At 68.6% G+C, this 57,146-nt stretch carries 49 protein-coding genes (2 of these 49 only partly in view); 24 read left to right on the top strand and 25 right to left on the bottom strand.

All coding sequences use genetic code 11. The features are described 5' to 3' along the window. Positions 1 to 804, top strand: partial view of an FAD-dependent oxidoreductase gene (locus ABRP18_RS02685; RefSeq protein WP_193762475.1) — the 3' portion only. Its footprint begins 723 nt before the window's first position; the window shows 804 of its 1,527 coding nt (coding positions 724-1,527); its start codon lies off the left edge, out of view; it ends in the stop codon at positions 802 to 804. On the opposite strand, the gene ABRP18_RS02680 is transcribed toward ABRP18_RS02685, so the two are convergent. The 3 genes from ABRP18_RS02680 to ABRP18_RS02670 all read right to left on the bottom strand — a co-directional run bounded on the left by ABRP18_RS02680 (position 773) and on the right by ABRP18_RS02670 (position 2,955). Then, positions 773 to 1,612, bottom strand: coding sequence for a nitroreductase family protein (locus ABRP18_RS02680; RefSeq protein ID WP_058631650.1), 840 nt, complete (start codon positions 1,610 to 1,612; stop codon positions 773 to 775). The two genes, ABRP18_RS02685 and ABRP18_RS02680, sit on opposite strands and share 32 nt — an antisense overlap. 5 nt (positions 1,613 to 1,617) lie before the next feature. After that, positions 1,618 to 1,992: a hypothetical protein gene (locus tag ABRP18_RS02675; RefSeq protein ID WP_046746508.1), complete on the bottom strand. Its 375-nt coding sequence runs from the start codon at positions 1,990 to 1,992 to the stop codon at positions 1,618 to 1,620. Positions 1,993 to 2,139: 147 nt separating this feature from the next. Continuing rightward, on the bottom strand, positions 2,140 to 2,955 hold the full coding sequence (locus ABRP18_RS02670) for a MerR family transcriptional regulator (RefSeq protein WP_349885486.1): 816 nt from the start codon (positions 2,953 to 2,955) through the stop codon (positions 2,140 to 2,142). 229 nt (positions 2,956 to 3,184) lie between these two features. Between ABRP18_RS02670 and ABRP18_RS02665 the strand changes: the two genes are divergently transcribed. Continuing rightward, positions 3,185 to 4,024 (top strand): DUF4097 family beta strand repeat-containing protein, encoded by an 840-nt coding sequence (locus ABRP18_RS02665; RefSeq protein WP_141370636.1) that lies wholly within the window; start codon positions 3,185 to 3,187, stop codon positions 4,022 to 4,024. Next, positions 4,021 to 4,647, top strand: a complete 627-nt coding sequence (locus ABRP18_RS02660) for a PadR family transcriptional regulator (protein ID WP_046746510.1) — start codon at positions 4,021 to 4,023, stop codon at positions 4,645 to 4,647. The genes ABRP18_RS02665 and ABRP18_RS02660 overlap by 4 nt, the downstream gene beginning before the upstream one ends. Positions 4,648 to 4,778: 131 nt before the next feature. Here ABRP18_RS02660 and ABRP18_RS02655 read toward each other — a convergent pair whose 3' ends face one another. Then, positions 4,779 to 5,324, bottom strand: coding sequence for a universal stress protein (locus ABRP18_RS02655; protein WP_349885485.1), 546 nt, complete (start codon positions 5,322 to 5,324; stop codon positions 4,779 to 4,781). A 150-nt stretch (positions 5,325 to 5,474) separates the two neighbouring features. On the opposite strand from ABRP18_RS02655, the gene ABRP18_RS02650 reads away from it, so the two are divergent. From ABRP18_RS02650 to ABRP18_RS02630, 5 genes are all read left to right on the top strand, one after another. Beyond that, positions 5,475 to 5,660, top strand: coding sequence for a DUF3073 domain-containing protein (locus ABRP18_RS02650; RefSeq protein WP_029259537.1), 186 nt, complete (start codon positions 5,475 to 5,477; stop codon positions 5,658 to 5,660). Between the two features lie 80 nt (positions 5,661 to 5,740). After that, complete coding sequence (locus ABRP18_RS02645) at positions 5,741 to 6,562, top strand: MOSC domain-containing protein (protein ID WP_349885484.1); 822 nt, start codon at positions 5,741 to 5,743, stop codon at positions 6,560 to 6,562. 196 nt (positions 6,563 to 6,758) lie between these two features. Further along, positions 6,759 to 8,072 (top strand): ABC transporter substrate-binding protein, encoded by a 1,314-nt coding sequence (locus tag ABRP18_RS02640; protein ID WP_046746513.1) that lies wholly within the window; start codon positions 6,759 to 6,761, stop codon positions 8,070 to 8,072. Positions 8,073 to 8,162: 90 nt separating this feature from the next. Beyond that, positions 8,163 to 9,140, top strand: a complete 978-nt coding sequence (locus ABRP18_RS02635; protein WP_127011708.1) for a carbohydrate ABC transporter permease — start codon at positions 8,163 to 8,165, stop codon at positions 9,138 to 9,140. Then, a complete protein-coding gene (locus ABRP18_RS02630; protein ID WP_349885483.1) occupies positions 9,137 to 10,057 on the top strand; it encodes a carbohydrate ABC transporter permease in 921 nt (306 codons plus the stop codon). The genes ABRP18_RS02635 and ABRP18_RS02630 overlap by 4 nt, the downstream gene beginning before the upstream one ends. Positions 10,058 to 10,464: 407 nt before the next feature. Here ABRP18_RS02630 and ABRP18_RS02625 read toward each other — a convergent pair whose 3' ends face one another. Continuing rightward, positions 10,465 to 15,651 (bottom strand): endo-alpha-N-acetylgalactosaminidase family protein, encoded by a 5,187-nt coding sequence (locus ABRP18_RS02625; protein WP_349885482.1) that lies wholly within the window; start codon positions 15,649 to 15,651, stop codon positions 10,465 to 10,467. A gap of 265 nt (positions 15,652 to 15,916) precedes the next feature. Further along, a complete protein-coding gene (locus ABRP18_RS02620; protein ID WP_349885481.1) occupies positions 15,917 to 17,737 on the bottom strand; it encodes a beta-galactosidase family protein in 1,821 nt (606 codons plus the stop codon). Positions 17,738 to 17,831: 94 nt separating this feature from the next. On the opposite strand from ABRP18_RS02620, the gene ABRP18_RS02615 reads away from it, so the two are divergent. Then, positions 17,832 to 18,866 carry a LacI family DNA-binding transcriptional regulator gene (locus ABRP18_RS02615; protein WP_058631644.1) on the top strand — a complete coding sequence of 345 codons (1,035 nt, stop codon included), beginning with the start codon at positions 17,832 to 17,834 and terminating at the stop codon, positions 18,864 to 18,866. 9 nt (positions 18,867 to 18,875) lie between these two features. Here the strand turns inward: ABRP18_RS02615 and ABRP18_RS02610 are convergent, their stop codons facing one another. The 3 genes from ABRP18_RS02610 to purM are packed head-to-tail and all read right to left on the bottom strand — an operon-like array spanning position 18,876 to position 22,783. Continuing rightward, complete coding sequence (locus tag ABRP18_RS02610; RefSeq protein ID WP_349885480.1) at positions 18,876 to 20,192, bottom strand: MFS transporter; 1,317 nt, start codon at positions 20,190 to 20,192, stop codon at positions 18,876 to 18,878. Next, entirely contained in the window at positions 20,189 to 21,661 is a 1,473-nt protein-coding gene (purF, locus tag ABRP18_RS02605; protein ID WP_046746860.1) for an amidophosphoribosyltransferase, read from the bottom strand. The genes ABRP18_RS02610 and purF overlap by 4 nt, the downstream gene beginning before the upstream one ends. Positions 21,662 to 21,667: 6 nt before the next feature. Continuing rightward, a complete protein-coding gene (purM, locus tag ABRP18_RS02600; protein WP_046746859.1) occupies positions 21,668 to 22,783 on the bottom strand; it encodes a phosphoribosylformylglycinamidine cyclo-ligase in 1,116 nt (371 codons plus the stop codon). A gap of 248 nt (positions 22,784 to 23,031) precedes the next feature. Between purM and ABRP18_RS02595 the strand changes: the two genes are divergently transcribed. From ABRP18_RS02595 to ABRP18_RS02580, 4 genes are read left to right on the top strand one after another with little or no spacing between them, the layout of a single operon-like run. Beyond that, positions 23,032 to 24,597: an amino acid adenylation domain-containing protein gene (locus ABRP18_RS02595; protein ID WP_349885479.1), complete on the top strand. Its 1,566-nt coding sequence runs from the start codon at positions 23,032 to 23,034 to the stop codon at positions 24,595 to 24,597. Further along, positions 24,594 to 25,886 (top strand): hypothetical protein, encoded by a 1,293-nt coding sequence (locus tag ABRP18_RS02590; RefSeq protein ID WP_349885478.1) that lies wholly within the window; start codon positions 24,594 to 24,596, stop codon positions 25,884 to 25,886. Before ABRP18_RS02595 ends, ABRP18_RS02590 begins: the two co-directional genes overlap by 4 nt. Next, a complete protein-coding gene (locus ABRP18_RS02585) occupies positions 25,883 to 26,707 on the top strand; it encodes an enoyl-CoA hydratase/isomerase family protein (protein ID WP_349885477.1) in 825 nt (274 codons plus the stop codon). The genes ABRP18_RS02590 and ABRP18_RS02585 overlap by 4 nt, the downstream gene beginning before the upstream one ends. Positions 26,708 to 26,751: 44 nt before the next feature. Next, entirely contained in the window at positions 26,752 to 27,357 is a 606-nt protein-coding gene (locus tag ABRP18_RS02580) for a zinc-binding alcohol dehydrogenase (RefSeq protein ID WP_113681004.1), read from the top strand. Positions 27,358 to 27,360: 3 nt separating this feature from the next. Here ABRP18_RS02580 and ABRP18_RS02575 read toward each other — a convergent pair whose 3' ends face one another. Next, positions 27,361 to 27,675 (bottom strand): hypothetical protein, encoded by a 315-nt coding sequence (locus tag ABRP18_RS02575; protein ID WP_058631637.1) that lies wholly within the window; start codon positions 27,673 to 27,675, stop codon positions 27,361 to 27,363. Between the two features lie 105 nt (positions 27,676 to 27,780). Beyond that, entirely contained in the window at positions 27,781 to 31,980 is a 4,200-nt protein-coding gene (locus tag ABRP18_RS02570) for an HtaA domain-containing protein (protein WP_349885476.1), read from the bottom strand. Between the two features lie 163 nt (positions 31,981 to 32,143). On the opposite strand from ABRP18_RS02570, the gene ABRP18_RS02565 reads away from it, so the two are divergent. The 3 genes from ABRP18_RS02565 to ABRP18_RS02555 are packed head-to-tail and all read left to right on the top strand — an operon-like array spanning position 32,144 to position 35,090. Beyond that, complete coding sequence (locus tag ABRP18_RS02565; RefSeq protein WP_349885475.1) at positions 32,144 to 33,250, top strand: ABC transporter substrate-binding protein; 1,107 nt, start codon at positions 32,144 to 32,146, stop codon at positions 33,248 to 33,250. Continuing rightward, positions 33,247 to 34,320, top strand: coding sequence for an iron ABC transporter permease (locus ABRP18_RS02560; RefSeq protein WP_058631634.1), 1,074 nt, complete (start codon positions 33,247 to 33,249; stop codon positions 34,318 to 34,320). The genes ABRP18_RS02565 and ABRP18_RS02560 overlap by 4 nt, the downstream gene beginning before the upstream one ends. Further along, positions 34,317 to 35,090 (top strand): heme ABC transporter ATP-binding protein, encoded by a 774-nt coding sequence (locus tag ABRP18_RS02555; RefSeq protein WP_058631633.1) that lies wholly within the window; start codon positions 34,317 to 34,319, stop codon positions 35,088 to 35,090. Before ABRP18_RS02560 ends, ABRP18_RS02555 begins: the two co-directional genes overlap by 4 nt. Before the next feature lie 11 nt (positions 35,091 to 35,101). Here the strand turns inward: ABRP18_RS02555 and ABRP18_RS02550 are convergent, their stop codons facing one another. Then, positions 35,102 to 35,551 carry a MarR family transcriptional regulator gene (locus tag ABRP18_RS02550; RefSeq protein ID WP_349885474.1) on the bottom strand — a complete coding sequence of 150 codons (450 nt, stop codon included), beginning with the start codon at positions 35,549 to 35,551 and terminating at the stop codon, positions 35,102 to 35,104. 62 nt (positions 35,552 to 35,613) lie between these two features. On the opposite strand from ABRP18_RS02550, the gene ABRP18_RS02545 reads away from it, so the two are divergent. The 3 genes from ABRP18_RS02545 (at position 35,614) to ABRP18_RS02535 (ending at position 37,378) form a co-directional block, all read left to right on the top strand. Continuing rightward, positions 35,614 to 35,982: a VOC family protein gene (locus tag ABRP18_RS02545; RefSeq protein ID WP_046746852.1), complete on the top strand. Its 369-nt coding sequence runs from the start codon at positions 35,614 to 35,616 to the stop codon at positions 35,980 to 35,982. Between the two features lie 59 nt (positions 35,983 to 36,041). Then, entirely contained in the window at positions 36,042 to 36,818 is a 777-nt protein-coding gene (locus ABRP18_RS02540; RefSeq protein WP_349885472.1) for an inositol monophosphatase, read from the top strand. 113 nt (positions 36,819 to 36,931) lie between these two features. Continuing rightward, complete coding sequence (locus ABRP18_RS02535; protein ID WP_113680442.1) at positions 36,932 to 37,378, top strand: hypothetical protein; 447 nt, start codon at positions 36,932 to 36,934, stop codon at positions 37,376 to 37,378. 13 nt (positions 37,379 to 37,391) lie between these two features. Here the strand turns inward: ABRP18_RS02535 and ABRP18_RS02530 are convergent, their stop codons facing one another. From ABRP18_RS02530 to ABRP18_RS02495, 8 genes are all read right to left on the bottom strand, one after another. After that, positions 37,392 to 39,092: a dihydroxyacetone kinase family protein gene (locus tag ABRP18_RS02530; protein ID WP_349885470.1), complete on the bottom strand. Its 1,701-nt coding sequence runs from the start codon at positions 39,090 to 39,092 to the stop codon at positions 37,392 to 37,394. Between the two features lies 1 nt (position 39,093). Further along, entirely contained in the window at positions 39,094 to 40,167 is a 1,074-nt protein-coding gene (locus ABRP18_RS02525; protein ID WP_349885469.1) for an aminopeptidase, read from the bottom strand. Further along, positions 40,167 to 41,654 (bottom strand): FGGY-family carbohydrate kinase, encoded by a 1,488-nt coding sequence (locus tag ABRP18_RS02520; protein ID WP_179516314.1) that lies wholly within the window; start codon positions 41,652 to 41,654, stop codon positions 40,167 to 40,169. Before ABRP18_RS02520 ends, ABRP18_RS02525 begins: the two co-directional genes overlap by 1 nt. Positions 41,655 to 41,676: 22 nt before the next feature. Continuing rightward, on the bottom strand, positions 41,677 to 42,774 hold the full coding sequence (locus ABRP18_RS02515) for an ABC transporter permease (protein ID WP_230977975.1): 1,098 nt from the start codon (positions 42,772 to 42,774) through the stop codon (positions 41,677 to 41,679). A 2-nt stretch (positions 42,775 to 42,776) separates the two neighbouring features. Further along, positions 42,777 to 43,805, bottom strand: a complete 1,029-nt coding sequence (locus ABRP18_RS02510) for an ABC transporter permease (RefSeq protein WP_231728793.1) — start codon at positions 43,803 to 43,805, stop codon at positions 42,777 to 42,779. Continuing rightward, the gene (locus ABRP18_RS02505) at positions 43,802 to 45,340 is read right to left on the bottom strand and encodes a sugar ABC transporter ATP-binding protein (RefSeq protein WP_113680444.1); all 1,539 of its coding nucleotides are present in this window, start codon (positions 45,338 to 45,340) and stop codon (positions 43,802 to 43,804) included. The genes ABRP18_RS02510 and ABRP18_RS02505 overlap by 4 nt, the downstream gene beginning before the upstream one ends. Before the next feature lie 64 nt (positions 45,341 to 45,404). Next, positions 45,405 to 46,439, bottom strand: a complete 1,035-nt coding sequence (locus ABRP18_RS02500; protein WP_113680445.1) for an autoinducer 2 ABC transporter substrate-binding protein — start codon at positions 46,437 to 46,439, stop codon at positions 45,405 to 45,407. Positions 46,440 to 46,611: 172 nt separating this feature from the next. Then, on the bottom strand, positions 46,612 to 47,385 hold the full coding sequence (locus ABRP18_RS02495) for a DeoR/GlpR family DNA-binding transcription regulator (RefSeq protein ID WP_028503122.1): 774 nt from the start codon (positions 47,383 to 47,385) through the stop codon (positions 46,612 to 46,614). A 125-nt stretch (positions 47,386 to 47,510) separates the two neighbouring features. On the opposite strand from ABRP18_RS02495, the gene ABRP18_RS02490 reads away from it, so the two are divergent. Beyond that, positions 47,511 to 48,329 (top strand): BtpA/SgcQ family protein, encoded by an 819-nt coding sequence (locus ABRP18_RS02490; RefSeq protein WP_349885468.1) that lies wholly within the window; start codon positions 47,511 to 47,513, stop codon positions 48,327 to 48,329. 84 nt (positions 48,330 to 48,413) lie between these two features. Here ABRP18_RS02490 and ABRP18_RS02485 read toward each other — a convergent pair whose 3' ends face one another. After that, positions 48,414 to 48,782 (bottom strand): sterol carrier family protein, encoded by a 369-nt coding sequence (locus ABRP18_RS02485; protein ID WP_349885466.1) that lies wholly within the window; start codon positions 48,780 to 48,782, stop codon positions 48,414 to 48,416. 50 nt (positions 48,783 to 48,832) lie between these two features. Here ABRP18_RS02485 and ABRP18_RS02480 point away from each other — a divergent pair, with 50 nt between their 5' ends. The 4 genes from ABRP18_RS02480 (at position 48,833) to ABRP18_RS02465 (ending at position 52,886) form a co-directional block, all read left to right on the top strand. Further along, the gene (locus ABRP18_RS02480; RefSeq protein ID WP_349885465.1) at positions 48,833 to 49,507 is read left to right on the top strand and encodes a CoA pyrophosphatase; all 675 of its coding nucleotides are present in this window, start codon (positions 48,833 to 48,835) and stop codon (positions 49,505 to 49,507) included. A 68-nt stretch (positions 49,508 to 49,575) separates the two neighbouring features. Beyond that, on the top strand, positions 49,576 to 50,853 hold the full coding sequence (purD, locus tag ABRP18_RS02475) for a phosphoribosylamine--glycine ligase (protein WP_193762461.1): 1,278 nt from the start codon (positions 49,576 to 49,578) through the stop codon (positions 50,851 to 50,853). A gap of 255 nt (positions 50,854 to 51,108) precedes the next feature. Continuing rightward, a complete protein-coding gene (locus tag ABRP18_RS02470; RefSeq protein ID WP_061016948.1) occupies positions 51,109 to 51,588 on the top strand; it encodes a helix-turn-helix domain-containing protein in 480 nt (159 codons plus the stop codon). Beyond that, positions 51,585 to 52,886, top strand: a complete 1,302-nt coding sequence (locus ABRP18_RS02465) for an MFS transporter (protein ID WP_058631628.1) — start codon at positions 51,585 to 51,587, stop codon at positions 52,884 to 52,886. Before ABRP18_RS02470 ends, ABRP18_RS02465 begins: the two co-directional genes overlap by 4 nt. Positions 52,887 to 52,964: 78 nt before the next feature. Here ABRP18_RS02465 and ABRP18_RS02460 read toward each other — a convergent pair whose 3' ends face one another. The 4 genes from ABRP18_RS02460 to ABRP18_RS02445 all read right to left on the bottom strand — a co-directional run. Further along, entirely contained in the window at positions 52,965 to 53,693 is a 729-nt protein-coding gene (locus ABRP18_RS02460; protein WP_349885463.1) for an amino acid ABC transporter ATP-binding protein, read from the bottom strand. Continuing rightward, positions 53,690 to 55,168 (bottom strand): amino acid ABC transporter substrate-binding protein/permease, encoded by a 1,479-nt coding sequence (locus tag ABRP18_RS02455; protein ID WP_058631626.1) that lies wholly within the window; start codon positions 55,166 to 55,168, stop codon positions 53,690 to 53,692. Before ABRP18_RS02455 ends, ABRP18_RS02460 begins: the two co-directional genes overlap by 4 nt. Positions 55,169 to 55,222: 54 nt before the next feature. Then, positions 55,223 to 55,777 carry a GNAT family N-acetyltransferase gene (locus tag ABRP18_RS02450; RefSeq protein ID WP_058631625.1) on the bottom strand — a complete coding sequence of 185 codons (555 nt, stop codon included), beginning with the start codon at positions 55,775 to 55,777 and terminating at the stop codon, positions 55,223 to 55,225. Positions 55,778 to 55,843: 66 nt separating this feature from the next. Beyond that, positions 55,844 to 57,146, bottom strand: partial view of an MFS transporter gene (locus ABRP18_RS02445; RefSeq protein WP_127011691.1) — the 3' portion only. 269 nt of this gene lie beyond the right edge of the window; the window shows 1,303 of its 1,572 coding nt (coding positions 270-1,572); its start codon lies beyond the right edge, outside the window — the gene reads right to left on this strand; its stop codon occupies positions 55,844 to 55,846.

Genomic DNA, 57,146 nt, shown 5'->3' with positions numbered 1-57,146 from the left:
CGGTCGTACTGCGTGTCGTTCCGGGTTCCCGGCGATGTGCCGGAGGGCACGTTCCTCTCGGTCGACGGACCCACCCGGTCGATCCGTCCCGTGACGGTGGCGGATGGCCCAGGCAGCGGAGCCCGGCTCGTGGTCGGAGGCAACGGCCATCCGGTCGGCCGGTCCGACAGCGAGGCGGCCGCAGTGGAGGACCTCGTCGCCTGGGCGCAGCTGCATTTCCCCGGTGCCGAGGAGACGCATCGGTGGTCGGCACAGGACTACGAGTCGCACGACCTCATCCCGTTCGTCGGGTCGATGCCCCGTGGCCTCGGCCGCATCCGCTTCGCGACCGGCTACGCCAAGTGGGGTCTGTCCAATGCGCCCGCCGCGGCCCAGCGCCTCACCTCCGAGATTCTCGGCACACCGCGGCGCGATCGCCCCACCTGGGTCACGACGATCGGCACGCGCCTGACGGTTCCCGCCGACCTCGGTCGCGGCGCCGTGGAGGGCGGAAAGGTCGCTGCCGCCCTCGCCTCCGGGTGGGTGGACGCGGAACGGCGCCGCACGCCGGTCCCTCAGCCCGCGGAGGGCGAAGGGGTGGTCGCGAATCGCGCGGGGCGTCCGGTCGCGATCTCCACCGTCGACGGCGTGACCCGGGCGGTGGGCGCCGTGTGCACGCACCTCGGCGGAGTCCTCAGCTGGAACGACGCGGACTGCACCTGGGACTGCCCCCTGCACGCATCGCGCTTCGCCCCGGACGGGACGCGCATCGAGGGTCCGGCGCTCCGCGACCTCACCCCGCTGTCGTCGGCGGACCCGGAGTGACGTCGGCCGAAGGGGGCGGGCCGTCCCACCCCTGCTGCGGTGTGTCCCCGTTCTCGCGGAACACGTACTGCGACACGAGTTTGCGCTGGCTGCTCGACCAGTCGATCGCAGGACGACGCTGCTCCGGCGGCAGGTAGCCCAGCCGGTAGACGGCCATGAGCTCGAGGTCGTCGGGCACGCGCAGCAGCTCGACGATCTCGTCCCAACGCCCCGGCACCTCCATCGGGAACGAGATGAACTGGATGCCCATGCCGAGCTCGACTGTCGTGAGCCACACGTTCTCCATCGCCGCGCCCATGCTGAACACCGAGTAGAACGACGACAGCTGTCCCGGTCGGTACTCGCTGCGATCGAGCATGACGCCCAGCAGCAGTGGTGATCCCGCGACGAGCTTCCGGTTCTCGGCTCCGAGGGTCTTCGGCACTCCGAACGTGTTCATCAGCGTCTGGCCGCGCTTGGTGAACACCTGGCTCGTGAACGGTCGGAGCGCTGCGGGCAGCTTGTCGAACAGCATGCCGCTGCGCTTCTCCTCCATCTCGGCCTGACTGAAGCGGAAGTACGGCTTGTAGCGCTCGAAGAAGGTGCCGTTCGACATCGCCTCGGTCATGCTCTCGCCGGAGATGCGGGCGATCTGCTCGATCGTGTCCCGGCTCTCGATCACGACGAACCGCCAGGGCTGACTGTTCAGCTGCGACGGCGCACGCCCCGCCGCCTCGAGAAGGATGCGCTGATGCTCTTCGGAGACCGGGTCGGGCAGGAACGCGCCGTTCGTGGTCTTACGGCGGCGGATGGCGTCGAGCAGCTCCATGCGTTTCACTTCCGGTCGGCGGTGGACCGCGAGAGCAGCAGCCCCGCGATGATGAAGGGAGCGGCCGTGAGGGCGACCACCGGGTGCCGTCGGCCGTGCGTGCCGAGATACGGGATCGCCGCAAGCGGCGCGGCGACGGGGAGCAACGCGAGTGCGGCGCGACGACTCTGTCCGCGCGGGCGGCCCCACAGTGCTGCGCTCAGCGCCAGACCGGTCGTGAGGCACGTGGCGATGTACAGCAGGTGGTGCAGCCACCGGAAGTTCCGTGTGTCGACGACCCGCGCCGCGACGGCCGTGCCGAGAGCGCAGTTCGCTCCGTACGCCGTTGCCGCGGCGACGAACAGCGGCGCCGCATTCGTGCGCCGGGGTCCGTGAGCCATGCCCCGACCCTACGCCCGGGGCTGCTCTGCGATCGCCCCCTTGCGCCCCGCGCGCCCGTTCGGTACGGGCCCGACGCACTTCCGGTCGCGATATGACAGCCGAAACCGTGGCTGAGGCTGGCATATCGCGACCGGAGGGGGGGCGACTCAGAGGTTGCCGTCCGCGTAGATGCGAAGGGCGTCGCGGACGAACTCCGCGCCGTGCGTGCCGCCGGACGACGTCGCATAGTTCGCGCCGAAGCGCGGATCCGCGACGTACATCTCGCCGAGGCCGATCACGTACGCCTTGACGTCTCCTCCGGCCGCGGCCGCAGGAGTGCCGGGGATGCCCGTGAGCCACTCCACGTGGCGTCGCGCGATCTCCTGGGCTTCGCGGGAAGACGGATCGAGGCCGCTCTCCGCCGCCGCGATCCAGTCGCGTCCGAGGTCGGACACGCGCTTCTGCCACTCGCCGCGTTCGGAGTCGGTCATACCGCGCCACCAGCTGTCGCTGTCGGCGTATGCCTTCTTCTCCCAGCGTTCCTCGACCTCGTCCTTGTACTTCGTATGGTCGAAACCGTCGAACATGTTCTCTGCCATGAGGTTCTCACCTCCTCTCAATGCCGTGATGGTGGATTCGACCGACGCGATCTGTCGCGCCAGCCTGGTCTGTTCGTCGCGCAGCAGCGCGAGATGGGTCTCGAGCGCCGAGGCCTCGACCGCCCCGGCGTCCGCGCTGGATGCCGATCCCAGCACCTCCGCGACCTGCGGCAGCCCGAGTCCGAGCTCCCGCAGCAGCAGGATGCGCTGCAGACGCACGAGGGCGTTCCCGTCGTAGTGCCGATAGCCGTTGGACGCGATGCGCGACGGCGGCAGCAGCCCGACCTCGTCGTAGTGCCGGAGCGTGCGACTCGTCGTACCCGCCAGCCGCGCGATCTCCTGGATAGACCAGTCGTCCTTCTCCATCGCCCCTCCGTTCTCCATCGCCCCTCCGTTCCTCGCTCAACACCCTCGACTCTGCCCGACACCTCGACTCTAGAAGTTGACGCAGCGTCAAGGTCAACCACGCTCCGGTCGCGATATGTCAGCTGAAAACGCGCGGCAGGGTGTCATATCGCGACGGGAGCGGTGAGTGCCCTTGACAAGGACGAGATATATCGTGTTATCGTGGGAATACACGATATATCGTGACCCCAACCCAGGAGAAGCAGACATGACCGAGAAGTGGCTCATCGCCCCCGGCGAGGAACGTGTCATCGACATCGAATCCGTCACCCGCCTCAAAGTGGGCCTCGTCGGCGGACAGGTCGACATCATCGCCCACGACGAACCGGGCATCCGCATCGAGGTGCACGGCGTCACCACCAAAGACCTGCGCATCGAGTCCCACGACGGCGAGGTCGAGATCGACCACCCGCAGCTGGGATGGGACAACTTCCTCGAGGTGTTCCGCAACTTCGGCTCGGGCGGCCCCCGCGCCGAGGTGAGCGTCGCCGTCCCCCGCGCGATCGCCCTGAACCTCGGTGTCGTCAGCGCCGGCGCCCTGGTGTCGGGACTCCGCAACGACGCCCGCCTCAACACGGTGTCCGGCGACATCATCGTCGACACCCTGATCGGCGACCTCACCGTGAACTCCGTCTCGGGCGATGTGCAGGTGCGCGGCCTCACCGGCTCGATCAGCGCGAACAGCGTCTCGGGCGACGTGGCCGTCACGGGCGTCGTGCGCCGGGCAACGGTCGACATCGTCTCCGGCTCCACGCTGGTCGATGCCGCAGGAGACGTGAACACCATCACCGTCAACTCGGTCTCGGGCGGGACCACCGTGCGTCTGGACGAGTCTCTCGCCGCGAACTACGTGATCCGGTCGCTGAGCGGACGCCTGCTGATCGACGGCGTCGAGCGCAGCACCTCGGGCCCCAGCAACTACACCGGCACCACCGGGGAACTCGCGGGGCGCTTCGTCGACCTGCGCGCGAACTCCGTCTCCGGTGGAGTGACCGTGCTCCGCCGCTCCCCCGCTTCGATCACCGACGACCCGGAGTGGGAAGCATGAGCCCCGCGGTCTTCTCCCACGGCGACCTGCGCCTGTATCTGCTGTCGCTCCTCGCCGAGGCACCCCAGCACGGTTACGGCATCATCCAGTCGCTCACCGATCGCACCGGTGGCACCTACACGCCGAGCGCCGGCACCATCTACCCGCGACTCGCGAAGCTCGAGGAGGAGGGCCTGGTCTCCAAGACCGTCGACGGCCGAACCACTATCTACTCCATCACCGAAGCCGGTCGGGCCGAGCTCGCCTCGCGCGAGGGCGACCTCGCCGGCATCGAGGCGGGACTCACCGACTCGGTACGACTGATCGCGAGCGAGGTGCGGCAGAGCGTCAAGGATGCGATGAAGAGCCTCCGCGCAGATCTGGCAGCGGCGGAGAAGGACGAGCGGAGCGCGGCGAAGAACCGTCCACGCACGGCCACCGACGACTCCCGTCTCGTGAGCCGCGAGGAGATGCACCGTGCGGATGCCGTGATCAACGCCTTCCGGGCCAGGGTGCGCACCGACCTTCGCACCCACATCGCCAAAGGCGGCACGCTGTCCCCGTCGATCGTCACCGAGCTCGAGGAAGCCCTGGACACCGCAGCCCGCGGCGTGACGGTCGCACTGAGCGGCTCCGGTTCGTGAACAGCTCCGGGTCCTGAGCCCCCGGGACCCGAGTCCCCGACCACACGGAACCCGCCCGACCACGCAGAAGGTGTCGGCATCCATCGCGGATGCCGACACCTTCTTTCTGCTTCTCTGTGCGGTCGGACGGACTACTTCTCCGGCCAGATCTCCTTCTGCTCGTCCGGCACCGACTCCCCGAGCGGCACCACGAGGACGGAGCGATGCTGACGATGGGCCAGACGAGCGGCGACCGACCCGGTGAAGAACTCCCTGATGGACTCGCCGATGCCGCGCTTGCGAGTGCCCACGACGATCAGCTGGGCGTCGAGCTTGTTCGCGAGCTGCTTGATCGCCAGCGCGGGGTCTCCCACCAGCTGCCGCGCCGTCCACGTGATGTCCGTGCCAGCGAGCATGCCCGCGGCCGCCGCCTCGACCGCCTCGAACTCCGCAGCACCGGCATCGAAGTTGATGTCGATCGGAGCCGAATGCACGTAGCCGTCCGGGTCCTCGTACGTGACGAATCGAGTGACGTCGACATGCGCGACCACCAGCGGCACACCGAGCAACCGCGCATAGCGCACGGCCTCGTCGATGACGTGTCGGTCCTGGTCTACCTGCATGCCGACGATGACGGCTTTCTGCAGCGCCGCGTTCTGTGCGGCCTCGTCGGAGGGAGTGGAGGTGTCGTCGGTCATGAAGATCGTTCCCTTCAGCAGCCTGGCGTCAGCCAGAGGGGCTTACCCGCGTGCTATTCTGAATGCTACTCTTACCGGCTTTGATCCGGTGTCGTGAAAAATGCCGCGGGCCTCGAACCCCGCCGCTTAACTCGTGAGGGGGTCTCGCGCATGGGCCGTGGCCGTCAGAAGGCGAAGCACACAAAGATCGCCCGCGAACTCAAGGCGTACAGTCCGTCGGTGAACTACTCCGCGCTCGAGCGCGAGCTGGGTCATCCGACAGACGAAGACGCATATGTCGACAAGTGGGCAGATGACTACGCCGACGAAGATGAGGACGAACTAGAGAAGGCCTGACCGCCCCTCTGTTCGTGACACCCGCACGACGTGCGGGTGTTTCTTCGTGCTCCGGGGCCGGCAGCTGAGAGGATCTCCTCATGCCTCGCGTCGTCGCCCTCTACCGTCACCCGATCAAGGGCCTCACGCCCGAACGACGTGAGTCCCTGACGGTGCAGTCCGACGGCAGAGTCGGCGGCGATCGCGTGCTCGCGTTCCGGTTCGCAGACGCGACCGAGCCGGAGGACCGCGACGGTTTCGACTATTGGCCCAAAGCCAAGGGGCTCGCCCTCCAGGATTTCCCCGCGCTCGCCGCTCTGCGCACGAGTTACGACGACGGGAGCCGCCGCATCCGTATCGTGCACGCCGGTGCGACACTCGTCGACGCAGGTATCGACGAGGAGGGGCGCCGGGAGATCGCGGATGCCGTCACCGACTTCGTCCTCGCCACCCCCGAGGGTCGCCGCCTCCGACGACCGGGCCGCCTTCCGATCGTGCTCGTCGGCGACGGCGAGACGTCCCGCTTCCAGGACCGCTCGCGCGGCTACGTCTCGGTGCACAGCCGGGGCAGCATCCGCGCACTGGGCGAGGCGCTCGGGATGAGCATCGACGATCGGCGATTCCGTTCGAACATCGTGATCGATGACGCCGACCCGTGGAGCGAACTCGAGTGGACGGACGACGTGCGCATCGGGGACCTGCGCTTCCGCGCCGCCGGCCCCATCGTGCGCTGCCTGGCGACCCACGCGAACCCCGACGACGGCCGGCGGGACGCGAAGGTCCTCACCACCCTCACCGGAGCGTTCGGCCAACAGGAGCCGACCCTCGGACGGCTGCTTCTCCCCGGCTGGCCGGCCGCGGATGACGACGGCGCTCAGCACGGTGGCGTCGTCCACGTCGGCGACGAGCTCCTCGCCCGCTGAACGCCACGCTCGAACGGGCGGGTTGCTCGATGTCAGCGCTCCCTTTCCGCATCGCCTTTTCGGCCGAGAGGTCATCATCTCAGGCTTGTGAGCGCAAACATTTTCTGATTTGATGTGCATGTGATCGACGGCGCCACGACGCCAATCCCCCGCCCAGGGCGATCCGCAGGAACATGACCTCAAAGAGGAGAACAGCATGGCAATCACCCCTCGCTTCACCCGCACCGCCGCGATCGTCGCCGTCGGCGCGGTGTCGGCCTTCGGCCTCGCAGCCTGCTCATCCGGTGATTCCGGAGACGACGGCGCCGGCGGCGAACCCGTCACGATCGAGTACCTGCACCGTCTTCCCGATGGAGAGGGCATGACCCCGACGTCCGAGATCGTCGATCGCTGGAACGCCGAGCACCCCGACATCCAGGTCAAGGCGACGAAGTTCGACGGCAAGTCGAGCGACATGATCCTCAAGCTCGAGACCGACGTCAAGGCCGGCAACGGGCCCTGCCTCGCGCAGACGGGCTACTCCGAGGTCCCCCAGCTGTTCGTCAAGGGACTGCTGCAGGACGTCGCGGACGAGGCCAAGAAGTACGAGGACGACTTCTCGGCCGGAGCCTTCAGTGGCATGAAGGTCGGCGACGCCATCGTCGGCCTCCCCCAGGACACCGGACCCCTCGTGTACTTCTACAACGAGGCCGAGTTCCAGGCGCTCGGGCTCGATGCCCCGAAGACGCTCGACGACCTGACGGCGGACTCCGCCACGGCAGCGGCTGCCGGCAAGTACGTCACGGCGTTCACCCCCGATGAGGCGCAGAACTGGCTCGCCGCGCAGTCGGCTGCGGCAGGCGACACCTGGTTCAGCACCGCCGGCGACGAGTGGAAGGTCGACGCCGAGGGTGCGGGCTCCGAGCGCGTCGCCGCGTTCTGGCAGGGCCTGCTCGACGGCAAGCAGACCCTCGCGACCGAGCGCTGGGGCGAAGGCTTCACGGCCGCCCTCAACGACGGCAGCCTCATCGGCCACGTCGGCGCGGCATGGGAGGCCGGATTCCTCCTCGACTCGCTCGACGGCACCCCGGCAGAAGGACAGTGGCGCGTCGCCCAGCTCCCCGACTTCGGTGCCGGCGCCATGAGCGGCCCCGACGGCGGTTCCGGTGTCTCGGTCATGAAGGGCTGCGAGCACCCCGCCGAGGCGATGGAGTTCAACGACTGGTTCAACACCCAGGTCGACGACCTCGCGTCGCAGGGCCTCGTCGTGGCCGCGAAGGGCGACGTGGAGACCCCCGAGAAGATGCTGCGCCAGTTCGGCGGACAGGACGTGCTCGCCGAGCTCGGCACCGCCACCGAGAACCTCAACCCCGACTTCCCCTACGCGCCGGGCTTCTCGACGCTGTCGAAGATGAACGAGACCGCAGCGGCAGCCGTGGCCGGCACCGCGACGGTCGCCGACATCTTCACCACGGCGCAGGACACGGCAGTGGCCTCTCTGAAGGACCTCGGCCTCCCGGTCGCGGAGTGACCGGGCGAGAAGGCATCATCGGATGATCGACGGCGGAGTGCACGCGCAATCGTGCACTCCGCCGTCGTCTTGACATCGAGAGGCGACACCATGGTCACAGTGACCGAGACGCGGGGCGCGGCACCGGAAGCTCCGCCGCGCAGCCCCACGGATCCGGCCCGCAGACGCCGGTTCGGAACCCGGAGGGAAGGCCTCACGGGCTGGCTGTTCATGACGCCATTCGCGGTGCTGTTCGTACTGGTCTTCCTGGTCCCGATCATCGTGTCGATCCGGTCGTCGTTCTTCGCACAGGTTCCCGCGGGTGACGGACTCTACGGCGGCGGTGAGCTCGTCGACACGTTCGTCGGTCTGGAGAACTTCATCACCGCCGCGACCAACGGGGCGTTCTGGACCGGCATGGGTCGCGTGGTGCTCTATGCCGCGCTGCAGATCCCGGTGATGATCCTCGTCGCCCTCGGACTCGCCCTGCTGCTGGACTCGTTCATCGTGCGCCGTCCCACCCTCTTCCGGCTCTCCTTCTTCCTCCCCTACGCGGTTCCCGGCATCATCGCGGCGATGATGTGGCTGTACCTCTACACCCCGGAGGTCTCACCCTTCCTGCCGTTCCTCCCCGAGGGCACCGACTTCATGGCGCCGGGAACGATCCTGTTCTCGATGGCGAACATGACGACCTGGACCTACACGGGGTACAACATGCTCATCTTCCTGTCAGCACTGCAGGCCGTCCCCCGTGACCTGTACGAGGCCGCGCGCCTCGACGGCGCGTCCGGCTTCCAGATCTCGATGCGCATCAAGGTGCCGCTCGTGCGGGGAGCCGCGCTGCTCGCCGTGCTGCTGTCGATCATCGGCACCATCCAGCTGTTCAACGAGCCGGTCGTGCTGCAGGCCGCGAACTCGTGGATGGGCAAGGACTTCACGCCCATGATGCTCACCTACAACACGATGATGGGCGAGATCTCGCCGTCCGGTAGCGGCCCCGCATCGGCATACTCCCTGCTCATGGCTCTGATCGCGGGTGTGCTCGCGATCGTGTACGCGCTGCTGCAGCGACGAAAGGGCGACGCATGACCACCACGCGCCTCATCACCACGGAGTCGTCCACGCGTCGACGCCCTCGCCGTCCGCGCGATGCGGATGCTCCGCCGCCCTCCATCGCACCGAGCCCGCTCACGCGGGTGTTCGGCATCATCGCACTGGTCGTGGCGACGCTCTACTTCCTGGTGCCGGTGTATTGGCTGATCGTCGCATCGACCAAGAACAACACCGACCTGACCTCGACCTTCGGCTTCTGGTTCGCCGACTGGAACCTCGGCACGAACTACGACAGCCTCATGAACTGGACACAGGGGCTTTTCTGGCGGTGGGTCGGCAACTCGATGCTGTACTCCGTGAGCGCGGGCGTCATCGGCACCCTGTTCGCGGTGATGGCCGGTTACGCGATCGCGAAGTTCGCCTTCCCCGGCAAGCGCATCGCGGTGGGTGTCATCATGGCGGGGCTCCTGCTCCCGGTCGCACTGCTGACCGTTCCGCTGTACATCGAGTTCCAGGCGCTCGGACTCACCAACACCGTCTGGGCGATCATCATCCCGTCTGCGGTGTCGCCCTTCGGCGTCTTCCTCGGAATGGTCTACGCCCAGTCGTCGGTGCCGACCGAACTGCTGGAAGCCGCCCGCATCGACGGTGCCGGCGAGGCGCGCATCTTCTTCACGATCGTGATGCGGCTTCTGAGTCCGGCGATGGTGACGATCTTCCTGTTCATCTTCGTGGCCACGTGGAACAACTTCCTGCTGCCGCTCATGATGATCTCGAGTCAGGATCTGAAGCCCGTGACCCTCGGGCTCTACGGGATGGTGAGCTACTTCGCCCCGGACAAGGGAGCCGTCATGCTCGGCGCGCTGCTCGGAGTCATCCCGCTCGTGCTGTTGTTCTTCGCCCTGCAGAAGTACTGGCGCTCCGGCCTCGCCGCCGGCGCTGTGAAGGGCTGATCCGGTCCCCACCCGTCGGCCCCCGCACGGCACCCCGTCCGCCCTCGGCACTGCGCCGAGGGCGGACTTCTGCGTGTGGGGAGGTGATTGCGCCCGTGATCTTCCTCCCGACGGGGAGAAGTCCTCCCGTAAGGGTGGGCCTGAGGAGGGCCCGAGGAGGGTGGGCATGGCCCGGCCCGCCGCAGGCCCCTTGCATGTGCTGTCCTCGTGGGGAGGAGAGCTCTTCAACCGGCGGCAACTGCGGGAGGAGACCACCGCCCAACGAGGAGAACTCCTCCCGACACGGAGAGCTCCTCTCGACGAGGCGAACTCCTCCCGACACGGAGAGCGGGCCGGCACCGTGACACACGGAAAGAGGCGGTCCGGGAGGGATGCTCCCGGACCGCCTCTGCTCATCACGCGAGGGGTCAGCTGTGGCGGCGCCTCCGCAGCCACAGGGTCAGACCGAGGCCCATGGCGGCGAAAGCCGCGAACGCCGCGCCCGCCCAGATAGCGCCGTCAGCGCCGGTCGTCGCGAGGTTTCCGCCGCTGCTGCTTCCAGCTGCTGCGGTGACCGCGAGATCGCCCCTGGCAAGCTCCACGCCCTGGGCATCAGTCACGACGAGAGCGTGTGCTCCGGCCGGCGTCGCCGCGGGGATCGTGACCGTGGCCACCGCATCGCCCTCGGCCGACACCGTCACCTCGCCGATGCGCACCGGTTCGGAGTGCAGCCAGAGCTGCACCAGAGCGTCGGGCTCGAAACCGCTCAACTGCACGGTCACGCTCGCTCCGGCGACAACCGAACCGATGGAGGCCGTGACGGTCGCCTTCTTCCCCGGCTTCGCCTTCTTGACCTTCAACGGTGCGCTCGCGAGTTCGGCGCCTGCCGCATCCCGCACGATGACCCGGTGCTTCCCGACCTCGGTGTTCGTCGGGATCAGCAGCCGCGTCGTCAACGCACCCTCCGCATCGACCGTGGCCTCCGTCAGTCTGGAGCCGTCGAGCCAGACCGAGACCGTCGACCGCGGCGCGAAGCCCGTGAGCGCCATGCCCACCGTCTCGCCGGCGCGCACCGTGTCGCTGTCGAGCCCGAGCTTCGGGTCGATCACCGGGTTGCACGCACTCAGGTCATCCGCAGGACGGGTCGCCGGGGCGTGGCCGGCCCGCGGTGCAGAGGATCCGTAGACGGCCATCTCGGCGACTGCGGCGAACTGTGTTCCCGAGATCGACGAGAGCGCCGTCACGCGGATGTAGCGAGCCGTGGTCTCCGCGAAGTCCACGTCCTGCCACTCGGCGATGTTCTTCCACTCCCCCGAGGCGACGGGTGTGTACGCCTGTCCGTCCGTCGACACCGCGACCTCGTATCCCTTGATGGGTCCGTTCTGGTTGGCACCGCGACGCAGGTACGAGATGCCGTCGACCTGCTCGGCAGCACCGAGGTCGAACGTCAGCACGTGCGGGTACGAGGTGGCCGCCGAACTCCACCGACTGTGCCAGAAGGTGCCGGCGTTGCCGTCGAGCATGTTCGCGGCAGCGCCGTCTTCGCCCGAGGTCTCCTCCGAGCTCGCCGTCGCGGAGATCTGCGCGTTGGGGATGCGTGCCCGCGAGGACACCGACACCTCCTGGGTCGTGCTGACCGTACGCACATCGCAGTCGGCGAGATACGTCGCCGCTATCCCGATGCCGACCGTCGTACCCGCCGCCTCTGCCGGCGCGGTGACCAGCCAGGTGGTCTCCACACTGTCGCCGGCCGCGACCTCGTCGAACAGGTTCGACGAACCGTCGGCGACCTCGACCACATAGCCCTCCGGAACCTCGAGCTGCACGCCGATGTTCTCCACGGCGATCGACTCGCTGTTGGTGAAGGTGGTCGTGAACGCGGTCTGTGCCCCGGGGCTCAGGACGCCCGCTTCGCCCGAGACGGTCGCGCAGGGCGTGCCGCCGGCCGTGGGGCCGAGGTCGGTGACGGTGAAGTCGTCCAAGACGAAGTCCACGTCCGGTCCGCCCACGCGCTCGAGTCCCACCCAGGTGTAGTCGCCGCAGCCGACGATCACGTCCTGCGAGAACGGCGTCGTCTCCAACGCCTGCGTGATGCCGGTGCGACTGAGCGTGGTCGAGGTGACCTTGCCACCCGCCACCGCATCGGTGCCGGTGAGCCAGCGGTACGCCCCGCTCGCGCCGGCCTGATAGTCGAAGCCGATGCGGTACGAGTGCCCGGCCTGCAGCGGCACGAGCGTCGGATCCGTGCGGTAGACGACCCCGCTGTTCTCGGAGTGCGACATGAGCGAGTGGTCGCCGTTGAGCGTCGTGTCGACGGCCAGACCGGCGAGGGGCCCCGCATCGAACGGCTTGGCGGTGTTGCGCCACTCGCTGCTCGCGTACGGGTCATGCCGGCGCGAGATGCTGGTGCGCGGGTCGTCGATGCCGTTGGCGTCGCCCTTCACGAACGGTCCCCAACCCGCCTCGTTGCCCTCGAAGTCGTTCGAGTACACCGTGCCGGGTGCGAACGGGCCGGTGGTGTCGGCGGTGACACGGGCATTGTCGATGCGCACCTTCGCGTCGCCGGCGACGGCACCGATCGAGACCCTCACCTCACCGGACGCCGGAGCGAGGAACGACGTCGAGCCTCGCTGGTAGTACTGGCCCGCCTTGGAGTCGGCGCGCATGTAGTTGTACGTCGGGGAGAGGTTCCACGTGCGCGTCACCGCCCCGGAGCCGGTGTCGACCGAGACGCTCACGTCACGGGTCGCGGTCGGATCGATCTGCACCTGAGCCGAGAACGCGTACCGCTGGCCGGGGGTGAGCCCGGTCACGGTCTGCGAGATCGACGAGGCAGCGGGGCCGAACACGGCGATGTTGTCGCCGCGGGACTCGTTCTTCGCACCGCCGAGGTCGGTGCGCTCGATCGTCACATCGCCCTGCGGGTTCCACACATCGAGCGAACCGGAGTTGAACCCCGGGTCGTCGAGACCGGCATCGCGGTACTCGACCGCCGCGCGCTGTGCGCCGCCCTGCGGCACCACGACGTAGGCCGCGCCCTTGTCACCGCTGAGCGTCAGCTCACCGCCGTTCGCGGTGGCCGTACCGACCTTGACGCGGCCCTGGTCACCGAGTTCGAAGACATCGAAGGTGGTGTTGCCCCGGAACGCGTCCGTGAGACCGAAGGTCTTCTCGCCGCCGGATGCGGAGTAGAAATACATCTTGTCGGCATCGACGGGCGAGCCGGCGTCCTGGTTCGACGCCAGCGACTGCCACGGAAGCAGGTAGGAGTCGCCGCGCAGCACCGTCGCGCCGTCCATGGTGACGACCCTGGTGCTGCCGTCCATCCGCACGGCCACACCATCGGTCAGAGTCGCCTCCGCACCGGCCTCGTAGGTCAACAGGTCGAAGTGCTGCAGGAACTTGGTCGGCAGGCTCTGCGTCCAGATGTTGTCGATGAAACCGTCCCAGTTGCGGTTGCCGACCCATCCCTCGGCGTCGACCAGACGCTGCTGGCCGAGCAGGGCGTCGTTGTTCCAGACGTCGGCCTGCCCGTTCTGGATGAAGCGCACCATCGTGGAGTTGATGCCCTTGTTGGTCACGCCCCCGTAGCTGAGGTCGTTCGGCCAGTGCGACCAGACCGTGCTGTCGACGAACTTGTCGCCCCACTCCGTCGCGACCTCGAGGTCCATGCCGTTCAGCTCGTCCGCGAGCTCCTCGGCGACCCACCCGTTGGAGTAGTACACGTCGATGTAGACGCCGCTGAGGCCGGGGACCTCGTCGCGCAGCTGCTGGAAGCGGTCGAGCACGCGCCCCGTGCCGAGGTCGGCCTGCTGGTTGATGTAGTACGACTGGTCGAGCCAGTTCCAGCCCGGCTTGTAGGGCGCCGCTCCGTCGATGATCGCGGAGTCGAACGCGTTCGCCTGCGGATACATCTCCGTGGCGTTGACGTGCACGCTCATGTCGGCGTTGAGCTTCGCCCCCTCGTCGACGAGGTTGTTCAGGTCGGTCAGCCCACCCGCGCGCTCGTTGTAGTTCCCGCCGTAGTCGGTGTTCGCGGAGTCATGGCCTTCGCTGCCGTAGCCCTTGTTGAGCACCCACTGTCCGAGGCCGTCGGTCTGGTTCGCGATGCGCTTGGTGTTGTCGAGGGTGAGGTCGAAGTAGTTCGTCGCGCTGGAGGCGAAGTTGAACGGGATCCTGCTGACGACGCGCTCTGCGACCCGGTCGGCGCCGAGACGCGGGGTGTCGACCTCGCGGTAGCGGATCGCCGCGTCCTGCCAGTCGACCGCCGCGTCACCGTTGCGGTCGGCGGCGAGGAGCACCGTGACCTTCGGCAGCGCGTAGGTGGTCACGCGGCTGTCGACGGCGGTGGTCGGGTGGATCAGCCAGGCGCTGGATCCGATCTCAGCGGTGCGTCCCGCCGTCTCGGTCACGCGCGTGGTCAGGCGCGTGTTCCAGGAGGCTGTGCCACCGGATGCCTGCGTCGTCGCGTTGGTGATGACACTGCCGACGAGCGCACCGTTGCCCAGGAAGGCGAAGGCCGCCCCCTTCTGGCCCGTGGCCGTCGAGGCGTTGACCGCGATGTGCTCGTCGGCGTTCTTCGTGCTGTCGGGGCTGATCACGGTGCGGTCGAGCGCTGCACCGGCATCCGCGGCGCTCACGGAGAGGAACGCGTTGTCCGGGAGTCCGAGCGTGGTCACGGTGGCCCCGCCTTCGACAGCGGTGACCTCGAACCCGACGGTCCCGTCCTTCGCGACGCGGATGCTGCTGCGCACGGTCACGTCGATGCCGGTGAGCGTCGACACGTAGTCGACCCCGGTCGCCGAGGATGTCGAGGTGGTCGTCGACGGATAGGTGGTGCCGTTCACCGACCAGGTCTTCGCGGAGCTGCGCTGGCCGGCGATGCTCTCCCCGCCCACCCGGTATCCGGTGATGCGGGGGAACTCGGTCGACACGATGGCTGTCGTACCGCCGGCGGCGATCTCGACGGTCTCGTCGGTGTCGGGCGTCTCCGGTTCGGTGACGATCGGAGGCAGCGGCTCGTCGGAGAGGACCTCGATCTCACCCGCGCCTCCCCCGGTGGTGCCCTGCGCGTCGATCACGAGCAACGCCACGTAGCGGCCGTCCTTGGCGGAGTCCAGGGTGATGCGCTGCTTCTCGTCGTTCGCCGTCGGTGCGTGCAGCGTCGCCGTTGCCGAGGCCGCTCCCCATCCGCCGTCGGCCGGAGAGTTGCGCGCGACATCCGCGTCATCGGTCACATAGACCTCCACCGTCTTGGCGGCGACGCCCTGACCCTTCTTGACCGAGTAGTCGAGGGCCTTCACCGAGAGCGAGCGCTGCAGGTCGACGACGATCCAGTGCGGGAACGGGGCGTTCGCGGAGTACCGCGAGGTCCACTGCGTCGCGAAATCGCCGTCGAACGCCCCCAGCGCGGTGCCGTCGAGCGACGGCGGCGCCGGATAGGGGTCCGACTCGCTCGAGACCGCGTGCAGGCGATAGTCGGTCTTGGGCACCGGAACGAGGTCGGCGGCCTGCGCGGCCGTCGCCGGGGTGAGCACACCGCCGATTGCGAGCGCGGTCGCCAGCACGGAGCTGAGAGCGACGGCGGCGCGGGGCGGTCGGGAAGGTTTCGACACGTCTTGCCTCTCGATCGGAGCGACGTCGGGAGGAGGGACGCCCCGGTGCGCCGCAAGTGGTCATCGACGATCCACATCGATGTTTGCGCTATCACTGTAGGCGCACGTGGTCGCCTATATCAAGGCTTTTCGCCAGGCGAGCGCAAACATGCGTCGAAGTGCTGCGGCAGCGAAACCCATTCTCCGCGCCGAGACCCACCCTCACAGCCGCCTGAGACGATGGGTCTCGGCGCGGAGGATGGGTCTCGGAGCAGCAGCAGAGCGGTCAGGAGCCGATGAACTCCTCGGTCTCGCCGAAGGAGGGCTGCTCGCGGATCTCGACCGTCGCGCCGAGTCCGTCGGTGTCGAGCACCACGATCTCGTTGCGGCCCGTCCGCCACAGCGGCGCCGGTGCGTACAGCGTCTCCTGCGGTCCGATCTTCCAGTACCGGCCGAGGAGGAATCCGTTCAACCAGACCATGCCCTTCGAGCCGTCGGGAAAGGCGAGCCAGGCGTCGAGCGGTTCGGCGATATCGAACGAGGCCACGGCGACCCCGTCGGCGGCGGGGTCGGCGGAAGGGGAGGTCGCCGCAGGAGCGTCGTGCGGGATCAGTCGATGCGTCCACCCGTTGACCAGTCGGCGACCGATCATCACGCCACGCATGATGCCCTTGCCCTCGCCGGTGTAGGGGCCGTAGTTGATGCGACCCAGGCTCTCGACGACGATGACGAGCCGGCCGACGCCACCTTCGCGCGGCAGGGGCAGAGACGTCTCGCCATCACGCTCGAGCACGCCGAGCCGAGCGCCGTCGAGGAACACCACTGCCCGGTCGTGCAGTCCGTCGACAGTGAGCGTCGCATCGGCGGGGAAGGACACGTCGGCCTCGTAGGCGACGAGCCCGTCTTCGGCGCCGAGCTCTTCGAAGGTGCGTGGTCGCGGCGAGACCTCGCCTGACGCGGGAAGCGAGGAGACCAGCTCGCTCAGGGAGGAGCGACGGTCGAGCGCTGCGGTCGCCGCACCCTGCCGCCGCGGCGCCGCGGGCACAGGCGGAAGAGCAGCTGCATGGAAGGGCGCGAACATCGCCCGGAGCGCATGGAACTTCTCGTTGAGGGTGCCGTCTTCGCCGATCGGCGCATCCGAGTCGTAGCTGGTGACGGTCGGCTGCAGCACCTGATCGTGATTCGCCCCGTTCCAGAAACCGAAGTTGGTGCCGCCGTGCGCCATGTAGAGGCTCACGGATCCGCCCGCACGCAGCAGCTCCTCGATGGTGCCGCCGGCACTCGCGGCCGAACGCACGTGGTGCCGCTCCCCCCAGTGGTCGAACCACCCGCCCCACAGCTCACTGCACATGAGCGCGTCGCCGTGACGACGCAGCTCCACCGCCTTCGCGACACCGGTGCCGAAAGTGAATGTCGCCATGGCCCCAGGCACACTGCCGTGCTCGATCATGTCGCTCGTGATGCCGTCGGCGGTCGTGAGCATCTCGACCATCCCGCGGCGGCGCAGTCCGTCACGCAGATGCGCGAGGTAGGCGGGATCGCTGCCGAACGACCCGTACTCGTTCTCGACCTGAATCGCGACGACGGGTCCGCCGTGGGCAGCCTGCAGCGGGACGAGGCGGGGGATCAGCTCGTCGTACCAGGCGTCGATGGCCGCGAGGAAGTCGGCATCGCTCGTGCGCAGAGCAGCCACGCGGCCGGACAGCCAGAACGGGATGCCGCCGTTGGACCATTCCGCGCAGATGTAGGGGCTCGGCCGCAGGAAGACATCCAGGCCCACCTCTCCGGCGAGGCGGATGAAACGCTCGATGTCGCGCCAGCCGTCGAAGCGCACATCGCCCTCGACGCGTTCGTGGAAGTTCCACGCGACATACGTGTCGACCGTGTTCGCGCCCATCGCGGCGAGGCGGCGGAGGCGGTCCTCCCACTGGTCGGGATGCACCCGGAAGTAGTGGATCGAACCGGCGATGATGCGGTGCGCGACGCCGTCGCGAAGGATCTCCCCGTCGCGCCAGGACAGGGCGGGAGCGCCGATCGGCGGCACGGCGGCCCGAGTGTCGACGGCAACGGACGCGGCGTCGACAGCCGAGGCGAGAAGGTCAGGCATAGCGCTCCAAGTACGAGTGTTTGCGTTCACATTATCGCATCACGATACTCCGCGCCTCCTGGATTCACGCCGATTGATCGCTACCATTGAGCACATGTCACCTCGTCGCCCGAGAGACGACCGCGCCCCCAGCCAGGTCGATGTCGCCCAGCTTGCCGGTGTCTCCACACAGACCGTCTCCCGCGTCATGTCGGGGCAGGACAACGTGCGCCCCGACACCGCCAGGCGCGTGCTGGCAGCGGTCGAGGAACTGGGCTACCGGGTGCACGCCGCTGCCGCCTCGCTGGCGTCCGGTCGCACACGCGTGCTGGGTGTGATCGTCGTCTCCACCGACCGCTACTCGTCGGCAGCGCTCGGCGTCGGCATCCAACAGGCGGCGGCGGCGAACGGATACACGGTCTCGACCGCAGCCGTCGCCGATCACGCGTCGGCCGAGGCCTTCCTCGAAGCCTTCGACCGACTCGAGCGCCAGGGAGCCGAGGGCATCATCCTCGGAGTGCCGCTCGAACTCGAGAGCCCGGCCATGAGGGCGCGCACCGAGCGCACGCCCGCGACCCGCAGCGAGCGCACCTCTCTCGAAGAGGATGCACCGCTCGCCGTCGATCAGCGCGCGATCGCCCGCCTCGCGGTCGAACATCTCCTCGACCTCGGCCACAAGACCGTGTGGCACGTGTCGGGCGACGACTACTGGACCGAGACGCAGCAGCGCAGCGAGGCGTGGGAGCAGACGCTCCGCGACCGCGGGATCGTGCCCCCGCCACTGATCCCCGCCGACTGGACACCCGAGTCGGGCTACCGCGCCGGTCGGACGATCGCCGCCATCCCCGAGGCCACGGCCGTGTTCGTCAGCAGCGACGAGATGGCGTTCGGCCTGATCCGCGCGCTGCATGAGGCCGGACGCAGCGTTCCGGACGACGTCTCGGTGGTGAGCGTCGACGACATCGCCCTCGCCGCCTACGCCTCCCCGGCACTCACCACCGTCCGCCAGCCCTTCGAGGCGATGGGCCGCGCGGCGGCGCTCCGGGTGATCGCGCAGATCGAGGGCCATGAGGCGGTGGGCGAGATGCCCTCCACCGATCCTCAGCTCATCGTGCGCTCGTCGACGGCCCCGCCGCGGTCGGCGCGCTGATCGAGCGCATCACCAGCGCCCGTGCCGGCGCTCCCACTCGTCCTCGACCGTGCGCCGACGACCTGCGACGATGCCCGCGGGGATGGAGGCCACGAGCACTCCCGCGACGACCAGCAGCGGAACCTGCCAGCCCGCGGTGGTCTCGTGGAGGAGCCCGACGAGCAGCGGGAAGGTCGCCGCGATCCCGTAGCCGATGCTCTGCACGAAACCGCTCAGCGCCACGGCGCTCTCCGGAGTGCGGGCGCGGATGCTCAGCAGCACGAGACTGAGCGGGAACATGATGGCCGTGAGGCCGAAGATCGCCACCCAGAGCGGCAGAGCGACGGTCGGGAAGAGCAGCAGTCCGAGAAGGCCGACCAGTCCCGCCGCCACTGCCACGAAGAACAGGGGCCTGGTGGCCTGGAAACGCACCACGAGCACGGGGACGAGCATCGAACACGGCAGACCCACCAGAGCGAACAGCGACAGCAGGAACCCTGCCGTGGCCGGGGTGACGCCGCCGATGTCGACGAGCATGGTGGGCAGCCACGCGAAAGCGACGTACGCCATGGTGGACGAGGTGCCGAACACGAGAGCGAGCGACCAGGCCAGCGGCAGCCGCCACAGCCGCCCGAACGCCTTCGGGTTGGCGGACTGGGTCGTGATGGGTCCGGTGGATGCGGCCACCGCGTCGCGGACGTCGTCCACGCCGTCGGTCGGATCCGGGACAAGCAGCTCCGTGCTCATCGCGCGGTCGTCGGGCTCGGAGTGTGAACGCACCAGCAGCGTGATCCAGGGAACCAGAGCGAGAGCGGCCACCACACCCCACATGCCGAGCGACACCCGCCAGCCGAGACTGTCGGCGACGGGAACCGCGACCAGAGGTGGCAGGAACGTCGAGACGGCGAGCGTGGTCGAGTAGGCCGTCATCATGACGCCGAGACGGTCCGCGAAGTACTTCTTGACCAACGGCGGCAGCAGCACGTTGCCGGAACCGACACCCGCGAACACGAGAGCGGTGGCCGCGAGCAGGCTCGTCGAGTCCTGCGCGACGCCGCGCAGGAGCATGCCGGCCGCCATCAGCGTGATCGCGGCGACGGCCATCCGCTCCAGACCGAACCGCCGCTCGAACAGGGGCGTGAGCAGACCGAAGATCGCGAAGCACACCGGAGGCGCGGCACCGATCAGACCGATCACGACGGGCGAGACCGGGAAGTCCGCGGCGACGTGATCGATGACCGGCGACAGGGAGGCGACCGCGGAACGCAGCGAGAACGCCACCAGGACGATCCCCACGAGTGCGAGAGCCCGACCCTGCCACAGCGGTCGTGCGCTCGGCATCGTCATGAAGTCTGCGACCCCTCCACCCAGGCGAGATACTCGTCGGAGACCGTGCCGGTCACATATCGGCCGTCGAAGCAGCTCATGTCGAGATCCGTGAGCACGGAACCCTCGGTGATCGCGGCCTTGAGGTCTTCGACCTCCTGATACACGAGATGGTCGCAGCCGAGCTCGTCGGCGATCTCGGGGATCGTGCGTCCGTGGGCGATGAGCTCGTGACGGGACGGCATGTTGATCCCGTAGACGTGCGGGTGCCGCACGGGCGGTGCTGCCGACGCGAAGGTGACGGAGGCGGCTCCGGCATCCCGCGCCATCTGGATGATCTCCTTGGAGGTCGTTCCCCGCACGATCGAGTCGTCGATGAGGAGCACGTTCTTGCCCTGGAACTCGGTCGACATCGCGTTGAGCTTCTGGCGGACGCTCTTCTTGCGCACCGCCTGCCCCGGCATGATGAAGGTGCGGCCGACGTAGCGGTTCTTGTAGAAGCCCTCGCGGTACTCGATGCCGAGCTTGCGGGCGACCTCCATCGCGGCGGGGCGCGAGGAGTCGGGGATCGGCATGACCACGTCGATCTTGTCCATCGGCACATGCTTGGCGATCGTGTCGGCGAGCTTGTCGCCCATGCGCAGACGCGACTCGTAGACGGAGATGCCGTTCATGACGGAGTCGGGGCGGGCGAGGTAGACGTACTCGAACGCGCAGGGCGCGAGCGTCGCGGCGGTGGCGCACTGCTGGGAGAACAGCTCGCCGTCGTTGGTGATGAAGACGGCCTCACCGGGCTCGACCTCGCGCACGACCTCGTAGTCGCCGTTCTCGAGCACCAGCGACTCGCTCGCGACGACCCACTCGTCCTTGCCCTCGGCCCCTGGGACGGTCGAAGGACGACGGCCCAGGATCAGCGGGCGGATGCCGAAGGGGTCACGGAAGGCGAGCAGACCGTATCCGGCGATCACCGCGATCACCGCATAGGCGCCCTCGATGCGCTCGTGCGTGCGAGCGACGGCCTCGAACACCCGCTCGGGGTCGAGGTCGACGGTCGAGGTGGTGTTCTGCAGCTCACCCGCGAGCACGTTGAGCAGCAGCTCGGTGTCGCTCGAGGAGTTCAGGTGGCGACGGTCGCGCTTGGCCATGTCGGCCGTGAGCTCACGCGTGTTGGTGAGGTTGCCGTTGTGGATGAGGATGATGCCGTACGGCGCGTTCACGTAGAACGGCTGCATCTCCTCCTCGTTCGAGGCCGTGCCCTTGGTGGCATAGCGCACATGACCCAGACCCACGTTGCCGAGCAGGGCGCGCATGTCTCGGGTGCGGAAGGCCTCGCGGACCATGCCCTGTGCTTTGGCGTTGTGCATCACGCCGTTCGCCTCGGCGGTCGCGATGCCCGTCGCATCCTGGCCGCGGTGCTGCAGCAGCAGGAGTGCGTCGTAGATGTCCTGATTGACCGGGGCAGAGCCCACCATTCCGACGATGCCGCACATGGGCTCTTACTTCGCTCCGTCCGCATAGGCGCCGACGAGGCGCACTGCTCCACCATCGACGCCCTTGGCGCCCTGTTCGAATTCACCGGCTGGACGCGGGCCGAAGCCCACGGTCCCGACCTGCCACGAGGGCATGCCCTCGGCGTTCAGAGCGGCGATCGCGGCGTCCTTCTTGTCCGCGGCGACCACCGCGAGGAATCCGATGCCGAGGTTCCAGGTGCCCTCGGCAGATTCCAGCGTGGAGCCGGCGATGTCGCTGAGCACACGGAAGACCGGACTCGGCGACCAGCTGCTGCGGTCGACCTCGGCCCAGCTGCCCTGCGGGAGCACGCGGGCGAGGTTCGCCGCGATGCCGCCGCCGGTGACATGGCTGAGCGCGTGGACGCCGCCGGACAGCTGCTCGATCAGGCGCAGCAGCGGAAGCGTGTACAGGCGGGTCGGCTCGAGGAGCGCCTCGCCCCACGTAGTTCCGAAGTCAGCGGCGTTGTCGCCGTAGGAGATGCCGGCACCGGTGATGATGTGCCGCACGAGGGAGTAGCCGTTGGAGTGCAGTCCGCTGGAAGCCACGGCGATGACCGCATCGCCATCCTGCACGCGGTCGGCGCCCAGGATCGCATCCGCCTCGACCACACCCGTCGCCGCCCCCGCCACGTCGTAGTCGCGCGGTCCGAGCAGACCGGGGTGCTCCGCCGTCTCGCCGCCGACCAGAGCCGTGCCGGTCGCGGAGCATGCCTCGGCGATGCCGCGCACGATGTCGGCGATGCGCTGCGGATAGACCTTGCCGCACGCGATGTAGTCGGTCATGAAGAGAGGCTTCGCGCCCACCACCACGATGTCGTCGACGACCATGCCGACCAGGTCCTGGCCGATCGTGTCGTGCTTGTCGATGGCCTGCGCGATCGCGACCTTCGTGCCGACGCCGTCGGTACTGGTCGCGAGCAGCGGACGACGGAAGTCGCGCAGCGCGCTGGCGTCGAACAGGCCGGCGAATCCGCCGACACCGCCGAGCACTTCGGGGCCGTGCGTCGCGCGTACGGAGGACTTCATCAGCTCGACGGCGAGATCACCTGCAGCGGTATCGACGCCGGCTTCGGAATAGGGGTTGGTGGGGGAGGCAGCCACGCCCCCAGCCTACCGCCCGGAGCAGGCCACTCTCTCCGCGAAGTCCGAGGCGGGACCTTCGGCGGTCCGGACCGGTTCCGGGTCGACATGATGACGCCCGAAGTTACGAGACCCCTCGGTTCCTTACCGTTCTGAAAGAACTCCCCCCACCCGCCGAGGCGCTCCTTAGCGTTGGCGCTCACGCCCCGATCCGTCGTCGTCCTTCCGGCCACGGGATCCGCATGCGGGGCGGAGGGAAAGGACACTCGATGACCGATTCGATCGCCCCTGCTGCCTCGGCGGCCTCACCCGCGCGTTCGGCCGCGCACGAAGTACCGGACTCGACCGTCACCGCTCTTTTCGAAGCGCGAGTCGATCGGCAGCCCGACGAGACGGCGGTGCGGCACCTGTCCGCCGCGATGACCTACGCCGAGCTCGATCGAGCTGCCGAGACACTGTCCGCGCGGCTGCGTTCGCGTGGCGTCGGACGCGGTGACGTGGTGGGCGTGTTCGTGCAGCGTTCGATCCCGATGGTCATCGGCATCCTGGCCGTGCTGAAGACCGGCGCGGCGTATGCCCCCCAGGATGCACGGATCTCCCCACGGATGCTGCTCGGTCGAGTGGCGGCCTCATCGCGCATGCGCATCGCACTCACGACCGAGGAGTTCCTCGACGCCATGCCGGACGCCGTCGACGCGATGGTGATCGACACCGCCCTGATCGACGACACGCAGCTCGACGACACGCAGCTCGACGACACGCAGCTCGACGACGCAGGAGCGGTCATGACGCGCGCATCCGTGGACCGGCGCGCGTCGGACGTCTGCGCCGTGATCTACACCTCAGGCACCACGGGATCGCCCAACGGCGTCCAGGTCACGGACGGCAACCTCGTGAACCTGTTCCGCAATACCCCGGGTGATCTGGGCATCGACCGAGGGACGACGGTCGGCCAGGTGCTCAACATCGCGTTCGACATGGCCATGTGGGAGATCCTCGGAACGCTGGTCAACGGTGGAACTCTGGTGATCCGCGGCTCCGACATCGCCGAGACCGCCGAGCAGGTCGATGTGCTCATCGCGACGCCCAGCATCGTGAGCACCCTCTCGTCCGCACGCTGCCACGCGCGCACCGTCGTCGTCGCCGGCGAGCGCTGCCCACAGGCGCTGGCCGACGAGTGGGCGGCGGAGCATCGCTTCCTGAACTCGTGCGGGCCGACGGAGATCACGATCATCAACACCCTCGTGGAGCATGTTCCCGGCCGAGCACTGTCGATCGGGACCCCCGTTCCCGGCACGACGGTCTATGTGCTCGACGACGAACAGCAACCGGTTCCCGCGGGGGAGATCGGCGAGATGTGGGTCGGCGGCGCCGGCGTCACCCTCGGATACATCGGTGATCCGGAACTGACGGCGCAGCGCTATCTCCCCGATCCCTTCTCTGCCGACGGCGGGCGGATGTTCCGCACCCGCGATGTCGGCCGCTGGACGTCTCGCGGCGAACTCGAGCACCTGAGCCGCACGGACGACCAGGTGAAGGTACGCGGATTCCGCGTCGAACTCGATTCGGTGTCGCGGGCGCTGGAGACGAGCCTGTCCTGCACCACGGCGGTCACCGTGCAGCTCGACGCGCGACGCCTCGGAGCCGTGATCACCCCGGCGAGCGCAGACCCCGAGGCCGCACGGGCCGCCGTCGCCGCGCTGCTTCCGTACTACTGCGTGCCGTCCGACATCATCACCGTCGATCGGATCCCCCTGACGGCACGGGGCAAGGCCGACCGCGCGGCGGTGCTGCGCATGATCGATACGGGCGCACGACCGAGGCGAGTGGCATGACCGGCGTCTCACTCTCCGCAGCGACGCTCGACACACCGCCGGTCCCGGGCCGGTGGTCCCGGCTGCGGCGGTCGCGCCGTCTCAGGCCGTACAACCGTCTCGCGCTGGCGACCGTCCTGCTGAATCTCGTCGTGTGGGCTGCGAATCCGTCTCCGACCGCGGAGCAGGCATTCGTCGTCGCCGGTGTCAACGTGTTCGTGGCGGCGATCGTCCGTCAGCAATATGTGATCAACGCCCTGTTCCGGCTGGCGACGAGCATCCGCTCCACGGCCCCGCTTCGCGTGAGGTGGGGTCTCGGCAAGATCTACAGCTTCGGCGGGGTGCACGTCGGCGCCGCCGTGAGCGCGACCGCCTGGTACGTCGCGTTCTGCGTGCTCACGATCTCCGACGGGCCCTCGCCTCTGTTCGCGATCACCGCGGTCCTGGGCTCGTCGGTCCTCATCGCGATGCTCGTCACCGCCCTGCCGCCCCTGCGTGCGCGATGGCACGACGCCTTCGAGGTCACGCACCGGTTGGGCGGTTGGCTGCTGCTGGTCCTCGTCTGGGCGCAGACGGTCGCGACGCTCGTCGACGCGCAGGCCTCGCTCCTGCAGGTGCTCTCCTCCGCTGGGCTCTGGCTCCTCGTCGCCACGACGGTGAGCGTCGCGCTCCCCTGGATGCGGCTGCGGAGGGTCCCGGTCGACATCTCGACACCGTCGAGCCACGTCGCGATCGCCCGGTTCGACTACGGCGTCACCCCGTTCGCCGGGTCGTCCACGTCGATCAGTCGCAATCCGCTGCTCGAATGGCACTCCTTCGCGAACGTGCCGTCGCCCGGCGAGCCGGGTTTCCGGCTGACGATCTCGCGCGCCGGCGACTGGACGAGCAGATTCATCGACGACAAGCCACGACACGTGTGGGTCAAGGGCATCCCGACCGCCGGCGTCGGCAACATCGACAAGCTGTTCCGGAAGGTGGTCTGGGTGGCCACCGGCAGTGGCATCGGTCCGTGCCTGCCGCATCTGCTCGCCGGCACGGCGCCGGCACACCTGGTCTGGTCTGCACGCGCTCCGCAGAGCACCTACGGGACCGAGCTGGTCGCCGAGATCCGCAGGGCCGTCCCCGATGCCCTCGTCTGGGACACCGCCTCCGACGGCAAGCCCGACCTCCTCGCCCTCGCCCGCCACGCCGTCACCACGACAGGAGCCGAAGCAGTGATCTGCATCTCGAACAGCACCACGACCTGGTCCATCGTCGAAGGACTCGAACAGCAGGGGATCCCCGCCTTCGGCGCGATCTGGGACTCATGAACGGCGATCGGGAGACCATGGAGCACAGCTACGAGACGATCGAGGTCATCACGAAGGGTCCCGTCGCCCACATCCGGCTGCAGCGACCGGAGCGGCGGAACGCGCTGTCCGCCCTCATGCTCACCGAGCTCGGTCGCGCCTTCCACACCCTCGAGCACCTGACGCTGTCCGGCATCGTGCTCAGCGGAGCCGGGTCCGCGTTCTGCGCCGGAGCCGACATCGGCGAGCTGCACGTGGCGCGGGTGTCCGACGACCCGGCCGCAGCAGGACGACGGATCGCCCTGGCGGCGAAGTCGCTCCTGTCGCAGATCGAGGATTCGCCGTGCCCGACGATCGCGTGCGTCGACGGCCCCGCGGTAGGGGGCGGCCTGGAGCTGGCGCTCGCCTGCGACACCATCTACGCGACACCGGATTCTCACTTCGCTCTGCCGGAGCCGACTCTCGGCCTCCTTCCCGGCTTCGGGGGAGTTCGGCGACTCGTCGAGCGGGTGGGGCCAGGACTGGCGGCGGAGATGGTGCTCACCGGTCGGGCCTTGAACGGTGTCGGGGCGCAGGCGCACGGCCTCGCGACCCGTCTCGCGCCGAGGGACGGCGTCCTTCGCGAGGCGGTCGCGGCTCTCTCGTCGGGGCCACGCCGCTCGCGCGCCGCCACCGCGATGGCCCGTCAGGCGCTGCGAGCCGCTGTGCAGGAAGACAGGAGCACGGCCTTTGCGGAGGAGACGCGGTTGTACGGAATCGCCTTCACGCATCAGGACAGTGACGAGGGCATCCGGGCATTCCTCGCCAAGCGTCCACCCGAGTTCTCACCCGACGACATGTGATCCCGGAGCGCCGCCGCCGTCGACCGTCCGCCTACGATGGGGCCATGGCAGACAAGCCGCAGTGGCTCATCCGCGAAGACGCGAGCGTTCCGGTGCTCGTCGCGCTCGCACTGCGGCAACAACTCGGGATCCGGGTTCCCGAAGACCTGCCGAGCCTGCGGGAACTCGCCGTCCGCGCCCCCGATGCCGCCGACGCCTCGCCCGATCTCGAAGCGCAGTGGCGCCATTACTGGGACATGACGGTGGAACCTCGCGCCCACCCCTCGGATGTGCCGCTCGAACTCGTCGACGGATTCGACACCCTGGTCGCGCTGCCCGCCCGCGGTGCGGAGGAGCTGATGGCGGCGATCGCACCCCAGGCGACGTCGGCCCTGCTGTACGCGCGTGCCGCGCACGACAGGTACGTGACCTCGATGAAGAGCCATACCGGCGGCGATGCCTACCGCGCGTATGCCAGCGCGATCGCGGAGTTCGAGCGCGAGGTCGGTCGCCGGGCCCACTCGTTCGAGCTGAACGTGCAGGTGCTGCCGTTCTCGCAGCGCGGTATCTGGTGGATCGGGGCTCTCACGGTCGCCGTGACCGATGGACTGCGCCGCGATGTCGTGGCATTCGATGCCGCGATCCGTCCGGTGATCGCCGAGTTGGCGTAGCGGTCAGTCCTCGTCGACGACGGTCTCGCGGTCGACCCGCACGACCCGGTCATGGCGACGGGCGAGACGCTCCAGGATCAGGCCGACGACGCCCCCCAGGGCGATCCCGATCGGGACCGTCCACAGCAACAGGAAGCCGAACACCTGGCCGGGCGGGTAGACGATGTCGAGGGCCTGAGACTCGTCGAAGCTGCCGGTCCAGGTGAGGATGCCGGCCGCGATCACACCGACCACGACGCCGATGCCCATGAGCACGCCGTACCGCGGCACGCGGCGCACGGTCGCTTCGACGGTCTGGTGCGAGTCGGTGGGGGTCATGTCTCCATTGTCCCACCGACGACGGCCGCCGTGCACCGGTGTCACGAGCGGCAGAACGGCCCTCCCCACGTCTGCGGCGGGGAGGGCCGTTCCGTGTCACCGCGATCAGACCTCGGTGGTCATCTCGGCGGTCTCCGCCACCCGGTTGCGACGGGCGATCAGCACACCGCCGGTCGCAGCGAGGGCGACCACGACCAGGCCACCGACGATCCACGGCCACACCGGAGCACCCTCGCCGTCGGCGGGCTCTTCCGCGGCAGTCACCACCGCAGTCGCCTCCGAGTCGGATTCCGGCTTCTCCGCCTCGACGCCGCAGTCCGCGCCGACCGGGATGACAGCCGTGACCGGATCGAGCTCCTCCCCCGCGGCGTAGGTGCCGAAGGCTGAGGCCCCGGCCTCGGTCAGCGTCGTGGGGATCGCGTCGAGCGTCAGCGCGCCATCGACGACTGCGGCATCACCGAGGGCGAACTCCGCGAGGCGGACCCCCTTCTGATCGATGCTCTCCCCGCCCTGCGTCGTGCCGGTCACGTCGAAGACGAGGTAGCCCTTGTCTCCCGCGAGTTCGACCGCCGCGTTCGCGAGTGTCGTGTTCAGCGCGCCGTCATGACCCGTGAAGGTGATGCTGCCGCCGAAGGTGATCAGGCCGGCGAGGCTCTCGTCGTCCAGGGATCCCGCCCCGTTCCCCCACACGTAGTCGGGGTACTCATAGGTCACGTCGGTCAGGGTCCAGCCCCCCTTCGCGATGCCCTCGATGTAGGTGCGGAACGACTCCTTGTAGCCCCACTTGAGCGTGGCGCCCTCCACCGTGCAGACGCCGATCGCCGCCGTCGCCCTGTTCAGGGTGAACACCAGACCACGGTTGACGGAGCCCTGGAACGTGAGCGTGTGCTCGCCGTCCTCGAGGGCGGCGGGAAGGGCACCCGACCAGGTCGCGACACCGTTCTCATCGGCCGCCACCGTGTCGAGGAGCACGGGGGTCGAGTACACGACGACCTTGATCCCCTGCTCGTTCGCCCGGAATCCGGATGCAGACACCGTCGCGGGCTGCCCCGCGGCGAGTGCGGCCAGAGCGGCCTCGTCGGCCTCGATTCCCGCGGTCGCCGGCGGGGTCGACGGCAGCGTGACCTTCGGCTTCACGACCGCCGCGGCGACCGTGCCGCTCGATCCGGCGGGCGCTGAGGCGACCGAACCGATCGTGAAGGTCACCGGGTTCAGTGCCGTGCCGTAGCCCGAGAGCACCCGATCGCGTCCCTCAGCGGTCAGCGCCGCGGGAGCCGCCGTGTAGGTCACCGCGCCGTTGGCAGCGACGCGCGCCGCCCCGGACAGATCGAGCGTCGCGAACGGCACCTGCGCGCCGCCACTGGTGACGTACAGAGTCGCGGCGTTCGTCGAGGTGATGCGGATCGACGGGTTCGAGACCGTCACGTCCAGCACGCCCTGGTGTCCGGTGAAGCGCACGGATCCGCGGTACACGACGCTGCCGAGACCGGTGTTCACGTCGAAGTCGCCCCCGACGGTCTGGCCGAACTGGAACTGACCGCCGGAACGGGTCGCGCCGTCGGAGACCGCGATGGACCCCTTCGCGATGTTGCCCGTGATGTAGTCGGTGAACGACGAGGAGATGGCCCAGCGGAGGGAGCCGCCCGGAACGCTCGCCGCCGGAGCGGTCGGCGTGACCGGTGTGCCCGGTGTCTCCGGTACTTCAGGGTTCTTCACGTCGAGCAGGGCATCCCACTGCGCCGGCGTGATGGTCACGGTGGAGCGCGCGTAGATCGTGCTCGCATCGGGCATCGAGTGCTGCTTCCACACGATCACCTCGTACGACTTCGTGCGGTCGAGGTTCTTCGCCGCGGTCGTGAGGTCGACCGCGAAGGCACCGAACGTGACCTTCTGCACATACTGCATCGCGAGGAAACCGCCGTCGGCGCTCACCTCCGCCTCGGTCCCGGCCTCGATCAGTGCGACGTAGGCGCCGGGGATCTCGCCGAGGTTCGTGGCTGCGGCGTTGACGGTCAGGCCGTCCTTCGCCGTCGCCGTCTTCACCGTCGTCGTCGTCGTCGGCCCCGCAGGGAACAGCGTGTCCCACTGCGCGCCGGTCACCGTGACGGTGCTCCGCCCGTAGATCGTGCTCGCATCGGGCATCGAGTGCTGCTTCCACACGATGACCTCGTACGACTTCGCGCGGTCGAGCGTGTCGGTGGCTGCGGTCAAGTCGACCGAGAGCGCGCCACCAGAGATGTTCCGCACGTACTGCATGGCCAGGAAGCCGCTGCTGCCGGTGACGTTCGCCTCGGTGCCTTTCTCGATCAGCGCGACGTAGGCGCCGGTGATCGCGCCGAGCTGGGAGGCGGAGGCGGTGACGGTGAGCCCGCCGCTCGCGCTCGCAGATTTCACCGTCGTGGTCACGCCCGACGCGACACCGTAGTTCAGGGCGACACTGCGCTCCTGATCGGCGTTGACCACCCCACCGGCCGCGTACGTGTAGACACCGTAGGAGCCAGGCGTCGCCGCCGCATCCTTCAGGGTGATGGTCGCCTGGAACGTGCCGTCGGCCGCGATGTCGACCCACTGCGCGCGGATCGCGCCCTGGTACTGCGCCGGAACCTGATTCAGCACGCCCTCGGCGAGAGCCCAGACCTGCGCGCCCACCGAACGGGCCGACGATGCGGCACCGGTCGACGGCTGCCACGTGGAGGCGAAGTTGCCGAAGACCACGTAGGTGCCCTGGGGGAGGTGCTTCGGGATCGGCACGCCACGCCCCTCGGTGCCGAGGTTCGCCGTCGGGTCGTAGCCGGATCCCTTCACCACGACCCTATCGCCCGCCTTGAGCGGCACCCCGGCAGCCGGAGTCGTGCCATCGGCCAGGAACACCTCGATCGCGGCGGATACAGGGGCCGGCCGCAGAATCTCCCACTGCGCGTCGGAGATGGCGATGGTCGAACGCGCGGAGATGGTGCTCGCATCGGGGTTCGAGTGCTGCTTCCACACGATGACCTCGTACGACTTCGCGCGGTCGAGGGTGTCAGCGGCAGTGGTCAGGTCGATCGTGAAGACCCCGCCCGAGATCGGACGCACCCACTGCATGGCCAGGAAGCCGCTGCTGCCGGTGACGTTCGCCTCGGTGCCCTTCTCGATCAGCGCGACGTACGCGCCGGTGATCGCTCCCAGCTTCGAGCCGGATGCCGTGACGGTCAGGCCGTCCTTCGCGGTCGCTGACTTCACGACCGCGGAGACGGCCGGAGCCTCGGTGTAGTTCAGGGCGACGCTGCGCTCCTGATCGGCGTTGACCACCCCACCGGCCGCGTACGTGTAGACACCGTAGGAGCCAGGCGTCGCCGCCGCATCCTTCAGGGTGATGGTCGCCTGGAACGTGCCGTCGGCCGCGATGTCGACCCACTGCGCGCGGATCGCGCCCTGGTACTGCGCCGGAACCTGATTCAGCACGCCCTCGGCGAGAGCCCAGACCTGCGCGCCCACCGAACGGGCCGACGATGCGGCACCGGTCGACGGCTGCCACGTGGAGGCGAAGTTGCCGAAGACCACGTAGGTGCCCTGCGGGAGGTGCTTCGGGATCGGCACACCACGCCCCTCGGTGCCGAGGTTCGCCGTCGGGTCGTAGCCGGATCCCTTCACCACGACCTTGTCGCCCGCCTTGAGAGCGGCGCCTGCGGCCGGCGTGGTGCCGTCGGCGAGGAAGACCTCGATCGCCGCAGACTTCGGCGAGGTGCCCGGATCGGTACCCGGATCGGTGCCGGGGTCCGTACCGGGGTCGGTGCCAGGATCGGTGCCGGGGTCGGTGCCAGGATCGGTGCCAGGGTCGGTACCGGGATCGGTCGGCACGGGACCGAACACGGCGTCCCACTGTCCGGACGAGATGACGACATCGCCGCGACCGTAGATAGTGGCGTCGCTGGGGTTCGAGTGCTTCTGCCACACGAGCACCTCGTAGGACTTCGTCCGATCCAGCGATCCGGCCGGTGCATCGAGCGTGAACGAGCTCGCGCCGGCGGCGACGGTCGGCATCACGAACGCGGCATACCCGCCCCCGCCGCTGAGTCCCGACTCCGTGCCCTTCATGATCAGCGCGGCGTACGTGCCTTCGACCTCGGGCAGGCCGGCGGCCTGCACTTGCACGCTCACGCCGGAGGTGGTTGCCGACGCGACCGTCGCGGTGACCGCAGCGCCGGCAGCATGCGCTGGCGGGACGATCACCGCGCCGGCGGCGACGAGGAGAAGGGAGACGAAAGCGGCGAGCAGCACGCGTATGCGGGTGCTCACCGAGGGTGCGGGGGCTGTGGTGTTCACGGTTCTCCACGGCTCCGGGCGCACCGAGAAGCAGGCGCGCCGGCGGTGCCGCAATGCAGTCGGGCGAGGAAGGAGTTTTGGTTAGGCTTAGCTAAGCAAGCCGCCGGTCCCGAGCGTAGAGGTGCGGATCATCGCGCGTCAAGTTTTAGGATAGCCTTGCCTAATGCGTCGAGTTCCCGCCCTCCTCTTCGTCGCCGTTCTCGCCCTCGGGCTCACCGCCTGCGCAGAACCGGAGGCCACCGCGGCACCGGCCTCCGTCGCCGATGACGACTGCCCGCAGGCATCCGTCCCGCTCGCCTCGCTCGACCTCATCGACGACGTGCGCACGCACGAAGGCCCCTCGACCGCCTGCCTGTCGAGTCACGCGCTCGAGCCCGTCGACGACGACAGCGCTCCGAAGCTGCCTGTGACCGTGACCGACAGCGAGGGCCACGAGGTCGAGATCAGCGACGTCGACCGCATCCTCCCGATCGACATCTCGGGCACGATCGCATCGACCGTGTTCGCGCTCGGCCTCGGCGATCAGGTCGTCGGTCGCGACGCCTCCACCGTCTTCGCCGGTACCGAAGACCTTCCCGTCGTGACGAAGACCGGTCACACGCTCAATGCCGAGGCGATCCTCGAGCTGGCCCCGACCGTGGTCCTCACCGACACCACGATCGGCCCGAAGGAGGTGCGTCAGCAGTTGCGCGACGCGGGAATCGCGGTCGTCGTGATCTCCAGCGACCGGCGACTCGACACCACCGACGAGCTGGTGACCGAGATCGCCGCCGCTCTCGGTGTGCCGAGCCGCGGTGAAGCACTCATCCAGCGGCTGGATGCATCGGTCGACGAGACGCTCGCGGAGATCGCCGAGGTCGTTCCCGCCGACGAAGCCGAACGCGCACGGATGCTGTTCCTGTACGTGCGCGGCAGCGCGAACGTCTACTACATCTTCGGCGAGGACTCCGGAGCCGATTCGCTGATCGACGCCGTCGGCGGTGTCGACGTGGCGGCCGAGATCGGCTGGGAGGGTATGAAGCCGATGACCGCGGAAGCCCTGGTCGCCGCACAGCCCGACGTCCTCGTGATGATGACCGACGGCCTGGAGTCGGTCGGCGGCATCGACGGACTGATCGAGCGGATCCCCGCCGTGGCAGAGACCCCCGCCGGAGCGAATCGCCGCGTGATCGACATGGCGGACAGCGAGATCCTCAGCTTCGGTCCACGTACCGCCGACGTGATCGGGGCCCTGGCTCGCGCCCTCTACGCCCCCGAGCCCGCGACGTGACCGGCGAGGTCGTCACCCCGACCCCTTCGAGACACCGGGGTCTGCGCTTCGCGCTGGTGGCGGTCGGCCTGACCGTCGCGCTCGCCGTCACCTGCATCGTGTCGATCACGAGCGGACAGTATGACCTCTCCCCCGCATCGCTGATCGGAGTGCTGCTGCGCGGTGTCGGCATCGACACCGCGTGGGCGCCGACGGCTTCCACCGACTACGGCGTGATCTTCAATCTGCGGATGCCGCGCATCGTGCTCGGGCTGCTCGTCGGCGCCGCCCTCGCCGTCTCGGGTGTGCTCATGCAGGCGATCTTCGGCAACCCCCTCGCGGACGCCGGTGTCGTGGGGGTCTCCTCGGGCGCAGCGCTCGGCGCGGCAGCGAGCATCACCTTCGGACTCGCGACGTTCGGCATGTGGACCACGCCGGCGTTCGCGTTCCTCGGGGGGCTGGTCGCAGTGTTCTCGGTGTACTTCATCAGTCGGTCCGGTGGTCGCACCGAGGTCGTGACCCTGCTGCTGACGGGCATCGCGATCAACGCGATCGCGGGCGCCGGCATGGCGTTCTTCACGTTCCTCGGCACCACGTCGACGCGCGAGCAGATCGTGTTCTGGCAGCTGGGATCGCTGAACGGCGCGTTGTGGTCGAACATCCAGCTCGTCGCACCCCTCGTGCTGATCGGCGTCGTCATCGCGCTGATCGTGGCACCGAGCCTCGACCTCTTCGCCCTCGGCGAGCGCACCGCCAGGCACCTCGGCGTCAATGTCGAGCTGCTGCGGATCGTCGTCATCGTGACCGTCGCGCTGCTGGTGTGCGCGGCGGTCGCGTTCGCGGGGATCATCGGCTTCGCCGGGCTCGTGGTCCCGCACCTGATGCGCATGCTGATCGGGCCGGCCCACCTGCCGCTCGTGATCGCCTCGGCTCTCGGTGGCGCACTGCTCATCGCCGTCGCCGACCTCGTCGCGCGTACGGCCGTACCGCTCGCCGATCTGCCCATCGGCATGATCACCTCGCTCGTGGGCGGGCCCTTCTTCCTGTGGCTGCTCGTGCGCACCCGCCGTCGCTCGGGAGGATGGGCATGAACGTGCGGCTGCGCGGATCGGGGCTCACGGTTCGCGTGGGCGAAGGACGGACGATCCTCGACGACGCCTCCATCGAGATCCACCGCGGAGAGATCCACGCCCTGGTCGGGCCGAACGGGGCCGGCAAGTCCACCCTGTTCGGAGTGCTCGCCGGAGACGTGCCGGCTCACGCAGGGACGGTCGAGCTCGACGGGCGGTCGATCGACCGGATCAAGCCGCGTACGCTCGCCCAGCAGCGCGCTGTCCTCCTGCAGGAGAACACCGTCACGTTTCCCTTCAGCGCCGAACAGGTCGTGCGCATGGGGCGTACTCCGTGGGCACGCACACCCGCGGCCGACGAGGACGACGAGTTGGTGTCCGCAGCGATGACACAGACCGAGGTGACGGCGCTCGGATCGCGAGCCGTGCCCTCACTGTCCGGCGGCGAGCGCGCAAGGGTCGCCCTCGCCCGCGTGATCGCCCAGGCCACCGGCGTCCTGCTGCTCGACGAACCGACCGCTGCTCTCGACCTCAAGCACCACGAAGACGTCATGCGGTTGATCCGGGGACTCGCTGACACGGGGATCGCGGTGGCGATCGTGCTGCACGACCTCAACGCCGCACTCGCGCACGCCGACCGCGTCACCTTGCTCACGGGCGGTCGTGTCGCGGCGACAGGCACAGCGAGCGAGGTGCTCACTGCCGAGCGGATCGAGCAGGTGTACGGCCAGGCGGTCGACGTGTTCCCCCACCCCACGACCGGTGTGCCGCTCGTGGTCGCTCGGCGCTGAACCCTGCGGGGCTAGGACTCTTCGCGAAGCGAGCGGATCATGCTTCGGAGGATCTTCCGTGCTCCCGTCTGCTCCTCCTGCGTCATGTCGGACAGCATCCGGACCTCGACGGAGCGGACGGCCAGGGTCGCCGTCGCGAGACTTTCACGGCCGCGCTCGGTGAGGCGGGCGGGGAGGGTCTTCCCGACAGGCGCTTCCGATGGCCTGGTGACGAACCCCTCGCGTTCGAGCGCCTGGAGCAGGACGTTCATCGACTGCCTCGTCACGAATGCGCCCCGTGCGAGATCGGAGTTCGACAGGCCGGGCCGCTGGGAGAGCAGTTCGAGACAGGAGTAGTGGGTGATGGTCATGCCGAGCGGACGCAGCACCTCTTCCATCGCGGTGCGGAGAGCGCTCGACGCCTCCTTCAGCAGGTAGCCCAACGACGTGTCGAGGTCGATGCCTGCGCGGTCTTGACTCATGTCAGTATTCTGACATACACTCGCCTATGTCAGAAAACTGACACGAAGCGAAGGATTCTCCCATGCCCGTCACCGGCCCCGACTTCATCTCCCTGCAGGCGCGCGACCTCGCCGCCTCCCAGGCGTTCTACGAGCGCTACCTCGGCCTCGTCCGCTCTCCCGCAGGCCCTCCCCACGCCGTGGTGTTCGACACAGCCCCGATCGCATTCGCGCTGCGTGACATCGCACCGGGCACCGACCTGACCGGCGTAGCCCAGCCCGGCATCGGCGCCGCCATCTGGCTGCACGCCACCGATGTCCAGGCCATCCACGATGCACTCCTCGCCGACGGACACACCATCGTCGCGGAACCGATCGACGGCCCGTTCGGCCGGACCTTCACGTTCGCCGACCCCGACGGGTACCGGATCACCCTCCACGACCGCGCCTGACGCCCCTCCGCGTGCCTGCCGCTACGCTGGAGGATCGCCCACCGGAGGATCGATACGCCATGCCGTCTGCATCCGAACTGCTCGACATCGCCCTCTCCGCCGCCGCTGCCGGCGCCGCAGTCCTCGCCGAGGCGGCAGACGAGCGTGATGCATCGCCCGACGCACTCGGCCTTCGCACGAAGGGCGCGTCCGGCGACGTGGTGACCGAGATCGACCTGCGTGCCGAACGCGCGATTCGCGCTGTGATCGCCGAACACCGCCCCGACGACGAGGTGTCGGGTGAGGAGTACGCGACCACCGGTGCGGGCTCCGCGCTGCGCTGGTCGATCGACCCGCTCGACGGCACCTCGAACTTCGTGCGCGGACTGCCGCACTACGGATCGTCCGTCGCGGTGCAGGACGTGAGCTCCGGCACCTGGCTCGCCGGCGTGGTGCATGCCCCCGAGCTCGAGCACGTCTACTCCGCCGGAGCAGGACTGGGGGCGTACCGCGAGTCCCGCGGCGTGCGGCGAAGGCTTCACGGGCCGGCAGCAGACGCGACCCCTGTGCTGCTCGCAGTCGGCTTCTCGTACGACGCCGAGCAACGGGCGCGGCAGCTCACCGACCTGCCGGCGAGGATGTCGGCGTTCACGGATCTCCGCAGCGTGGGCTCGGCAGCGCTCGGGCTGTGCCTCGTGGCAGAGGGCAGCGTCGACGCGTTCATCGAGACCGACCTGTACGAGTTCGACTGGGCGGCGGGCGCGCTGATCGCCGAAGAGGCCGGGCTCATCGTGAAGCGTCCGGCGACGATGCGCGGCGGCATCGTCGCTCACCCGCCGCATCTGCCGGTCGACTAGAGGATCTGGCAAAGCCCGGAGGGATCTGCCCGGCACCATACAATCGCGGTGAAGGCGAAGCGCCAGGCCGGGATATCGGCAACGACGGCGAAGGGGCGCGAGGGAGGGCCAGGATGTTCGGTTCGAAGAAGAGGAAGCAGAAGCTCGACGACCTGATGGCGCAGCTCAGGCCCGACCTCAGTCGGGAGTCACTGGGCGTCGGCCCCGAGTTCCCCGGAGTCACCCCCAACCCGCTCCTGAGCGGTGAAGCACGCACTCGCAATGCAGAACTGCGTACGGGCGAGCTTGCGCTCGGCGTTCTCGTCGACTGGCGAGAGGTCAACAGCAACCCCCGTGTGGTCCTGATGCTCGACGTGGAGACCGCCGACGGGATCTCGTTCCGCGGTATCGCCGACGAAGACCTCACCATCACCGACCTCACCCGGCTCGCGCCAGGACAGACGATGCCCGTGCGCTACCGGCCGGCGGTCCTGGACCATTACGTCGCCCTCGCCGAGGATGCGGACCCTGCCGAGGTGCAGCTGCTCACCGACGAGATCGCGAGCCGCAGGCGGGGCTGATTCGAAGCATGCTCTAGGCCTCGGGCCCGCCGGTCCCGTCCTGAGCCCGCACGATCTCCTCGACGAAGCGCATGACAGCGACCGAACCGGGGTCTGCATGACCGACCGAGCGCTCCTGCTGCCATCCGGCGCGACCGCGTCGTGACTGCCATCCGGTGCTCTCGGTGACCGCGGCGAGCGCCGCCCTCGAAGCCCCGGCCGCATCCGCCCCGGCATCCAGCGCCTCAGCGATCGGGAGGAGCACGTCGATGACGGTCTTGTCACCGCGCACCGCACCGCCCTGAGCGCCGATCCTCGCCGCAACGGTGCGCACGACGTCGATGAGACCCGCGCGGTCGAGGTGTTCACCCACGGGCGCCTGCTCCGCCGCGGCGAGCAGGCCGCTTCCGATCAGTGCCGCGAAGGTGGAGGGATTCGCCGCTGCGAACGCATCGCCCGAGGCACGAAGGACGCTGCGGGCATCGAGGTCGTCCGGGAGCTGCTGCAGAGCATCGGCGACCGCAGCACTGCCGACCGCTACCGTGACGCCGAGGTCGCCGTCTCCGAGCGCGGCATCCAGGGCCCGCAGTTCCTCGCGGTGCCGCTGCATCCGCGGCAGCACGGTCAGGAGCAGGTCGCGCGCCTCGCTGGCAGATCCGGCCACGGTCACGTCGACGGCGACCGTGTCGTCATCCAGTGCGGTCTCGGCCGTGCGGGCATCCCCCACCGGGGCCGCTCCCTGACGGAAGAAGGGCGACCCTGCAGGGTCGTGCAGCAGCTCTTCCAGCTCGTCGTCGAGCTGCATGATCGACAGCGAGGCTCCGGCCATCTCCAGGCTCGTGACGTACTCGCCGATCAGCCGGTAGCCGATAGTCACTCCGGCGTCCGTGAGCGCGTGGTGCACCCGGCGATAGATCACGTACAGCTCTTCGAGCGGTGTCGATCCCAGACCGTTCACGAGCACGGCAACGCGCCGTCCCTCACTCAGGTCGAGTTCGGTACCGATCTCGACCAGGAACCGATCCGTGATGGCATCGGCCGTCTCGAGAGGGCCGCGGTGGCTGCCGCGCTCTCCGTGGATGCCGACGCCGATCTCCATCTCGCCCTCATCCAGCGTGAAGGTCTCCTCCCCCGCGGCCGGGAGAACGGTCGGCGAGAGGCCGACGCCCATCGTGCGAGTCGAATCGGCGGCCTTGCGGGTCACGCGCTCGACCTCGGCGAGAGAGGCACCGCGATCGGCCATCGCTCCGGCGACCTTGTAGACGAGGACGAGCCCGGCCACCCCGCGGCGCGACTCCGCCCGCTCGCTCGGTGCGGACTGGATGTCGTCCGCCCCGAGCACCGTGCGCACCTCGATGCCCTCGGCGCGGCAGCGCTCGGCCGCGATGTCGAAGTTCAGCACATCGCCGCCGTAGTTGCCGTAGAGATAGAGGAGTCCGGCGTTCGAGTGCACGGCCACCGAGGCCGCGTGGATCTGAGAGGAGCTCGGCGAGGAGAAGACGTTGCCCACGGCGACCGCCGAGCACAGCCCGCGGCCGACGTATCCGAGGAAGAACGGCAGGTGTCCCGAGCCGCCACCCGTGACGATGCCGACGCGCCCCGGTGCCGGAGCATCCGTCCGCGCCAGCGCGCGCCGGTCAGCGGTGACCGCCCGCAGCTCATCGGGGTGGGCGAGAAGGATGCCCTCCAGCGTCTCGTCGACGAACGACTGGGGGTCATTGATGATCTTGCGCATGTCAGCTCTCCTGCCCGGCGAGGATCGGGTCGTACGTCGTGCGGTCGATGAGCACCCGGCCATCCGCCTCGAGCCGCCCCGAGGCGCGGAGGTCCTTCACGATGTCCCAGTGGATCGCCGACTCGTTCGTACCCCCGCACTGCGGGTACGAGCGACCGAGCGCGATGTGCACGGTGCCGAGGATCTTCTCGTCGATCAGCAGGTCGCCGGTCATGGTCTGCACATGGGGGTTCGTGCCGATGCCGAGCTCGCCCACGCGGCGAGCGCCGTCGGCTTCGAGGATGCGCTCCACGAGGTCGAGGCCACGGGTGGCCGACACCTTCTCCACTCGCCCCTCGACGAACTCGAGCCGGAGGTCGGTGATGGTCGCCCCGCCGAACCAGAACGAGCCGGGGAACGTGATGTGCCCGTCGACGCCGTCTTCCACCGGAGCGGTCGCGACCTCACCGTCGGGCAGGTTCGCCTCCCCTGCGAACGGCACCCAGGTGCGACCGGCGCAGTTCAGGCGCAGGTCGGTGTCGTCATCGAGGATGCGCACCAGCGAGGTGGCGTTCAATTCGGTGCACAGCCGATCGAGGTGGGTGCGGTGCGCGGTCCAGTCGGCGAGGGTGCCGGCGAAGAACTCCTGCTCCAGCTGTTCCCTCGGGACTCCGATCAGCGTCGCCCATTCGGGCGTGGGGATGCGTACGAGCGTCCACTTCGTTCCCTGCCACCGCGCGGTCGACACGAGGCCCTTGCCCTCCCGCTGCAGGCTGAGCCTGGCGCCGTCGATCTCATCCGCGGGCGGTTCCATGCCACGGAACGAGACGTGCACGTCTGCCCACTCCATCGATGCCAGCTCGAGAGGTGCCGCCTCGCGCAGCAGCGATTCGCTCGCGTGCTCCAGCGCGAAGCGGTCGTACTTCTCCTCGACGAGCAGCACCTGGGGCATCCCGCCACGGCGGTACACCTCTTCGACGAAGGCGTCGACCGCGTCGAGCACGGAAGCCGTGGTCGCGAACACCGAGACCCTCGTCCCCTGCCCGACCTCGTTCACGTCGGCCAGATGCACGGCCAGTTCCTGCCACCTGCTCATCAGTCCACCTCTCTCAGCGCGCGCAGCGCGCGGTACGTCTTCGGGAATCGTTCGTAGGCCGTCTGCAGCTGCGGATTGGCGTCCTCGTCGGGCACGACCTCGCCCGAGAAGGCGACCCAGCTCGCGGCCTGCTCCTCGGTCACGATGCCGAGCCCGATCGCTGCGAGCATCGCATCGCCGTACGCGGCTCCGAGGGTTGCGGCCGTGCGCTGGTGAAGGCCCGTCAAGTCGCCGACCGTCTGCATCAGCACCTCGTTGTGCGTTCCGCCGCCGATCGCGACTACGCGCGGCGCTGCGGCACCGCCATCCAGCAACGCGGAGACGGCGAGCGCGATCGACTGCCCGACGCCCTCGACCACCGCGCGTGCGAGGTCGGCACGGCCCGTCGACAGCGTGAGGCCGCTGAAGGATGCTCGCGCATCGGCATCGTGCAGCGGTGTGCGCTCCCCGCTGAAGTGCGGCAGGTGCAGCACGCCGTTCGCACCCCGAGGTGCCGCGCGCACCAGCTCCATCAAGCGCCCGAACATCGCGGTGTCGCCGTCGCCGTGGTCGAGCCCGAGCAGGTCGGCGATCCATCGCGTCGCCGTGCCGGCCGTCGAGGTTCCGGCCGCGAGCACGTAGCGTCCCGGCAGGGCGAAAGGCGCAGCCCACAGCCGCGGATCCGCGTGCGGCTCGTCGGTCACGCGGATGAAGTAGCCGCTCGATCCGTACATGAGCATCAGGTCGTCGGCCGCCATGACCGAGGCGCCGACCGCTTCTGCGACGGCATCCGTCGTGCCGACCAGCACCGGAGTTCCCTCGGGGATGCCGGTCGCCGCGGCAGCCGCGGCGGTGACGGTACCGGCGACGTCGGTCGACCAGCCGAGCGGGGGCAGAGTGTCCGGACGGATCAGGTCGTCGATCCCGTCGAGGTTCCACTCGAGCCTGGCGAGGTCGTAGCAGGGATGGAAGTAGCCGGCCGTCGCATGGTCGATCACGACCTGACCGGTCAGGCGCGCGACGAGGTAGCTCTGACTCGTGAGGTACCACCGGGTTCGGGCGGCGACCTCGGGCTCGTTGCGCTCGATCCACAGGATCTTCGGCCCCGAGGACTGGCTCGTGAGGGCGTTGCCCGCCCGCCGGATGATCTCCTCGCGCCCGAGACGCGTCTCGAGCAGATCGATCTCCTCGGTCGCCCTGGTGTCGACGCCGTAGAGGATCGCAGGGCGCAGTGGACGCAGCTCGGCGTCGACCGGGAGCACGCACGGACCGATCGCACTGCACGCGACCGCGACGATCTCGGCATCCGGAACCGCCTGACGCAGAGTCGAGGCGACCTCGACGAGGTCATGCCACCACACCGCATCCGCGTCCTGCTCGACCATGCCGGGCGCCGGGGTGCTGATGCCGTGCCGAGAGCGCGCCTCGGCGTGCACGTGACCGGTGGCATCGACCAGCACGCCCTTGGTCTCGTACGTTCCGACGTCGATGCCGAGGAACAGTTCCATCAGGATGCCTTTCGGATGCGGTTCAGGCGCGGGGGATCTCGGCGAGCGCGATCGTCTCGGTCTGGCTGCTCGGTGCGCGGCGTGGCCTTCGCCTCACCCTCACCTGATCGAACACCATCACGGCGATCAGGATCACCCCCTGCGCGATCGCGTATTCATATGCCGAGAGCCGGATGGCCGTGAAGCCGGACTGCACGACCTGCAGCACGAGCGTCGCGAGGACCACGCCGGTGATGGTCGCGAAGCCGCCGGTCGGGTTCGTGCCGCCGAGCACGGCGATCACGATCACGAGCAGCACGTACGACGTGCCGTAGTCGGCGCTCGCGGTGGGGTTGCGTGAGAGGAACACGAGCCCTGCGATGCCGCCGAGCAGCCCCGTCGTCACATACGTGCCGTAGAGCACGCTCGTGCTGCGGATACCCGAGTACATCGCCGCCGTCGGGTTCGCGCCCTGCAGCTGCGTACGTCGTCCGAACGGCGTGCGCGAGATCAGCACCCCGATCAGAACGGCGACCACGAGGAACTCGAGGAACAGGATCGGGATGCCGCCGACCGTCGCCTGCCCGACCGAGGAGAGCACCGCCGGGGCCCCGTAGAGCGTGGTGCCGCCTGTCCACACGATCGCGATGCCGTTGAAGATCTGCATCGTGGCGAGCGTCGCGAGAATGGGCGTGATGCCGACGGTTGCGATCAGGAAACCGTTGACGGCTCCCGCGAGCGCGCCGACCAGGACGCCGACCAGGGCGATGAGGCCGCCCATCGACTCCGCCGTGGCCGGATCGCTGCTCGCGATCGCGGTGAACATCGTGCTGACCGTGATCGCCGAGAGGTTCGCGATCGCGACCAGGGACAGATCGATCCCGCCGGTGAGCATCGCGAGGGCCATGGCGATCGCCAGGATGCCCACCTCCGGCGAGGCGACCATCATGTTCTGCAGGTTGATCGGATTGAGGAAGACCCTCGGGTTCAGGATCGCGAACAGTCCGAAGGCGAGCGCGAACAGCACCAGCATCCGACCGACGCCGCGGCCGACGTGGATACGGCCGAGCAGGGAGCGCACCGACCGATCGACCTGGTCGTTCATCCGGGCGAACTGCCCGGGAGGGGGCGACTGAGGCATGGTCATTCCTTCACCGTGTCGAGGACGAACGTCCGGCGAGAGGCGCGGCGGGCCATGACGGCCTGGATCCCCACGCCGATCACCAGCAGGAACCCGACGGCGGCGCGCTGCCAGGCCGTGGGCACGCCCATCAGGATGAGACTGTTGTTGATGATCTGCACCAGCAGCACGCCGAGCACTGTGCCGGTGACGGTACCGCGCCCGCCGAAGATCGAGGCGCCGCCGAGCACGACAGCCGCGATCACGTCGAGCTCGGTACCCACCAGGTCCTGCGGGTTCGCGCTGCGGCCCAGCACGACGTGGATGAGTCCGCCGATCGCGGCGACCGCCCCGACGAGCACGTAGAGCATGATCTGCAGGCGCACGACCGGGAATCCGGCACGTCGTGCCCCTTCCAGGTCACCACCCATCGCGTAGATGCCCCTGCCGAACATCGTGCGGCGCAGCAGGAGCGCGGCCCCGAACACGAGCAGCACGACCGGCACGATCAGCATCGGCAGGTAGGCGCGGGTCGATTCGACGGAGATCAGGTTCGCGGTCGACAGCCAGGAGATGCCGTCGGGCAGCTCGGCGATGTACTTGGAGCCGATGTAGGCGAGCAGCACGCCCTTGAAGATGCCCTGTGTCGCGAGAGTCACGATCAGGGTCGGGAGCCGGAACCGGGCGATCACGATGCCGTTGACGAACCCGAGGGCGCCGCCGATCACGATCGCGAAGGCGAGGATGCCGACGAGGCCGAAGTCCAAGCCCCCGCCCTGGGCGAGCGACACCGTCGTGTATGCGGCGAAGATTCCGATCGCGGCGAACGACACGTCGATGCCGCCGGAGATGATCACGAAGAGCACCGCGAGCGCGAACACCATCGGGACCAGCGCCGAGCGCAGGATCGAGAACAGCGTGTGCACGCTGAAGAAAGCGGGGTTCACGGCACACATCACGATCACCAGGACGACGATGATGCTCGCGAGCACGAGCTCGTTCGACATGCGTCCGATGCGGGGAAGGCGGATGCGGGTGTCGGTGGCGCTCACGCGGCCATCACCTCCTGGATTCGGGGCGCTGCGATGTCGTCGCCCGCCAGTCGTGAGACGATCTCGCCGCGACGCACCACGAGCACCCGGTTGCAGAGCGAGACGAGCTCGGGAACGTCGTCGGAGATCATGATCACGCCCATCCCGTCGCTCGCGGCCTCGCGGAGGATCTGCAGGATCTCCTCCTTCGAGCCCACGTCGACGCCGACCGTCGGTCCGTTGAGGATCAGCACGCGCGGCTTGGTCGCGAGCCACTTCGCCAGCACGACCCGCTGCGCGTTGCCGCCGGAGAGCGACCGCACGGGTGCCTCGACGCTCGGCGCCTTGATGCGCAGGCGCGAGAAGAGACGGGAGATGGTCTCGGCGGTGCGCTTGCGACTCAGCAGCACCTTGCCGACAGCGTGCTCGCTCAGCGAGCCCGCGATGATGTTGTCGGAGATCGACTTGTCCAGGAACAGGCCCTGCGTGAGCCGGTCCTCCGGAACGTACCCGATGCCCGCCTCGACGGAGGCCCGGATGCTGCCGGGTCGCACGGCGCGGCCGCCGACGGTGACGGTTCCCGACTGGGGGGTCAACAGGCCGAATAACGCATCGGCGATCTCGCCACGACCCGAGCCGAGCAGACCGGTGAGGCCGAGGATCTCGCCCGGCTGCAGGTCGAAGGAGACATCGGTGAAGGCACCGGGAAGATCGAGGTGCTCGACGCGCAGCAGCGGCTCGGCGTCGTCATCGACCTCGACCACGACGCGCGAGTCGTCGACGGCGCGGCCCGTCATCGCGTGGGTGAGGGAGGCGACGTCGAACTCGTCGGCCGGGCCGTTCGCGACCAGGCGCCCGGAGCGCAGCACCGTGATGTCCTGCGACACCTGCAGCACCTCGTCGAGCTTGTGGCTGACGAACACCAGGGCGACGCCGCGCTGCTGCAGCCGCCGCACGAGGGCGAAGAGCCGCTCGACCTCGGAGTGCGTGAGAGCGGTGGTCGGCTCGTCCATGAAGATGACCCGCGCGTCCTGCACGAGCGCCCGGCAGATCGCCGTGAGCTGTCGGTCGGCGACCGAGAGCCGTTCGACGTCGGCGTCGAGGTCGAGGGTGAGTCCCAGCTCCTCCACGATGCGCTGCGCCTCGGGACGGCGGTTCTTCGCGCTGTAGAGCTTGCGTCGCGCGGCGATCGCGGCCGGGAGCACGATGTTCTCCGCCACGGTCAGGTTGGGGAAGAGCGAGAAGTCCTGGTAGATGACCTGGATACCGGCTCGCAGGGCCTGGGTCGGCGAGAGGTGGGTGAGCGGTTCGCCGTCGAGCAGGATCTCGCCGGCCTCCGGCTTCTCGACCCCGCTGATGATCTTGATGAGCGTGGACTTGCCGCACCCGTTCTCGCCGGCCAGACAGTGCACCCGCCCGGGGTAGAGGGTGATGCCGACGTCGTCGAGCGCGACGACCCCGCCGAACACCTTCCGCACGCCTCTGACCTCGAGAACGGGTCCGGCATCGGGAGCGAGCCCGGCCTCGGATGCCGGCTGCGCCTGTTCTTCGTTCATGTTCTTCCTCCGAGGCGGGGCCGCGCGTTGGCGGCCCCGCCCTGAGTGGTGGTGGACGTCGGGATCAGAAGTCGTAATCGTCGACGTTGTCCTTGTCGACGATGACCGCGGCGTCACCCACGTACACGTTGTCGAAGCCGTCGAGCTTCTTCAGGGAGTTGTAGCCCTCGATGCCGAGGTCGGTGCCGTCTGTGATCTTCTCTCCGTCGACGAGCAGCTGCGCGATCTTGAGCTGCGCCTTGCCGGCCATCGCCGGGTCCCAGAAGAAGATCTTGTCGATCGAGCCGTCGACGATGTACTTCTTCGCCACCGACGGGATGCTGGTGCCCATCACGCAGACCTGATCCTCCAGGCCCGCCTCCTGCACCGCGCGGGCGATACCGGCGACGTCGGTGCCAGCCGAGCCCTGGAAGCCCTTGATGTCGGGGTACTTCGCGAGCAGCTCCTTCGCGCGCTGGTAGGCGACGTTCTCGTCTTCCTTGCTCTCGACGGGCTCCTCGACGCGGGTCAGGTCGGGGTACTCGGCCTGCTGCTGGTCGTAGGCGCCGCCGACCCAGTCCATGTGGGTCTTGGCGGTGAGGCCGCCGACGAACGAGACGTACTGACCGGAATCGCCCATGCACTCGGCGAGGTTGTCCATGATCTTCGCGCCGTAGGCCCGGTTGTCGAAGGCCTCGATGTCGATGTCGGCGTTCTTGATACCGGCCGCCTCATGGGCGACCACGATGATCCCCTGGTCCCTGGCCTGCTTGAGCACCGACTCCAGCGCCTCGGGCGAGTTGGGGACGACGGTGATCGCGGCGGGCGACTGGGCGATCAGGTCCTGGATGATCTGGATCTGCTTCTCGGGGCTGGCGTCATCCGCGCCCTCCTGGCGGGCGTCGAGCCCCGTCTCCTCGGCGAACTCCTTCACGCCGACCTCCATGCGGTCGAACCAGCCGACGCCCGAGATCTTGACCACCGTGACCATCGCGCCGTCTTCGGCGCTCCCGCCGGTCTCGCCACCACCGGTGGTGCCGCCGACCTGACCGCAGCCGGCGAGGGCGAGCATCGCCACGGCACCGAATCCGACACCTGCAAGCAACTTCGTCTTACGCATGTTCCACTCCTTCGTGTGTGAGCCAGTGTTAGTTTCCACCACCCCCAGGGAGGAATGGGAAGAAATCTCATCGCTGTGGAACAGTAAAACGTGATCCTGCCGCTTGTCAATGCGAAATCTCACACCCGTTGCGCAACCGTTGCGCAACGGGGAGGCCGAAGGAGCGACGCGGCTAGAGCGCGGCGACGGCCTCGATCTGCACGCCGGCAGCCCGCAGGCCGACGAGCGCGGGATGATCCACCGCGCCGTCGGTCACCAGCAGATCGATCTCGCCTGGACCTGCGACATTCGTCAGGTGCACCCGACCGAGTTTCGATGCGTCGGCGACGACGATGACCCGGTCGCACGCATCGATCGCCGCGCGCTTCACCGCACCCTCTTCATTGCTGTAGTCCGAGAGGCCGCGCTTACCGTCGACACCCGAGACGCCCATCACGTACACGTCGCAGTTGTAGCGCTTGAACGCCTCGATCGACTCGGCCCCGACCAGGCTGAGCTCGCCGGGGCGCACGCGCCCACCCGTGACGAGGATCGTGGTGTTGGGCTCGTCGTGGAGCTCGAGGGCGACGAGGATGCTGGGCGTGACGACGGTGAGTCCGAGGCCCTTGCCGACGATCGCGCGGGCCACCGCGAGGGCGGTGCTGCCGCTGTCGAGCACGACGGTCTCGCCGTGGTTGAGGTGGGCGACGGCCGCTGCGGCGATGTTGATCTTCTCGCGCGCTCCCATCAGCGCCCGGGAGTTGAATCCCGGCTCCACGGCGGTCCCGTGGGCTGCGATCACACCACCCGTCACCCGACGTACGCTGCCGCGCTCCTCGAGGAGTTCCAGGTCGCGCCTGATGGTCATCTCGGAGACGTCGAACTCCAGGGCGAGGGCCTTGAACTCGGCCTCGCCGTCAGAGAGGACCCGCTGTTCGATCAGCGCGCGGCGCTCGTGGGCTTCCATCCCTACCTCCTCGTGTGGCAGATCCAACCTTAGGCGACCCGCTTGTGTGAATGAGTAACTTGTGCTTTGCTCATCGTGAATCTTTCACAGTGCTTGTGATCCATTCCGAAGAAACGAGGAAAGACATGCCCAACTGGCTCCCCGAGGTGTTCGGCACGCAGAAGCCGATCGTGGCGATGCTGCACCTGGCCCCGCTCCCCGGCGACCCCGGCTACGACACCGCTGCCGGAGTGGCCGCGATCGTGAACCGCGCCAAGGGCGAACTCGACGCGCTGCTGAGCGGTGGAGTGGACGCCGTGCTCATCTCGAACGAGTTCAGCCTCCCGTACCTGACGAAGACCGAGCCGATCACCGCGATCACTATGGCCCGCATCATCGGCGAACTGCAGGGCGAACTCGCCGTGCCGTACGGCGTGAACGTGCTGTGGGACGGCCGTGCCTCCATCGACCTCGCCACCGCCACCGACGCCGCATTCGTCCGCGAGATCTTCACGGGCGTCTACGCCAGCGACTTCGGGCTGTGGAACACGAACGTCGGCGAGGTGGCCCGTCACCGGCACCGCATCGGTGCGGCGAACGTGAAGCTGCTCTTCAACATCGTGCCGGAGTCGGCCGCCTACCTCGCCGAGCGCGACCTCGGCGCGATCGCCCGCTCCACGGTGTTCGCGACCAACCCCGATGCCCTCTGCGTCTCCGGACTCACCGCCGGCGCCCCCACCGACACGCAGTCGTTGGCCATCGTGAAGGAGAACGCCGGAGATGTGCCGGTGTTCGTCAACACCGGCGTGCGGGCCTCCAACGTCGCCGACCAGCTGTCGGCGGCCGACGGCGCGGTCGTCGGCACCTACTTCAAGCAGGACGGCAAGTTCGAGAACCGCGCCGACCGCGCACGGGTGGAAGAGCTCATGGGTGCCGCGAAGGCGTTCCGCTCGCAGCTCGTCTGACCGCGAGCTCCCGCTACGCGCAGAGCCGCTCCCGATCCTGGTGGTCGCGGGGCGGCTCCGTGCGTCTCGGGCCGAGGGCCCCGATCACGGTCGCACCGGCAGGACATCACTCAGATCGGCGCGCGTGCCGGAGGCGTGGATACGACCGGATGCCGCTGCATCTGCCCAGGCCTCCGTGCCGGTGGAGACGGCGATCCACGTCGCCGCATCCATCTCGACCACGTTCGGCGGTGTACCTCGCGTGTGCCGGGGCCCCTGGACGACCTGTACCGCACCGAAGGGTGGGACGCGCACCTCGACGCTGTTGCCCGGCGCCTTCTCGTCGAGGAGCTGCAGCAGGTAGCGCACGGCCGTGGCGAGGTCGGTGCGCTGCGGCTTCGCACCGGAGGCCTCCGCGGTGCGGACAGCGTCGAGCGCCGCGCGTCCGTCCACGATGTCGATCTTCTTGGCCATTGCTCCAGACTAAGGCCGGCCGCGGCGCGCCGAGTCCTATGCTCGAACGCATGAGCCTGCATCCCCAGGGCGCCCGCGCCGAGCTGCTCGCGGCGGTCGCCGACCACTCGTGGGGCGTGCGCATTCCCCCGCTGGCCGACCCGCAGAGCGCCCACGACGCGGCTGTCCTCATCCTGTTCGGTGTGCTCGACAGCGTCCCGGCCTCCACGACCGTCGCGGCCGTCGCCCGAGACCTCGACGTGCTGCTGCAGCGGCGCGCCCCCACGCTCTCGTCGCACCCCGGACAGGTTTCCTTCCCCGGCGGGAGGGTGGAACCGGAAGATGCCGACGTGGTCGCCACGGCCCTGCGCGAGGCGGAAGAGGAGACCGGACTGGACCCGGCCGGTGTCGAGATCCTGGCCACCCTGCCCGAGATCCCGCTCGCCGCGAGCAACCATCTCGTGACCCCCGTGCTGGCGTGGTGGCAGTCGCCGTCCCGGGTCGTGGCGGTCGATCATGCGGAGACGGTCGAGGTGTTCCGAGTCCCTGTCGCGCAGTTGCTCGATCCGGAGACCAGGTTCACCTCGACGATCACCCGCATGGGCCACACCTTCCGCGGCCCGGCGTTCGATGTCGACGGCACGATCGTCTGGGGCTTCACCGCGATGGTGCTCGACGCGCTCTTCGACGCGGCCTGCTGGACCGTGCCGTGGGACTCCACGGTAGAGCGCCCCGTAGAGCTCTGAACGTCGCCAGAGGGCCGCACGCCACAGACCGCCGAAACCCGGTCCACGACCCTCGGTAGTCTGGACGGGTGAAGATTCTCGTCCTCGGTTCCGGTGCCCGTGAGCACGCGATCATCCTCGCCCTGCGGGCAGAGCGGACGGAGCACGAGATCTTCGTCGCGCCGGGCAACGCCGGCATCGCTCAGGATGCCACCCCGGTCTCGGTCGATCCGCTCGATGGTGGAGCGGTCACCGCCTTCGCCCATGAGCACGCGATCGATCTGGTCGTCGTCGGTCCTGAGGCCCCGCTCGTCGCCGGGGTCGCCGATGCACTGCGTGTCCGCGGAATCCCGGTGTTCGGCCCCGGGAAGGCCGCCGCCCAGCTGGAGGGCTCGAAGTCGTTCGCGAAGCGCGTGATGGATGCCGCAGGCGTCCCCACCGGCCGCGCTGTCCGCGCCGCGACCACGGCCGATGTCGAGTCGGCGTTCGACGACCTCGGCGCCCCCTACGTGGTCAAGGCCGATGGACTCGCTGCGGGCAAGGGCGTCATCGTCACGTCCGACCGCGCGCACGCCCTCGCACACGCCGAGCAGTATCTTCCCGCAGGCCCCGTGCTGATCGAGGAATTCCTCTCCGGCCCCGAGGTCTCCCTGTTCTTCCTGAGCGACGGCGACACCGTGCGCGCACTCAGCCCCGCACAGGACTTCAAGCGTGCGCTCGACGGCGACGAAGGGCCCAACACGGGAGGCATGGGCGCCTACTCGCCGCTCCCGTGGCTCGACGAGCAGTTCGGCAGCGAGCGGGCCTTCGTCGAAGAGGTCACCCGCGACGTGGCACTTCCCGTCGTGCGGCAGCTCGACGCGGAGGGCACCCCGTTCATCGGACTCCTCTACGCGGGGCTGATCCTCACCCCCGCCGGCGTACGCGTGATCGAGTTCAACGCCCGCTTCGGAGACCCCGAGACGCAGATCGTGCTTCCGCGCCTGGTCACCCCGCTGTCGGAACTGCTGTTCGCCGCGGCATCCGGCACCCTCGAGGATCAGCCGGAGCCCGTGTTCAGCGACGACGTCGCGATCACGGTCGTGCTGGCCAGCGAGGGATATCCCGAGTCGCCGCAGACCGGCCGCCCGATCGAGGGCCTGGCCGACGCCGCAGCCGTCGAGGGCGTCCGGATCGTGCACGCCGCCACTGCGAGCCCCGATGCCCCGGGCGGATCGCTCATCGCCACGGGCGGTCGGGTGCTGAACGTGGTGGCTGTCGCCTCCGACTTCCGCACCGCGCGGGACCGCGCCTACGACGCGATCGCCCGTATCCGCCTCGACGGCTCCCACTACCGCACCGACATCGCCGCCCGCGTCGCCGAGTAACCGGCGCCGCCCGCGTCGTCACGCCCGCCGCGTCGTCGCGCTTGCCGTGCCGCCGGACGCTCGGCGTCTTCACGAACGCACGGCTTCCCCACGCCGACCGCCCGTGCGCTCGGCGAGTGCACGGGCAGTCGGCGGGCTCGGGGAGCCGGAGAAGTTCGCGGCGTAGCGCATGAAATCTGCCGAATACGGGGCGGATGACTGCCAACGTGTGTGAACGCGATTGACACTCGACGCTTTCTTCAAGAAAGTTGTCGCATGCCGCTCCGCTCCGACTGGTCGTCTGCGACCTGCCCCATCGCGCGCTCCGCCGACATCCTCGCCGACCCCTGGGTGCTGCTCATCCTGCGTGAGCTCTTCTCCGGACGCACTCGGTTCGACCAGCTGCGCGAAGCCACCGGCGCGGCCGACTCCGTACTGTCCCGGCGACTCACGGCGATGAGCGAGGCAGGACTCGTCGAGCGCGAAGACCCCGCCGATGCGCGCAGCGGTTACCGCGTGACGACCGCGGGGCATCAGACACTCCCGATCCTGCACGCCTACGCACGGTTCTCCCGCGTGACCGACCCCGATGGCCCCTGGGGTCTGACGGTGAGCTGCGGTCGATGCGGCGAGATCTCGGATTCGGTCGATTGGTGCGTCACGTGCGCGGCACCCCTCGACGTCGACAGCACCCACTGGGCGCGACACAGCATGGGCGGGGAGCCGTTCCCCCTCCTCACCGGACGCGCAGCATGACCGCCGAATCGCTCGACGGGCCGATCGAGGAACCCCTCGGCACTCGGCAGCGTCGATTCCACCCCGCGTGGACTGTGGCCCTCGTGGCTCTCATCGCCCTGATCGGCGCCGCCGGTTTCCGCGCAGCTCCCGGCGTGCTCATGGTGCCACTCGAGGAGGAGTTCGGATGGACCACGGCGGAGTTGTCGCTCGCCGTCTCCATCAATCTGCTGCTCTACGGACTCATCGCCCCGTTCGCAGCAGCCCTCATGCAGCGGTTCGGGATCCGCGCGGTCACGGTCGTCGCTCTCTTCGTGATCGGGGCGGGCTCAGCGCTGAGCGTGTTCGTGGCGACCCCCGGCCAGCTCATCCTGACCTGGGGCGTGCTGATCGGACTCGGCACGGGCTCGATGGCGCTCGTGTTCGCGGCGACCATCACCGACACCTGGTTCGCCACCCGGCGCGGACTCGTCTCGGGCGTTCTGACCGCAGGCAGCGCGACAGGTCAGCTCATCTTCCTCCCCGTGATCGCGGCCGCTGCCGAGGACGTCGGTTGGCGCGGAGCGTCACTCATCATCGCGGGCGGAGCTCTCGCCGTCGTGCCCCTGGTCTGGATCTTCCTGCGCAACAGGCCGAGCGACCTCGGCGTCGCCCGCTACGGCGAGACCTCACTCGCGCCCGCCCCTGCACCCGTCCGTCGCGGCTCTGCCTGGGGCGCAGCGAAGCTCGCCCTCTCGACGCTGAGAGAAGCCGCGCGCACCAAGACCTTCTGGGCGCTGGCGATCGGCTTCGCGATCTGCGGAGCGACGACCAACGGACTGATCGGCACGCATTTCATCCCGAGCGCCCACGACCATGGCATGGCGACGACCACCGCGGCCGGCCTTCTCGCGGTCGTGGGCGTCTTCGACATCGTCGGCACCGTGTTCTCCGGCTGGCTCACCGACCGCGTGAATCCACGCATCCTCCTGGCCGCGTATTACGCGCTGCGCGGGGTGAGCCTGCTCTTCCTGCCGAGCCTGCTCTCGGCGGAGGTGCAGCCGAGCATCGTCGTGTTCATCGTCATCTACGGGCTCGACTGGGTCGCGACCGTACCGCCGACCATCGCGCTTTGCCGTGAGGTCTTCGGCGACAAGGGTCCGCTCGTGTTCGGCTGGGTGTTCGCGGCGCATCAGATCGGCGCCGGCATCGCCTCGATCCTCGCCGGTGTCGTGCGCGACCACACCGGCCAGTACACGGTCGCGTGGTTCGCCGCCGCGGGTCTCTGCGCGGTCGCCGCCCTGGTCAGCGCGACCATCCGCAGGCATCCCGCACCCTGACCCTCGTTCGTATCGCGCAAATGGTTGCATCCCGGGGCGGAATGCAACCATTTGCGCGATTGGTGACGAGGAAGGGCGTCAGAGCACCTTGGCGAGGAAGTCCTTCAGACGCTCGTTCTTGGGGGCGCCGAACAGCTCGGCGGGCGGGGCCTCCTCCACCACGACGCCGCCGTCCATGAAGACCGTGCGGCCGGAGACCTCACGCGCGAAGCCCATCTCGTGCGTCACCAGCACCATGGTCATGCCGCCGGAGGCGAGGTCGCGGATGACCTGGAGCACCTCGCCGACCATCTCCGGGTCGAGCGCGCTCGTCGCCTCGTCGAACAGCATGATCTCGGGGTCCATCGCCAGCGCACGGGCGATCGCCACGCGCTGCTTCTGACCGCCGGAGAGGGATGCCGGCTTCGCGCCCGCCTTCTCCGACAGGCCGACACGCTCGAGGAGCGAGAGCGCCCGCTCCTTCGCCTCGGCCTTGGTCAGCTTGCCGCACTCGACCGGGGCGAGAGTGATGTTCTCGAGCACGGTCATGTGCGGGAAGAGGTTGAAGTGCTGGAACACCATGCCGATGCGCTGGCGCACCTCATCGAGCTTCACGCTCTTGTCCGTCAGGTCGACGCCATCGATGATGACGTGCCCCGACGTGGGCTCCTCGAGCTTGTTCAGGCAGCGCAGCAGCGTGGACTTCCCCGAGCCGGACGGGCCGATGACCGCGACGACCTCGCCATCCTCCACGGCCAGATCGATGCCCTTGAGCACCTCGTTGTCACCGAACGACTTGTGCAGGTCCTGCACCAGGATCTTGCTCATGCGTTGAACGTCCTCTCCAGGCGGTTCGCGAGCAGCGTCAGCAGCGTGATCACGACGAAGTAGATGATGGCGACGATCGTCAGCACCTGCGCCGACAGATACGTCGAGGCGATGATCTGGCGGGAGACGAACGTCAGCTCGGCGAGGCCGATGACGCTGATCAGCGACGTGTCCTTGAGGGTGATGATGCCCTGGTTGACGAACGAGGGCACCATGATGCGGAACGCCTGCGGGAGCACGACCTTCTGCATGGTCTTCCAGTGGCTCAGACCCAGCGAACGCGAGGCCTCGTTCTGGCCGGGGTCGACCGCCTGGATGCCACCGCGGATGATCTCGGTCATGTAGGCACCCGTGTTGAGCGAGAGCGTGATCGCTCCGGCGACGAACGGGTTGAAGGTGAGGCCGGGGAACAGCTGCGGGATCGCGAAGAACACGAAGAAGGCCTGGATGAGGATCGGAGTGCCGCGGAAGACGTACACGTAGGCGGTCGCGACCCAGCGGAACGGCGCGAACTTCGAGACCCGTCCGAAGCCGAAGATGAGCCCCAGGATGAACGCGGCCACGATGGCGACGATCGTCGCCAGGATCGTGAGCCACAGGCCCTCCATGAGAGCCGGCCAGTACTTCACCGCGACGGAGAAGATGTCGGTCGGCTGCGTGGACTCCTCGCCACCCGACAGGTAGGTGTCGACGATCTTGTCGTACTCCCCTGAAGCCTTCAGGTTCGCGAGCCCGGCGTTGAACATCTCGATCAGCTCGGGCTTCTGCCCCTTGTTGACCGCGAATCCGTACTCGCCGCCGAGCTCGGGCTGACCCACGAGGCGGAAGCCGGAGCCCTGCTGGATGCCGTATGCCAGCACCGGGAAGTCCTCGAAGTAGCCGACCGCCTGGCCGGCCTTCACCGCGTCGACCATGTCGGTCGTGTCCTGGTACGGGGTGACCTTGAACCCGTACTCGTCCTTGTTCTCGTCGGCGAAGGTCTGCCCCTGCGTACCGGTCTTGACCGCGACGGCCTTGCCGTCGAGGTCGTCGAGCGACGTGATGTCGCTCGACTCGAGCACGCCGAGCTGGATGCCGCTGGTGAAGTAGGGCTCGCTGAAGTCGAACGTCTTCTGCCGCTCCTCGGTGATCGACATGCCGGCCATGACCGCATCGACCTGGTTCGACTGCAGCGCCTGGACGGCGGCGTCGAATCCGAGCTGGCGGATCTCGACCTCGAACCCCTGGTCCTTCGCGATCGCGCGGAGCAGGTCCATGTCGATGCCGACGAGGTCGCCGTCGGCATTCGTGAACTCGAACGGCGCGAACGTCGTGTCGGTGCCGATGACGTACTTGTCGCCGTCGTTCGCTGCGGCGGCGGGGGCGGCACCGGCGAGGAGTGCCCCGACGCCGACGAAGGCGACGAGTGCGGCTGCGCCGGCGGTGCGCACCGATCGGCGCAGACGGCCAGCCGCGGTGGATGGATTTCGGATCACGACGTGTGCTCCTCGGGTCGACAGCAGCGACCGGACGACCGCCGAGGAACTACCCTAGCTCGCGGCGAGTCGGGTGCCCGAAACGTCGATCCAATACCGGCGGACGAGAGGCTGCCCCGCCTGCGGTGCCTCGATCACGTCTTCGAGCTCGCCACCGGCTCCCTCGATGGTGCGGATGGACCCGACGTTGTCGTCGTCACAGGTGAGCATGACCCGTTCGTAGCCCTCCGCCTTCGCCTGGCGGAGCACCTGCCGCATCGCCTCGCGAACGATCCCTTCGCGGCGACGGGAAGGGATCACCGAATAACCGATGTGGCCGCCGAAGCGACGCAGGTAGTCGTTGAGCTCTCGGCGGAAGGAGAGGAAGCCGACCACCTGATCGCCCTCGGTGATCCAGTAGTAGTCGCAGGGCACGTGCCCCTCCGGGAGCACCGCGCCAGGTGTGGCGTAGAGCTCTGCACGCTCGACGAACGCCTCGAAAGCGGCCCGGTCCGGCACGAAGCCCTTCTCGAGACCGCCCCCGTCGACGTGTCCACCCTCGAACTCGGCCACTGCGGCGGCCCAGGAGTCGAAGAGGTCGATGTTCGGTCGAGAGAGTGCGATCGTCATCGCCCGATGACACCAGAAAGGGGCGGCATCCGCAAACCGACGGACACGGCCCCTCCCCTGGTTCGACTACTCGGTGCGCGCGGATGCGGGCGCTGCCGCCTCCGTCTTGTCGTAACGACCGAGGAACAGCGAGGCGATGAGCGCGACCGCCATGACGCACGCCGGCAGCAGGATCGCCTGCGACATTCCCGCAGCGAACCCGTCCGCCACCTGCGGCGGCAGTGCACCCCCGGTGGAGATGCCCGCCGGTGCGTCAGCGAGCCCCGGAAGGTTCGCTTCGAGACGGGACTGCATGAACGCGGCGATGGAGGCCGACCCGATCACCGATCCGATGGTCCTGGTGGTGTTGTAGATGCCGGCACCTGCACCCGCCTGGCGCGGGGGCAGCTTGCGCGTCGCGGTGGTGGCGAGCGGACCCCACATGCCGGCGTTGCCGATACCCATCAGCGCAGAGGGCAGCAGGAACATCCAGATCGGGGTGTCCATGTTGATCAGAGCGGAGTACCAGATCAGTGCGGCGGCGACGCAGAGCAGCCCGGGGATGAGGATGATGCGCGGGTCCACGCGGTCGAGGATCTTGCCCGCGACCGGAGCGAGCACTCCCGACAACACCGCCATCGGGATGAGGAGCAGCGCCGCCTCCGTCGGGGTGAGCCCCCGCGCGGTCTGCAGGAAGAACATCATCGGCAGCGACATGCTCGTCACCGTGAAGCCCACGGCGGCGATGGCCACGTTCGCTCCGGAGAAGTTGCGGTCGCGGAACAGTTCGAGCGGAACAAGAGGTTCACTGCGTGTCTTCGCCTGCTGGAAGATGAACAACCCGAGCACGACGAGTCCGGCGATGATCAGGCTCCACACCGAGATCGGGCCCCAGATCACGCCCCAGTCGAATTTCTCGCCTTCCTGGAGTCCGAACACGATGAGGAACAGCGCCACGGCGCTGAGCACCACACCCACGATGTCGAAGCGGTGCGGGTGCGTGGCCAGCTTCGGGACCAGGCGCCAAGCGAGCACGAAGGCGACGATGCCGACCGGGATGTTCACGAAGAAGATCCACTCCCAGCCGAAGCCGTCCACGAGCAGACCACCCACGAGCGGACCGACGAGCGTGGCGACACCGGCGGTCGCACCCCACAGCCCCATCGCCGCGCCTCGACGTTCGGGCGGGAAGGTGCGGGTGATCACGGCCATGGTCTGCGGGGTCATGAAAGCGGCGCCGAGACCCTGCACGGCACGTGCGGCGATGAGCATCTCGAGCGAATCGGACAGCCCGCACCACAGCGAGGCGAGGGTGAACACCGCGAGGCCGATGAGGTAGATGTTCTTCGGGCCGAAGCGGTCACCCAGGCGCCCGGTGATCAACAGCGGC

The sequence above is a fragment of the Microbacterium sp. WHRI 7836 genome, assembly GCF_040223885.2.
Classification (GTDB): domain Bacteria; phylum Actinomycetota; class Actinomycetes; order Actinomycetales; family Microbacteriaceae; genus Microbacterium; species Microbacterium oxydans.
Note: the sequence above shows the minus strand (reverse complement) of the source record. Positions and strands in the feature narration are given on the sequence as shown.

Excerpts from the sequence above, each read along its gene's own strand:
- ABRP18_RS02680 (WP_058631650.1), bottom strand. The coding sequence starts at position 1,612 with ATGGAGCTGCTCGACGCCATCCGCCGCCGTAAGACCACGAACGGCGCG.
- ABRP18_RS02675 (WP_046746508.1), bottom strand. The coding sequence starts at position 1,992 with ATGGCTCACGGACCCCGGCGCACGAATGCGGCGCCGCTGTTCGTCGCC.
- ABRP18_RS02670 (WP_349885486.1), bottom strand. The coding sequence starts at position 2,955 with ATGGAGAACGGAGGGGCGATGGAGAAGGACGACTGGTCTATCCAGGAG.
- ABRP18_RS02665 (WP_141370636.1), top strand. The coding sequence starts at position 3,185 with ATGACCGAGAAGTGGCTCATCGCCCCCGGCGAGGAACGTGTCATCGAC.
- ABRP18_RS02660 (WP_046746510.1), top strand. The coding sequence starts at position 4,021 with ATGAGCCCCGCGGTCTTCTCCCACGGCGACCTGCGCCTGTATCTGCTG.
- ABRP18_RS02655 (WP_349885485.1), bottom strand. The coding sequence starts at position 5,324 with ATGACCGACGACACCTCCACTCCCTCCGACGAGGCCGCACAGAACGCG.
- ABRP18_RS02650 (WP_029259537.1), top strand. The coding sequence starts at position 5,475 with ATGGGCCGTGGCCGTCAGAAGGCGAAGCACACAAAGATCGCCCGCGAA.
- ABRP18_RS02645 (WP_349885484.1), top strand. The coding sequence starts at position 5,741 with ATGCCTCGCGTCGTCGCCCTCTACCGTCACCCGATCAAGGGCCTCACG.
- ABRP18_RS02640 (WP_046746513.1), top strand. The coding sequence starts at position 6,759 with ATGGCAATCACCCCTCGCTTCACCCGCACCGCCGCGATCGTCGCCGTC.
- ABRP18_RS02635 (WP_127011708.1), top strand. The coding sequence starts at position 8,163 with ATGGTCACAGTGACCGAGACGCGGGGCGCGGCACCGGAAGCTCCGCCG.
- ABRP18_RS02630 (WP_349885483.1), top strand. The coding sequence starts at position 9,137 with ATGACCACCACGCGCCTCATCACCACGGAGTCGTCCACGCGTCGACGC.
- ABRP18_RS02620 (WP_349885481.1), bottom strand. The coding sequence starts at position 17,737 with ATGCCTGACCTTCTCGCCTCGGCTGTCGACGCCGCGTCCGTTGCCGTC.
- ABRP18_RS02615 (WP_058631644.1), top strand. The coding sequence starts at position 17,832 with ATGTCACCTCGTCGCCCGAGAGACGACCGCGCCCCCAGCCAGGTCGAT.
- ABRP18_RS02610 (WP_349885480.1), bottom strand. The coding sequence starts at position 20,192 with ATGACGATGCCGAGCGCACGACCGCTGTGGCAGGGTCGGGCTCTCGCA.
- purF (WP_046746860.1), bottom strand. The coding sequence starts at position 21,661 with ATGTGCGGCATCGTCGGAATGGTGGGCTCTGCCCCGGTCAATCAGGAC.
- ABRP18_RS02595 (WP_349885479.1), top strand. The coding sequence starts at position 23,032 with ATGACCGATTCGATCGCCCCTGCTGCCTCGGCGGCCTCACCCGCGCGT.
- ABRP18_RS02590 (WP_349885478.1), top strand. The coding sequence starts at position 24,594 with ATGACCGGCGTCTCACTCTCCGCAGCGACGCTCGACACACCGCCGGTC.
- ABRP18_RS02585 (WP_349885477.1), top strand. The coding sequence starts at position 25,883 with ATGAACGGCGATCGGGAGACCATGGAGCACAGCTACGAGACGATCGAG.
- ABRP18_RS02580 (WP_113681004.1), top strand. The coding sequence starts at position 26,752 with ATGGCAGACAAGCCGCAGTGGCTCATCCGCGAAGACGCGAGCGTTCCG.
- ABRP18_RS02575 (WP_058631637.1), bottom strand. The coding sequence starts at position 27,675 with ATGACCCCCACCGACTCGCACCAGACCGTCGAAGCGACCGTGCGCCGC.
- ABRP18_RS02565 (WP_349885475.1), top strand. The coding sequence starts at position 32,144 with ATGCGTCGAGTTCCCGCCCTCCTCTTCGTCGCCGTTCTCGCCCTCGGG.
- ABRP18_RS02555 (WP_058631633.1), top strand. The coding sequence starts at position 34,317 with ATGAACGTGCGGCTGCGCGGATCGGGGCTCACGGTTCGCGTGGGCGAA.
- ABRP18_RS02550 (WP_349885474.1), bottom strand. The coding sequence starts at position 35,551 with ATGAGTCAAGACCGCGCAGGCATCGACCTCGACACGTCGTTGGGCTAC.
- ABRP18_RS02545 (WP_046746852.1), top strand. The coding sequence starts at position 35,614 with ATGCCCGTCACCGGCCCCGACTTCATCTCCCTGCAGGCGCGCGACCTC.
- ABRP18_RS02540 (WP_349885472.1), top strand. The coding sequence starts at position 36,042 with ATGCCGTCTGCATCCGAACTGCTCGACATCGCCCTCTCCGCCGCCGCT.
- ABRP18_RS02535 (WP_113680442.1), top strand. The coding sequence starts at position 36,932 with ATGTTCGGTTCGAAGAAGAGGAAGCAGAAGCTCGACGACCTGATGGCG.
- ABRP18_RS02530 (WP_349885470.1), bottom strand. The coding sequence starts at position 39,092 with ATGCGCAAGATCATCAATGACCCCCAGTCGTTCGTCGACGAGACGCTG.
- ABRP18_RS02525 (WP_349885469.1), bottom strand. The coding sequence starts at position 40,167 with ATGAGCAGGTGGCAGGAACTGGCCGTGCATCTGGCCGACGTGAACGAG.
- ABRP18_RS02520 (WP_179516314.1), bottom strand. The coding sequence starts at position 41,654 with ATGGAACTGTTCCTCGGCATCGACGTCGGAACGTACGAGACCAAGGGC.
- ABRP18_RS02515 (WP_230977975.1), bottom strand. The coding sequence starts at position 42,774 with ATGCCTCAGTCGCCCCCTCCCGGGCAGTTCGCCCGGATGAACGACCAG.
- ABRP18_RS02505 (WP_113680444.1), bottom strand. The coding sequence starts at position 45,340 with ATGAACGAAGAACAGGCGCAGCCGGCATCCGAGGCCGGGCTCGCTCCC.
- ABRP18_RS02500 (WP_113680445.1), bottom strand. The coding sequence starts at position 46,439 with ATGCGTAAGACGAAGTTGCTTGCAGGTGTCGGATTCGGTGCCGTGGCG.
- ABRP18_RS02495 (WP_028503122.1), bottom strand. The coding sequence starts at position 47,385 with ATGGAAGCCCACGAGCGCCGCGCGCTGATCGAACAGCGGGTCCTCTCT.
- ABRP18_RS02490 (WP_349885468.1), top strand. The coding sequence starts at position 47,511 with ATGCCCAACTGGCTCCCCGAGGTGTTCGGCACGCAGAAGCCGATCGTG.
- ABRP18_RS02485 (WP_349885466.1), bottom strand. The coding sequence starts at position 48,782 with ATGGCCAAGAAGATCGACATCGTGGACGGACGCGCGGCGCTCGACGCT.
- ABRP18_RS02480 (WP_349885465.1), top strand. The coding sequence starts at position 48,833 with ATGAGCCTGCATCCCCAGGGCGCCCGCGCCGAGCTGCTCGCGGCGGTC.
- ABRP18_RS02470 (WP_061016948.1), top strand. The coding sequence starts at position 51,109 with ATGCCGCTCCGCTCCGACTGGTCGTCTGCGACCTGCCCCATCGCGCGC.
- ABRP18_RS02465 (WP_058631628.1), top strand. The coding sequence starts at position 51,585 with ATGACCGCCGAATCGCTCGACGGGCCGATCGAGGAACCCCTCGGCACT.
- ABRP18_RS02460 (WP_349885463.1), bottom strand. The coding sequence starts at position 53,693 with ATGAGCAAGATCCTGGTGCAGGACCTGCACAAGTCGTTCGGTGACAAC.
- ABRP18_RS02450 (WP_058631625.1), bottom strand. The coding sequence starts at position 55,777 with ATGACGATCGCACTCTCTCGACCGAACATCGACCTCTTCGACTCCTGG.